54 protein-coding genes (1 of these 54 only partly in view) are annotated in these 52,907 nt (G+C 55.9%); 20 read left to right on the top strand and 34 right to left on the bottom strand.

What is annotated here, in order from left to right:
- The 9 genes from LRM19_RS18915 to fkpA all read right to left on the bottom strand — a co-directional run.
- Positions 1 to 225: GTP-binding protein (locus tag LRM19_RS18915; protein ID WP_008502775.1), on the bottom strand; the 225-nt coding region annotated here is incomplete at its 3' end.
- A 69-nt stretch (positions 226 to 294) separates the two neighbouring features.
- Positions 295 to 2,409, bottom strand: a complete 2,115-nt coding sequence (fusA, locus tag LRM19_RS18910; RefSeq protein WP_008503004.1) for an elongation factor G — start codon at positions 2,407 to 2,409, stop codon at positions 295 to 297.
- Positions 2,410 to 2,505: 96 nt separating this feature from the next.
- Positions 2,506 to 2,976 (bottom strand): 30S ribosomal protein S7, encoded by a 471-nt coding sequence (rpsG, locus tag LRM19_RS18905; protein WP_004106370.1) that lies wholly within the window; start codon positions 2,974 to 2,976, stop codon positions 2,506 to 2,508.
- A gap of 96 nt (positions 2,977 to 3,072) precedes the next feature.
- Positions 3,073 to 3,447, bottom strand: coding sequence for a 30S ribosomal protein S12 (gene rpsL / locus LRM19_RS18900; RefSeq protein ID WP_000246815.1), 375 nt, complete (start codon positions 3,445 to 3,447; stop codon positions 3,073 to 3,075).
- A gap of 124 nt (positions 3,448 to 3,571) precedes the next feature.
- Complete coding sequence (tusB, locus tag LRM19_RS18895; RefSeq protein WP_045909310.1) at positions 3,572 to 3,859, bottom strand: sulfurtransferase complex subunit TusB; 288 nt, start codon at positions 3,857 to 3,859, stop codon at positions 3,572 to 3,574.
- 7 nt (positions 3,860 to 3,866) lie between these two features.
- The gene (gene tusC, locus LRM19_RS18890) at positions 3,867 to 4,226 is read right to left on the bottom strand and encodes a sulfurtransferase complex subunit TusC (protein WP_111963791.1); all 360 of its coding nucleotides are present in this window, start codon (positions 4,224 to 4,226) and stop codon (positions 3,867 to 3,869) included.
- Positions 4,226 to 4,612 carry a sulfurtransferase complex subunit TusD gene (gene tusD / locus LRM19_RS18885; protein ID WP_115876878.1) on the bottom strand — a complete coding sequence of 129 codons (387 nt, stop codon included), beginning with the start codon at positions 4,610 to 4,612 and terminating at the stop codon, positions 4,226 to 4,228. The genes tusC and tusD overlap by 1 nt, the downstream gene beginning before the upstream one ends.
- Positions 4,612 to 5,334 (bottom strand): helix-turn-helix transcriptional regulator, encoded by a 723-nt coding sequence (locus LRM19_RS18880; RefSeq protein WP_003861697.1) that lies wholly within the window; start codon positions 5,332 to 5,334, stop codon positions 4,612 to 4,614. The genes tusD and LRM19_RS18880 overlap by 1 nt, the downstream gene beginning before the upstream one ends.
- 165 nt (positions 5,335 to 5,499) lie before the next feature.
- On the bottom strand, positions 5,500 to 6,321 hold the full coding sequence (gene fkpA / locus LRM19_RS18875; RefSeq protein ID WP_111963789.1) for an FKBP-type peptidyl-prolyl cis-trans isomerase: 822 nt from the start codon (positions 6,319 to 6,321) through the stop codon (positions 5,500 to 5,502).
- Positions 6,322 to 6,559: 238 nt separating this feature from the next.
- Between fkpA and LRM19_RS18870 the strand changes: the two genes are divergently transcribed.
- Positions 6,560 to 6,778: a protein SlyX gene (locus LRM19_RS18870; RefSeq protein WP_008503009.1), complete on the top strand. Its 219-nt coding sequence runs from the start codon at positions 6,560 to 6,562 to the stop codon at positions 6,776 to 6,778.
- 51 nt (positions 6,779 to 6,829) lie between these two features.
- On the opposite strand, the gene slyD is transcribed toward LRM19_RS18870, so the two are convergent.
- The 4 genes from slyD to kefG all read right to left on the bottom strand — a co-directional run bounded on the left by slyD (position 6,830) and on the right by kefG (position 10,085).
- Positions 6,830 to 7,420 carry a peptidylprolyl isomerase gene (slyD, locus tag LRM19_RS18865; protein WP_008503010.1) on the bottom strand — a complete coding sequence of 197 codons (591 nt, stop codon included), beginning with the start codon at positions 7,418 to 7,420 and terminating at the stop codon, positions 6,830 to 6,832.
- Positions 7,421 to 7,514: 94 nt separating this feature from the next.
- Positions 7,515 to 7,715 (bottom strand): YheV family putative zinc ribbon protein, encoded by a 201-nt coding sequence (locus LRM19_RS18860; protein ID WP_010436300.1) that lies wholly within the window; start codon positions 7,713 to 7,715, stop codon positions 7,515 to 7,517.
- Positions 7,716 to 7,728: 13 nt separating this feature from the next.
- Positions 7,729 to 9,534: a glutathione-regulated potassium-efflux system protein KefB gene (gene kefB, locus LRM19_RS18855; RefSeq protein ID WP_271369616.1), complete on the bottom strand. Its 1,806-nt coding sequence runs from the start codon at positions 9,532 to 9,534 to the stop codon at positions 7,729 to 7,731.
- Entirely contained in the window at positions 9,534 to 10,085 is a 552-nt protein-coding gene (gene kefG, locus LRM19_RS18850) for a glutathione-regulated potassium-efflux system ancillary protein KefG (RefSeq protein WP_014885493.1), read from the bottom strand. Before kefG ends, kefB begins: the two co-directional genes overlap by 1 nt.
- Positions 10,086 to 10,223: 138 nt before the next feature.
- Between kefG and LRM19_RS18845 the strand changes: the two genes are divergently transcribed.
- From LRM19_RS18845 to LRM19_RS18830, 4 genes are all read left to right on the top strand, one after another.
- Positions 10,224 to 12,128, top strand: coding sequence for an ABC transporter ATP-binding protein (locus tag LRM19_RS18845; protein WP_271369615.1), 1,905 nt, complete (start codon positions 10,224 to 10,226; stop codon positions 12,126 to 12,128).
- Between the two features lie 112 nt (positions 12,129 to 12,240).
- Positions 12,241 to 13,263, top strand: a complete 1,023-nt coding sequence (locus LRM19_RS18840) for a hydrolase (protein ID WP_271369614.1) — start codon at positions 12,241 to 12,243, stop codon at positions 13,261 to 13,263.
- Positions 13,260 to 13,478: a YheU family protein gene (locus tag LRM19_RS18835; RefSeq protein ID WP_008503016.1), complete on the top strand. Its 219-nt coding sequence runs from the start codon at positions 13,260 to 13,262 to the stop codon at positions 13,476 to 13,478. Before LRM19_RS18840 ends, LRM19_RS18835 begins: the two co-directional genes overlap by 4 nt.
- Positions 13,479 to 13,508: 30 nt before the next feature.
- The gene (locus tag LRM19_RS18830; RefSeq protein WP_008503017.1) at positions 13,509 to 14,378 is read left to right on the top strand and encodes a phosphoribulokinase; all 870 of its coding nucleotides are present in this window, start codon (positions 13,509 to 13,511) and stop codon (positions 14,376 to 14,378) included.
- A 95-nt stretch (positions 14,379 to 14,473) separates the two neighbouring features.
- On the opposite strand, the gene LRM19_RS18825 is transcribed toward LRM19_RS18830, so the two are convergent.
- Positions 14,474 to 14,878, bottom strand: a complete 405-nt coding sequence (locus tag LRM19_RS18825; RefSeq protein WP_008503018.1) for an OsmC family protein — start codon at positions 14,876 to 14,878, stop codon at positions 14,474 to 14,476.
- 311 nt (positions 14,879 to 15,189) lie between these two features.
- On the opposite strand from LRM19_RS18825, the gene crp reads away from it, so the two are divergent.
- Entirely contained in the window at positions 15,190 to 15,822 is a 633-nt protein-coding gene (gene crp, locus LRM19_RS18820) for a cAMP-activated global transcriptional regulator CRP (RefSeq protein WP_000242758.1), read from the top strand.
- Positions 15,823 to 15,879: 57 nt separating this feature from the next.
- Positions 15,880 to 17,967: a YccS/YhfK family putative transporter gene (locus tag LRM19_RS18815; RefSeq protein ID WP_271369620.1), complete on the top strand. Its 2,088-nt coding sequence runs from the start codon at positions 15,880 to 15,882 to the stop codon at positions 17,965 to 17,967.
- Here LRM19_RS18815 and argD read toward each other — a convergent pair.
- From argD to ppiA, 4 genes are all read right to left on the bottom strand, one after another.
- Positions 17,964 to 19,184 carry a bifunctional acetylornithine/succinyldiaminopimelate transaminase gene (gene argD, locus LRM19_RS18810; RefSeq protein WP_181899775.1) on the bottom strand — a complete coding sequence of 407 codons (1,221 nt, stop codon included), beginning with the start codon at positions 19,182 to 19,184 and terminating at the stop codon, positions 17,964 to 17,966. The genes LRM19_RS18815 and argD overlap by 4 nt on opposite strands.
- An 86-nt stretch (positions 19,185 to 19,270) precedes the next feature.
- A complete protein-coding gene (pabA, locus tag LRM19_RS18805) occupies positions 19,271 to 19,834 on the bottom strand; it encodes an aminodeoxychorismate synthase component 2 (RefSeq protein ID WP_127732460.1) in 564 nt (187 codons plus the stop codon).
- Positions 19,835 to 19,864: 30 nt separating this feature from the next.
- Positions 19,865 to 20,449, bottom strand: coding sequence for a putative adenosine monophosphate-protein transferase Fic (locus tag LRM19_RS18800; RefSeq protein ID WP_271369613.1), 585 nt, complete (start codon positions 20,447 to 20,449; stop codon positions 19,865 to 19,867).
- Positions 20,450 to 20,555: 106 nt separating this feature from the next.
- Positions 20,556 to 21,128 (bottom strand): peptidylprolyl isomerase A, encoded by a 573-nt coding sequence (ppiA, locus tag LRM19_RS18795; RefSeq protein WP_127732464.1) that lies wholly within the window; start codon positions 21,126 to 21,128, stop codon positions 20,556 to 20,558.
- A 277-nt stretch (positions 21,129 to 21,405) separates the two neighbouring features.
- Here ppiA and tsgA point away from each other — a divergent pair, with 277 nt between their 5' ends.
- Entirely contained in the window at positions 21,406 to 22,590 is a 1,185-nt protein-coding gene (tsgA, locus tag LRM19_RS18790; RefSeq protein WP_271369612.1) for an MFS transporter TsgA, read from the top strand.
- Positions 22,591 to 22,608: 18 nt separating this feature from the next.
- Here the strand turns inward: tsgA and LRM19_RS18785 are convergent, their stop codons facing one another.
- The gene (locus LRM19_RS18785) at positions 22,609 to 23,910 is read right to left on the bottom strand and encodes a cytosine deaminase (RefSeq protein ID WP_271369611.1); all 1,302 of its coding nucleotides are present in this window, start codon (positions 23,908 to 23,910) and stop codon (positions 22,609 to 22,611) included.
- A 240-nt stretch (positions 23,911 to 24,150) separates the two neighbouring features.
- Here LRM19_RS18785 and nirB point away from each other — a divergent pair, with 240 nt between their 5' ends.
- From nirB to LRM19_RS18765, 4 genes are all read left to right on the top strand, one after another.
- A complete protein-coding gene (gene nirB / locus LRM19_RS18780) occupies positions 24,151 to 26,694 on the top strand; it encodes a nitrite reductase large subunit NirB (protein ID WP_127732470.1) in 2,544 nt (847 codons plus the stop codon).
- Positions 26,691 to 27,017, top strand: a complete 327-nt coding sequence (nirD, locus tag LRM19_RS18775; RefSeq protein WP_271369610.1) for a nitrite reductase small subunit NirD — start codon at positions 26,691 to 26,693, stop codon at positions 27,015 to 27,017. The genes nirB and nirD overlap by 4 nt, the downstream gene beginning before the upstream one ends.
- A 134-nt stretch (positions 27,018 to 27,151) precedes the next feature.
- On the top strand, positions 27,152 to 28,525 hold the full coding sequence (gene cysG, locus LRM19_RS18770) for a siroheme synthase CysG (protein WP_271369609.1): 1,374 nt from the start codon (positions 27,152 to 27,154) through the stop codon (positions 28,523 to 28,525).
- 143 nt (positions 28,526 to 28,668) lie between these two features.
- A complete protein-coding gene (locus LRM19_RS18765) occupies positions 28,669 to 28,839 on the top strand; it encodes a YhfL family protein (protein ID WP_008503029.1) in 171 nt (56 codons plus the stop codon).
- A gap of 143 nt (positions 28,840 to 28,982) precedes the next feature.
- Here LRM19_RS18765 and trpS read toward each other — a convergent pair whose 3' ends face one another.
- The 12 genes from trpS to pilM all read right to left on the bottom strand — a co-directional run bounded on the left by trpS (position 28,983) and on the right by pilM (position 38,966).
- A complete protein-coding gene (gene trpS / locus LRM19_RS18760; protein ID WP_115876864.1) occupies positions 28,983 to 29,987 on the bottom strand; it encodes a tryptophan--tRNA ligase in 1,005 nt (334 codons plus the stop codon).
- On the bottom strand, positions 29,980 to 30,741 hold the full coding sequence (gph, locus tag LRM19_RS18755) for a phosphoglycolate phosphatase (protein WP_111963775.1): 762 nt from the start codon (positions 30,739 to 30,741) through the stop codon (positions 29,980 to 29,982). The genes trpS and gph overlap by 8 nt, the downstream gene beginning before the upstream one ends.
- Positions 30,734 to 31,411 carry a ribulose-phosphate 3-epimerase gene (gene rpe, locus LRM19_RS18750; protein ID WP_024907923.1) on the bottom strand — a complete coding sequence of 226 codons (678 nt, stop codon included), beginning with the start codon at positions 31,409 to 31,411 and terminating at the stop codon, positions 30,734 to 30,736. Before rpe ends, gph begins: the two co-directional genes overlap by 8 nt.
- 41 nt (positions 31,412 to 31,452) lie before the next feature.
- Positions 31,453 to 32,265, bottom strand: a complete 813-nt coding sequence (gene dam / locus LRM19_RS18745; protein WP_111963774.1) for an adenine-specific DNA-methyltransferase — start codon at positions 32,263 to 32,265, stop codon at positions 31,453 to 31,455.
- A gap of 67 nt (positions 32,266 to 32,332) precedes the next feature.
- Positions 32,333 to 33,649: a cell division protein DamX gene (damX, locus tag LRM19_RS18740; protein WP_115876861.1), complete on the bottom strand. Its 1,317-nt coding sequence runs from the start codon at positions 33,647 to 33,649 to the stop codon at positions 32,333 to 32,335.
- Between the two features lie 92 nt (positions 33,650 to 33,741).
- Positions 33,742 to 34,830, bottom strand: a complete 1,089-nt coding sequence (gene aroB / locus LRM19_RS18735) for a 3-dehydroquinate synthase (RefSeq protein WP_111963772.1) — start codon at positions 34,828 to 34,830, stop codon at positions 33,742 to 33,744.
- 57 nt (positions 34,831 to 34,887) lie between these two features.
- Entirely contained in the window at positions 34,888 to 35,409 is a 522-nt protein-coding gene (gene aroK / locus LRM19_RS18730; protein ID WP_003861630.1) for a shikimate kinase AroK, read from the bottom strand.
- A gap of 286 nt (positions 35,410 to 35,695) precedes the next feature.
- Positions 35,696 to 36,934: a DNA uptake porin HofQ gene (gene hofQ / locus LRM19_RS18725; protein ID WP_115876859.1), complete on the bottom strand. Its 1,239-nt coding sequence runs from the start codon at positions 36,932 to 36,934 to the stop codon at positions 35,696 to 35,698.
- A complete protein-coding gene (locus LRM19_RS18720; RefSeq protein WP_133295253.1) occupies positions 36,846 to 37,250 on the bottom strand; it encodes a HofP DNA utilization family protein in 405 nt (134 codons plus the stop codon). Before LRM19_RS18720 ends, hofQ begins: the two co-directional genes overlap by 89 nt.
- The gene (locus LRM19_RS18715) at positions 37,240 to 37,593 is read right to left on the bottom strand and encodes a HofO family protein (RefSeq protein ID WP_240741469.1); all 354 of its coding nucleotides are present in this window, start codon (positions 37,591 to 37,593) and stop codon (positions 37,240 to 37,242) included. Before LRM19_RS18715 ends, LRM19_RS18720 begins: the two co-directional genes overlap by 11 nt.
- Positions 37,594 to 37,698: 105 nt before the next feature.
- Positions 37,699 to 38,193 (bottom strand): PilN domain-containing protein, encoded by a 495-nt coding sequence (locus tag LRM19_RS18710; protein ID WP_271369608.1) that lies wholly within the window; start codon positions 38,191 to 38,193, stop codon positions 37,699 to 37,701.
- Positions 38,190 to 38,966: a pilus assembly protein PilM gene (pilM, locus tag LRM19_RS18705; RefSeq protein ID WP_127732488.1), complete on the bottom strand. Its 777-nt coding sequence runs from the start codon at positions 38,964 to 38,966 to the stop codon at positions 38,190 to 38,192. The genes LRM19_RS18710 and pilM overlap by 4 nt, the downstream gene beginning before the upstream one ends.
- A gap of 120 nt (positions 38,967 to 39,086) precedes the next feature.
- Between pilM and mrcA the strand changes: the two genes are divergently transcribed.
- Positions 39,087 to 41,639 (top strand): peptidoglycan glycosyltransferase/peptidoglycan DD-transpeptidase MrcA, encoded by a 2,553-nt coding sequence (gene mrcA / locus LRM19_RS18700; RefSeq protein WP_111963766.1) that lies wholly within the window; start codon positions 39,087 to 39,089, stop codon positions 41,637 to 41,639.
- An 80-nt stretch (positions 41,640 to 41,719) separates the two neighbouring features.
- On the opposite strand, the gene nudE is transcribed toward mrcA, so the two are convergent.
- Entirely contained in the window at positions 41,720 to 42,280 is a 561-nt protein-coding gene (gene nudE / locus LRM19_RS18695; protein ID WP_008503041.1) for an ADP compounds hydrolase NudE, read from the bottom strand.
- A 324-nt stretch (positions 42,281 to 42,604) separates the two neighbouring features.
- Between nudE and LRM19_RS18690 the strand changes: the two genes are divergently transcribed.
- The 5 genes from LRM19_RS18690 (at position 42,605) to pckA (ending at position 48,770) form a co-directional block, all read left to right on the top strand.
- Positions 42,605 to 44,740 carry an intracellular growth attenuator family protein gene (locus LRM19_RS18690; protein WP_115876853.1) on the top strand — a complete coding sequence of 712 codons (2,136 nt, stop codon included), beginning with the start codon at positions 42,605 to 42,607 and terminating at the stop codon, positions 44,738 to 44,740.
- A gap of 66 nt (positions 44,741 to 44,806) precedes the next feature.
- Positions 44,807 to 45,490, top strand: coding sequence for a GMP/IMP nucleotidase (yrfG, locus tag LRM19_RS18685; RefSeq protein WP_127732494.1), 684 nt, complete (start codon positions 44,807 to 44,809; stop codon positions 45,488 to 45,490).
- Entirely contained in the window at positions 45,487 to 45,888 is a 402-nt protein-coding gene (gene hslR / locus LRM19_RS18680; protein ID WP_115876852.1) for a ribosome-associated heat shock protein Hsp15, read from the top strand. Before yrfG ends, hslR begins: the two co-directional genes overlap by 4 nt.
- Positions 45,889 to 45,905: 17 nt before the next feature.
- Positions 45,906 to 46,790 (top strand): Hsp33 family molecular chaperone HslO, encoded by an 885-nt coding sequence (hslO, locus tag LRM19_RS18675; RefSeq protein ID WP_161495995.1) that lies wholly within the window; start codon positions 45,906 to 45,908, stop codon positions 46,788 to 46,790.
- 360 nt (positions 46,791 to 47,150) lie between these two features.
- Entirely contained in the window at positions 47,151 to 48,770 is a 1,620-nt protein-coding gene (pckA, locus tag LRM19_RS18670; protein WP_023309493.1) for a phosphoenolpyruvate carboxykinase (ATP), read from the top strand.
- A 66-nt stretch (positions 48,771 to 48,836) separates the two neighbouring features.
- Here the strand turns inward: pckA and envZ are convergent, their stop codons facing one another.
- Together envZ and ompR are read right to left on the bottom strand one after the other, a co-directional pair.
- Entirely contained in the window at positions 48,837 to 50,183 is a 1,347-nt protein-coding gene (gene envZ, locus LRM19_RS18665; protein WP_271369607.1) for a two-component system sensor histidine kinase EnvZ, read from the bottom strand.
- Entirely contained in the window at positions 50,180 to 50,899 is a 720-nt protein-coding gene (gene ompR, locus LRM19_RS18660) for an osmolarity response regulator transcription factor OmpR (protein ID WP_001157751.1), read from the bottom strand. Before ompR ends, envZ begins: the two co-directional genes overlap by 4 nt.
- Before the next feature lie 232 nt (positions 50,900 to 51,131).
- On the opposite strand from ompR, the gene greB reads away from it, so the two are divergent.
- Positions 51,132 to 51,605 carry a transcription elongation factor GreB gene (gene greB, locus LRM19_RS18655; RefSeq protein ID WP_014885539.1) on the top strand — a complete coding sequence of 158 codons (474 nt, stop codon included), beginning with the start codon at positions 51,132 to 51,134 and terminating at the stop codon, positions 51,603 to 51,605.
- 88 nt (positions 51,606 to 51,693) lie between these two features.
- A protein-coding gene (locus tag LRM19_RS18650; protein WP_115876851.1) for a Tex family protein crosses the window boundary here: on the top strand, positions 51,694 to 52,907 show its 5' portion. The gene runs 1,117 nt beyond the window's last position; the window shows 1,214 of its 2,331 coding nt (coding positions 1-1,214); it begins with the start codon at positions 51,694 to 51,696; its stop codon lies beyond the right edge, outside the window.

Genomic DNA, 52,907 nt, shown 5'->3' with positions numbered 1-52,907 from the left:
GCGAGTCGGGGTGTCATATTCAACGTGGGAAGTGTTGATGGTGATACCACGAGCTTTTTCTTCTGGTGCGTTATCGATCTGGTCGAATGCACGAGCAGAACCACCGTAGGTTTTAGCCAGAACGGTAGTGATTGCAGCAGTCAGGGTAGTTTTACCATGGTCAACGTGGCCGATAGTACCAACGTTGACGTGCGGTTTTGTACGTTCAAATTTTTCTTTAGACACGGCTATATTCCTTACTATAGTGCTCTCCCCTCTGGAGAGAGCACGGGACTTAGGTTTTAATCCTGTGGATTACTTACCACGGGCTTCAATAACGGCCTGAGCAACGTTGTTAGGCGCATCATCATACTTCAGGAATTCCATGGTGTATGATGCACGACCTTTGGTCAGAGAACGCAGCTGAGTCGCATATCCGAACATTTCAGACAGCGGAACTTCAGCGTGGATCTTAACGCCAGTTACTTCGGATTCCTGACCACGCAGCATACCGCGACGACGGCTCAAGTCACCGATAACGTCACCGGTGTTCTCTTCAGGAGTTTCTACTTCAACCTTCATGATTGGCTCAAGCAGAACTGGTTTTGCTTTCTTAAAGCCTTCTTTAAAGGCAATAGACGCAGCCAGTTTAAACGCCAGTTCAGAGGAGTCAACGTCGTGGTAAGAACCGAAGTGCAGACGAACACCCATGTCAACAACCGGATAGCCAGCCAGAGGGCCCGCTTTCAGCTGTTCCTGGATGCCTTTATCAACGGCAGGGATGTATTCGCCAGGAATTACACCGCCTTTGATGTCGTTGATGAACTCGTAACCTTTCGGGTTAGAGCCCGGCTCCAGTGGGTACATGTCGATCACAACGTGACCGTACTGACCGCGACCACCAGACTGCTTAGCGTGTTTACCTTCAATGTCGGTAACTTTCGCGCGAATCGCTTCGCGGTAAGCAACCTGAGGTTTACCCACGTTCGCTTCAACGTTGAATTCACGCTTCATACGGTCAACGATGATGTCCAGGTGCAGTTCACCCATACCAGCGATGATGGTCTGGTTAGATTCTTCATCAGTCCATACGCGGAATGATGGGTCTTCTTTCGCCAGACGGCCCAGAGCCAGACCCATTTTTTCCTGGTCAGCTTTGGTTTTTGGTTCAACTGCGATGGAGATTACCGGCTCTGGGAATTCCATACGCTCCAGAATGATCGGGTGATCCGGGTCACACAGGGTGTCACCAGTGGTCACGTCTTTCAGACCGATAGCTGCAGCGATGTCGCCCGCACGAACTTCTTTGATCTCTTCACGTTTGTTAGCGTGCATCTGTACGATACGGCCAAAACGCTCACGCGCCGCTTTCACGGAGTTCAGGATGGTGTCACCGGAGTTAACCACACCAGAATAAACGCGGAAGAAGGTCAGGTTACCCACGAATGGGTCGGTAGCAATTTTGAACGCCAGTGCAGAGAATGGCTCTTCGTCGCTTGCGTGACGCTCAGCCGGAGTATCTTTACCGTCGTCCAGGATGCCGTTGATCGCAGGAACGTCAACCGGGGATGGCAGGTAGTCAACTACCGCATCCAGCATCGCCTGAACACCTTTGTTCTTGAACGCAGAACCACAGGTTACCAGGATGATTTCGTTGTTCAGAACGCGCTGACGCAGAGCTTTTTTGATCTCTTCTTCAGTCAGTTCTTCACCACCCAGGTATTTCTCCATCAGCTCTTCAGAAGCTTCAGCAGCGGATTCGATCAGGTTCTGGTGCCATTCGTCAGCCAGGTCCTGCATTGCAGCTGGGATATCTTCGTATTCGAAGGTAACGCCCTGGTCTGCATCGTTCCAGTTGATGGCTTTCATTTTCACCAGGTCGATAACGCCGGTGAAGCCTTCTTCAGCACCAATTGCCAGCTGCAGCGGAACAGGGTTCGCGCCCAGACGGGTTTTGATCTGACCAACAACTTTCAGGAAGTTAGCACCCATACGGTCCATTTTGTTAACGAACGCGATGCGTGGAACTTTATATTTGTTCGCCTGACGCCATACGGTTTCAGACTGTGGCTGAACACCACCAACTGCGCAATAAACCATTACCGCGCCGTCAAGAACACGCATGGAACGTTCTACTTCGATGGTGAAGTCAACGTGCCCTGGGGTGTCGATGATGTTTACGCGATGCGGTTCGTACTGCTTAGCCATACCTGACCAGAATGCAGTAGTCGCTGCGGAGGTGATAGTGATACCACGCTCCTGCTCCTGTTCCATCCAGTCCATGGTGGCTGCGCCGTCATGAACTTCACCGATTTTGTGGTTTACACCGGTGTAGAACAGAATACGTTCGGTAGTAGTGGTTTTACCGGCGTCGATGTGCGCACTGATACCGATGTTACGGTAGCGTGCGATGGGTGTTGTACGAGCCATTTGATTCCTCGTTTATATCTTTAGGCGTTCAGTTAAGTTACCCAGAGCGGGCGGCTTCTCTGAAGCGCCCGCCTGGTGACTAAGACTCCGAAGGGATTACCAACGGTAGTGTGCGAACGCCTTGTTGGCTTCTGCCATACGGTGAACGTCTTCACGTTTCTTAACTGCAGTACCTTTGTTGTCTGCAGCATCAGAAAGTTCGTTCGCCAGACGCAGAGCCATGGATTTATCACCGCGTTTACGAGCAGCTTCAACGATCCAACGCATTGCCAGGGCATTACGACGAACCGGACGAACTTCAACTGGAACCTGATAAGTAGAACCACCAACGCGGCGGGACTTAACTTCTACAGTTGGGCGAACGTTGTCGAGAGCGACTTCGAAAGCTTCCAGTTCATTTTTACCAGAACGCTGAGCCAGGGTCTCAAGCGCGCTGTATACGATTGCTTCTGCAGTAGATTTTTTACCATCTACCATCAGGATATTTACAAATTTTGCCAGCAGTTCTGATCCGAATTTCGGATCTGGAAGAATTTTACGCTGACCAATGACGCGACGACGTGGCATGGGAATACTCCGTTGTTAATTCAGGATTGTCCAAAACTCAAAGAGTTTAGTGTGACATTAAGATAAATCAGTTTGGCCTTACTTAACGGAGAACCATTAAGCCTTAGGACGCTTCACGCCGTACTTGGAGCGAGCCTGCTTACGGTCTTTAACACCTGAGCAGTCCAGCGCACCACGAACGGTGTGGTAACGAACACCCGGAAGGTCTTTAACACGACCGCCACGGATCAGGATCACGGAGTGCTCCTGCAGGTTGTGACCTTCACCACCGATGTAGGAAGTCACTTCGAAACCGTTAGTCAAACGCACACGGCATACTTTACGCAGTGCGGAGTTTGGTTTTTTAGGAGTGGTGGTATATACACGAGTACATACGCCACGTTTCTGCGGGCAGGCTTCCAGCGCAGGCACGTTGCTTTTCGCAACTTTGCGTGCACGTGGTTTGCGTACCAGCTGGTTAACTGTTGCCATTAAATAGCTCCTGGTTTTAGCTTTTGCTTCGTAAACACGTAATAAAACGACCTCATACAATATGAGGACGCGAAATTTTAGGGCTACGTCGAAAAGGTGTCAAGAAATATACAGCGATCTCAAATCACCAGTTCATTTGACTGGCGTGCGTCACAGTAAGATTGACGAAATCAGTATAGCCAACCACGTCAATTTTGGCTGAAATTTGACCAGAAAGACCCCGCGCATCCAGATCGTCCTTCAGCGCAGAGACTGTTATGGGGGCATTCGTGAGAATTTCAACGAAACGACTGCCTTCCAGTGCAGCAAGTACGCCATCCTGAATCAGCAGCAGGTCATCACCGTCGCGCAGCATACTCAGTAACGCGTCGATATCACATTGCCACGGTGAATGGCTCAGAGTATGGAGCATGTCAGCCTCAGAAAGTCAGAACGGTGTCGTAGTGGGAAAGGTGTTCGCGCAATGCAGCTGAAGACAGGACTGTCACATCCAGCACGAAAGGCGTCTTATCATCCAAACCGCGAGCGGCCAGCGAATCGGCGCAGACATAAAGGGTTTCGATGTCGTACAGCGGCAGCACTTTAAAGGTAGCGATGTAATCCCGCGCCAGAATGGCCTGAGGCTGTTGCCCAGCCAAAAGCTGAAACACCCCGTCCCCCAAAAAGAAGACGCCGATATCTTCGGTCAGCGCGGACGTTGCAAGTAACGCATCCAGCCCTTCGCGGCCAGAAGCGCTGCCGTGCGGCGCAGACTTAAAAACAAATGCCACGCGCTTCATCAGAATTGCACCACTCTGTCGCAGGTTAACGCCGCCTGTGCCAGCGCGCCCAGACCACTTAACGAAAAACCGGGCTGCAGGTTAGAACCCGATAAACCAAGACGCGCAGCTTCGGTTGCATCGGTTACGCCCCGGCGCAGTGCCGCCGCCACGCAGATGTGCAGTTCTACGCCCTGCTTTTCGTTTAATGCCTGCCATCCGCGCACCACATCAAACTCATCGTTCGCCGGCGACGTAAACTGGTTTGCGTTGTACACCCCTTCCCGATAGAAGAAGACGCTCGCCAGCTCATGTCCGGCCGCCAGCAGCGCATGCGCAAACTGTAGCGCGCTGCTGGCCTGCTGAGTCCCGTACGCCGGGCCTGTCACCATTAACGCAAAACGCATTACTTATCTTGTCCCAGGAAATCACCGCTTTTGAACTGGCGAATATAGAGGTAGACCGTGTGCTTGGAGATGTTCAGACGATCGGCCACCTGGTTGATGGCGTCTTTAATATCAAAAATCCCTTTCTCATAGAGATTGAGCACGATCTGGCGATTCTTGGCGTTGTTCGAGACGTTGCGATCGGCATTCACTTCTTCAATGGTGAACTCAAGCGTCTGAGTGACGAGATCTTCGACGGAAGAGGCAAAGTTAACAGAAGAGCCAACATCCGGCGTTTCTGGTGGAATAAAGGTGCTCATGATCTGCGAGAAAGGCACATCAAGGTTCATGTTGATGCACAGCAGCCCAATCACACGATGCTCGCGGTTTCGAATCGCGATAGTTTCTGATTTCATCAGCACGCCGCTTTTGGCGCGGGTGAAATAGCATTTGGAGACGCTGCTGTCCGCGCCGGTCATGTCATGCAACATACGCAATGCAAGGTCGGTGATTGGCGAACCAATTTTACGGCCAGTATGCTCACCATTCGCAATGCGGATGGCGGAACACTTCAGATCTTGCAGGGAGTGCAATACGATTTCGCAGTGGGAGCCAATGAGCATCGCTAACCCGTCCACTACCGCTTCATAGGATTTCAGAATATCGAAGTCGGTCTGATCGAAAGGACGTTGATCCAGCAAATCAAGTTCACTGGTTTCGTTGGTTAAAAGCGACCTGGACATGAAAAAAACACTCCTTTTCAGGAGCCTGTCGTTAGGTTTTCAGGGCAGGCTCATTATCTACACGGACAACTAAATTAATACAGCGTGTATAGCGCTTTCCAGTGTTAATTATATCTGCCCCACAATAAAAAAACCGCCGCCTGAAAGGCGGCGGTTTTTATCACATTACTTCTTAGCGTCTGTCGCTGCTTTTTCTTCAGCAGGTGCGTCCGCTTTAGCATCCGCTTTCGGTGCCGGTTTGATGTCCAGCAGCTCTACGTCAAAGACCAGCGTAGAGTTGGCTGGGATTCCCGGAACGCCGGTTTTGCCATAGGCCAGATCCGGTGGGATGACCATCTTGATCTTGCCGCCTTTCTTGATGTTTTTCAGGCCTTCAGTCCAGCCAGGGATCACACCATCCAGACGGAAGGAGAGCGGCTCACCACGGGTGTAAGAGTTATCGAACTCTTTACCGTCGATCAGCGTACCTTTGTAGTTCACAACAACGGTGTCGCTGTCTTTAGGCGCATCGCCGGTGCCTTCTTTCTCAACTTTGTACACCAGGCCAGTAGAAGAGGTTTTCACACCCTTCTCTTTAGCAAAGGTATCGCGGTAGGCTTTGCCTTTCGCTTCGTTGTCTTTCGCGTCCGCGTCCATCTTGGTCTGCGCGGCACCCTTCACACGCGCTTCGAACGCCTGCAGAGTCTGTTCAATTTCCTGGTCAGACAGCTTGCTCTTATCTGCAAATGCGTCCTGAACGCCCGCGATCAGCTGAGCTTTATCCAGTTTGATGCCCAGCTTCTCTTGTTCTTTCAGAGAGTTTTCCATGTAACGACCCAGAGATGCGCCCAGTGCGTAGGCGGATTTCTGGTCGTCATTTTTGAACGCCGCTTTGCTGTCTGCAGTGGCAGCAGGCTTCGCAGCAGTATCAGCAGCGAATGACAGCGGCGCGTTCAGCGCAACAGCCATCGTCGTCGCCAGCAGCGTTACTTTAAACAGTGATTTCATCCATATCTCCAGGGCCTGGGGACTCTCACCCCAGCATTAAACGTAAATGAGTGACGTACTATAAAACGTTGCGGAAGAAATCTACAGACAGACACTTCCAATTCTCGCCACTTTTCAGACTATTTTTGTTTAAATAAGTTTCCTGCCAAGGGGATGCAGACTGTACTTAAGGATAAACTCAGTTAAACTGCGCCGCCGCAGTGCCATTATGGTGAATCTGAAACAAACGAGGTGAATGATGAAGGATACAACGATAGAAGCGAGAATGGCTGAGCTGGAAAGCCGCCTGGCTTTTCAGGACATCACCATCGAAGAGCTAAACCAGACCGTGACCGCACATGAGCTCGAAATGGCGAAACTGCGGGATCATATGCGCCTGCTGACGGAAAAGCTGAAGGCTACGCAGCCGTCGAACATTGCCTCTCAGTCAGAAGAGACGCCACCTCCTCATTATTGAGGCGTAAAAAAAGCGGGATAATCCCGCTTTTTTATTTTCCGCATGACGGAATTAGTGGCAGCCGCAGCCGCCGTTACCGCAACCACCTTTACCGTGGCCGTGATCATGACCATGGTCGTGGCCGTGACCACCGCAGCAGCCATCGTGGCCGTGATCGTGGTCATGGTCGTGACCGTGCGCACCGTGAACGTGGCCATGAGCCAGTTCTTCTTCGGTCGCTTCACGGATCGCAACAACTTCGACGTTGAACTTCAGGTTCTGGCCAGCCAGCATGTGGTTACCGTCAACCACGACGTGGTCATCTTCCACTTCGGTGATTTCAACAGGAACTGGACCCTGGTCAGTTTCAGCCAGGAAGCGCATGCCAACCTGCAGTTCGTCAACGCCCATGAACACGTCTTTAGGAACGCGCTGAACCAGGTTGTCGTCATACTGACCGTAAGCGTCGTTCGCGCCTACTGCAACGTCAAATTTGTCGCCAACTTCATGACCTTCCAGCGCGTTTTCCAGGCCGGAAATCAGGGAACCGTGACCATGCAGGTAGTCAAGCGGCGCACTCACCGGAGACTCATCAACCAACACACCGTCTTCTGTACGTACCTGATAGGCCAGGCTGACCACCAGGTCTTTTGCTACTTTCATGATATCTCCTGAGCGTGGGAAAATTGCTGGCGCAGATTGTAGCGGAAATCTGCACCCGTGTACCCTTAAGCTTAAAAAAACTCAGAGCATATCGCTAGTCTGGATGAAAAATGCCGATAACTTGCTCTTCTTTGCGAACGTGATCGCGGGCCTCTTTGTCGGCCTCACGCATCTGGTGACCGCACTTAACACACTCAACAACATCAATATTATTTTCCCGCCACATCGCCAGGGTATCTTGCGCCTGGCAGGTCGGGCATTTTGCACCCGCGATAAAGCGTTTACGTACAGCCATCTTTCGTTACCCTTTATTCAAATTCATCCCAGCCATCGAGCTGGCGTCTTTCCTGCTGCATCTCGCGCTGGAAGATCTCCTCCAGCTCGCGACGCGCTTCCCGCACGCGGGAGATCTGCGCCGTATCGGTATGTACCGGCATCAGCTCGCGCAGCATCCGCATATCCAGCCGGCGGAAGTGCATCTGGGCGCGCTGCGCCTGATGCGGATGCATGCCGAGCGAGATCAACGCCTTGCGCCCCAGCTCCAGCGCACTGGAGAATGTCTCACGGGAGAAGTGTTTCACACCCGCCTGCAATAATTCGTGAGCTTCAACACGTCCCCGCGCACGCGCCAGAATATGCAGATGCGGGAAATGCTGCTGACACAGATCCACCAGCTTCATCGTGTCTTCCGGGTCGTTACAGGTAATCACGATGGACTCTGCCGCTTCTGCCCCCGCCGAGCGCAGCAGCTCGAGCTGGGTCGCATCGCCGTAGTAAACCTTATAGCCATATTTGCGCATCAGGTTGACCGCGCTGATATCACGCTCCAGCACCGTAATGCGCATTTTGTTCGCCATCAGTAAACGCCCGATCACCTGTCCGAAGCGGCCAAAGCCCACCACGATAACCTGAGGCTTATCATCTTCCACCCACGGCGCTTCGTCTTCATCGTCTGACGGGTTCAGGCGGCGCGACAGGAGTTTATCCACCAGCTTCATCAGCAGCGGCGTGGTCATCATTGACAGCGTGACCGTCACCAGCAAAAGCGCCATCTGATCGTCTTTAAACAGCTTCTGGGAGGAGGCGGTAGAGAACAGCACAAACGCAAACTCACCTCCCTGGCTTAACACGCTGGCAAACTGCATGCGCTCCGAACTGCGCAAGCCGTAAATGCGCGCCAAGACGTACAGCACCAGCGTTTTCACCGCTACCAGGATGGCTACGCTCACCACAACCCACAGCAGATGGGTATAGAGCACACCAAGGTTGAGCGCCATCCCCACCGAAATAAAGAACAGGCCTAACAGCAGCCCTTTGAAGGGATCGATGGCAATTTCCAGCTCGTGCCGATACTCGCTCTCCGCCAGCAGCACCCCGGCGATAAAAGTCCCGAGCGCCATCGACAGCCCCAGCGCATCCATAAACAATGCCGACCCCAGCACCAGCAGCAGCGTCGCGGCCGTAAAGACCTCGCGCACGCCCGACGCGGCAATAAAGCGGAACACGGGACGTAAAAGAAAACGTCCGCCAATCAGCATGCCCGCGAAGGCCAGCACCTTCATGGCAATTTTTGCCCAGTCGAAGTGATCGTCCCCGGAGCCCGCCAGCAGCGGCACCAGCGCCAGCGCCGGGATGACCGCCAAATCCTGGAACAGCAGCACCGAAAAACCCAGCTGACCGGCTTCGTTGCGGTTCATCCCCTTGTCGCGCATCAGCTGCAGGGCCATCGCCGTCGACGACATCGCAAGGCCTATCCCGCCTATCACCGCCGCCTGCCAGGAGAAATTCGTCAGCATTAACAGGCCCCCCAGAATCGCGGCGCTGAGCACCACCTGCGCGGCACCCACGCCAAAGATGGAGCGTCGGAGCTGCCACAATTTAGAAGGGTTCAGCTCAAGGCCGATGATGAACATCAGGAACACCACGCCCAGCTCGGAGAAATGGAGAATTTCATCCACATCGCTGATGAATCCCAGCCCCCAGGGGCCAATCGCGATCCCCGCCAGCAGATAACCCAACACCGCACCTATCCCAATACGTGCAGCAAGCGGCACCGCGACGACGGCCGCAAACAAAAAAAGCACCCCGGCGAGGAGCAAATTCGATCCTTCCATTAACGACCTCCTGCCGGAATCGGTGACGCCAGCCATTCACCGTAGGCTCTGGCGTGGCTGGCCAGTTCTTTAGGATCCTGACGACGGGCCCAGTAGACAATAATCGGGCTCATCCAGTGCATACGGCACATGGCCGCCGTCAGCTCAAAAGGCCGCAGAATGTCGCTCATCGGATAGCGGTTCAGCCCGTCGTGGCGGTAAGCGCTTTCGGGTTCACCGGTCGTAATCACGCTACGCCAGTACTTTCCCGCCAGCTGATTGCCCCCTACCCCGCTGGAGAAACCCCGGCTCAGCACGCGGTCCAGCCACTCTTTGAGCAGCGCCGGACAGCTGTAGGTATAAAGCGGATGCTGGAACACAATCACGTCATGCTGACGCAGCAGTTCCTGCTCGTAAGGGATATCAATAAAGAAATCAGGATAGTGCGCGTAGAGATCGTGCACCGTCACGTTACTGAGCTGTGTGGCCGGCTTAAGCAGCACCCGGTTTGCCACCGAGTCCTGAGATTCCGGATGGGCATACAGCAGCAGCACTTTTGCTGTCTGAGACATCATTCCCCTCCCGGTCTTGTTTCTGTTTTTGTGTATCGTTGTTGTTTTGGGCTACCATGGCGGCCCGGTGCGGAAAATGGCCCACACCTTACATTATCATAATGACAAATTAACATAGTCGGAACATACGGCGCTTCTATGATTGTTTTCTCCTCGTTACAAATTCGTCGCGGCGTGCGCGTCCTGCTGGATAACGCCACTGCTACCATCAACCCAGGCCAAAAAGTGGGTCTGGTCGGCAAAAACGGCTGTGGTAAATCCACCCTGCTGGCGCTGCTGAAAAACGAGATTAGCGCGGATGGCGGTAACTTTACCTTCCCGGGAAACTGGCAGCTCGCCTGGGTAAACCAGGAGACCCCGGCGCTGAGCGAACCGGCACTCGACTATGTTATCGACGGTGACCGTGAGTACCGTAAGCTCGAGGCGGAACTTAACGCCGCTAACGAGCGCAACGACGGCCACGCCATTGCCACGGTTCACGGCAAGCTGGACGCTATTGACGCGTGGACCATTCGCTCCCGCGCCTCCAGCCTGCTGCACGGCCTGGGCTTCAGCAACGAACAGCTCGAACGCCCGGTCAGCGACTTCTCCGGCGGCTGGCGTATGCGCCTCAACCTGGCGCAGGCGCTGATCTGCCGCTCTGACCTGCTTCTGCTCGATGAACCGACTAACCACCTCGATCTCGATGCGGTTATTTGGCTGGAGAAGTGGCTCAAGAGCTATCAGGGCACTCTGATTCTGATCTCCCACGACCGAGACTTCCTCGACCCGGTGGTGGATAAAATCATTCATATCGAACAGCAAACGATGTTCGAGTACACTGGCAACTACAGCTCCTTCGAGCGCCAGCGCGCGATGCGCCTTGCCCAGCAGCAGTCCATGTACGAAAGCCAGCAGCAGCGCGTGGCACACCTGCAGAGCTTCGTGGATCGCTTCAAGGCCAAAGCCTCAAAAGCGAAGCAGGCCCAGAGCCGCATCAAGATGCTGGAACGCATGGAGATGATCGCCCCGGCGCACGTCGACAACCCGTTCCACTTCAGCTTCCGCGAGCCGGAAAGTCTGCCGAACCCGCTGCTGAAGATGGAGAAGGTCAGCGCGGGCTATGCCGACCGCATTATTCTCGACTCCATCAAGCTCAACCTGGTGCCGGGTTCGCGCATTGGCCTACTGGGGCGCAACGGCGCCGGTAAATCGACGCTGATCAAACTGCTGGCGGGCGAGCTTAACCCGGTCAAGGGTGAAATCGGCCTGGCGAAGGGCATCAAGCTGGGTTACTTCGCCCAGCATCAGCTGGAATTTTTACGCGCGGATGAATCCCCGATTCAGCACCTCGCGCGTCTGGCGCCGCAGGAGATGGAGCAGAAGCTGCGCGACTACCTCGGCGGCTTCGGCTTCCAGGGCGATAAGGTCACTGAAAACACCGAGCGCTTCTCCGGGGGCGAAAAAGCCCGTCTGGTGCTGGCGCTGATCGTCTGGCAGCGTCCGAACCTGCTGCTGCTCGATGAACCGACCAACCACCTGGATCTCGATATGCGTCAGGCGCTGACCGAAGCGCTGATTGAGTTCGAAGGCGCGCTGGTGGTGGTTTCGCACGACCGCCACCTGATCCGCTCCACCACGGACGATCTGTATTTAGTGCACGATGGCAAAGTGGAACCGTTCGATGGCGATCTGGAAGACTATCAGCAGTGGCTGACGGACGTGCAGAAGCAGGAGAACCAGCCGGAAGAGTCAGCGAAAGACAACGCCAACAGCGCGCAGGCACGTAAAGACCAGAAACGCCGTGAAGCGGAGCTGCGCACCCAGACGCAGCCGCTGCGTAAAGAGATTGCCCGTCTCGAAAAAGAGATGGAAAAGCTCAACGCCACGCTTGCCGCTGTTGAAGAGAAGCTCGGCGACAGCGGTCTGTATGACCAGAGCCGTAAAGCCGAACTGACGGACTGCCTGCAAACGCAGGCGAAGACCAAATCCAGCCTGGAAGAGTGCGAGATGGCGTGGCTGGATGCGCAGGAGCAGCTGGAAGCGATGCTGCAGGCTGACTGACCTGTTTACCCCGTTTTAAGAACAGAATCCGTACCGGGTTCGGAAATCCAGCTTAAACGGGGTACAATTCGGAAAGTATCGTAAATTTCCGACAAGAATCAGCATCGCGCTTATGACCCAAATCATCCCATCAGACTTCGACATTGCGGTCGAAGACAGCACTGAGTTCGTGCCTATGCGCGGCGTGGCCAATCCCCATTTGCAGACCATGCTGCCGCGACTGATCCGCCGCAAGGTTCAGTTCACCCCGCACTGGCAACGGCTTGACCTGCCAGACGGTGATTTTCTGGATCTCGCCTGGAGCGAAGCGCCGGAACAGGCTCGCCATAAGCCGCGCCTGGTGGTCTTTCACGGCCTGGAAGGCAGCCTGAACAGCCCGTATGCCCATGGGCTAATTGAGGCGGCAAAGGCGCGCGGCTGGCTCGGCGTGGTGATGCATTTTCGCGGCTGTAGCGGCGAACCGAATCGTCAGAAACGCATTTATCACTCGGGTGAAACAGAAGACGGGACGTGGTTTTTACACTGGCTGCGTGAAAATTATGGCACCGTGCCAACGGCCGCCGTGGGCTACTCGCTGGGCGGCAATATGCTGGCCTGCTTGCTGGCCAAAGAGGGCGAAAGCGTGCCGCTGGAGGCCGCCGTCATTGTCTCCGCGCCGTTTATGCTCGAGCAGTGCAGCTACCATATGGATAAAGGCTTCTCCCGCGTCTACCAGCGTTACCTCCTCAACCTCCTGAAGGCCAATGCGGCACGTAAACTGAAGGCCTACCCGGATACCCTGCCGGTCAGCCTGCGCCAGCTGAAAAAGGTACGCCGTATTCGCGAGTTCGACGACCTGATCACCGCGAAAATTCACGGCTTCGCCGATGCGATTGACTATTATCGTCAGTGCAGCGCCATGCCGCTGCTCAGCAAGATCACGCAGCCAACGCTGATTATTCATGCCAAAGATGACCCGTTTATGGATCATCACTCGATCCCCGCGCAGGAATTCCTGCCCGACAACGTTCACTATCAGTTGACCGAGCACGGCGGCCACGTCGGGTTTATCGGCGGCACGCTGCGCCGCCCGAAAATGTGGCTTGAGGCGCGTATTCCTGACTGGCTAACCCCTTATCTGGACGGTGCAACATGATTATTCCCTGGCAGGATCTGGCTCCCGAAACGCTCGATAATCTGATTGAAAGCTTTGTATTACGCGAAGGCACCGATTATGGTGAACAGGAACGCTCGCTTGAGCAAAAGGTCAACGATGTAAAGCGCCAGCTGAAAAGCGGCGACGTGGTGCTGGTGTGGTCAGAACTGCATGAGACGGTCAATATCATGCCCCGCAACGCGTTTCACGGCTGATCTTCCATCCTTTTCAGTCAGGGAGTTGCTATGTCTGCCAGACATCCGGTTATTGCCGTTACGGGATCGAGTGGTGCGGGAACCACCACCACCAGCCTCGCATTTCGCAAGATTTTCGCCCAGCTGAATCTCCGTGCGGCGGAGGTCGAAGGCGACAGCTTTCACCGCTACACGCGTCCGGAAATGGACATGGCCATCCGTAAGGCGCGCGATCTGGGTAAACACATCAGCTACTTCGGCCCGGAGGCCAACGACTTCGGCCTGCTGGAACAAACCTTTATCGAGTATGGTCAGAGCGGCAAAGGGCAGTCCCGCAAGTATCTGCATACCTATGATGAAGCCGTTCCCTGGAATCAGGTGCCGGGAACCTTTACCCCATGGCAACCGCTGCCGGAACCCACTGACGTCCTGTTTTACGAAGGATTGCACGGCGGCGTGGTCACCCCGCAACACGACGTGGCGCGCCACGTGGACCTGCTGGTCGGTGTGGTCCCTATCGTGAACCTGGAGTGGATCCAGAAGCTGACGCGCGACATGAGCGAACGTGGCCATTCGCGAGAGGCGGTAATGGACTCGGTGGTGCGCTCCATGGAAGACTACATCAACTTCCTGACGCCGCAGTTTTCCCGCACCCATATCAACTTCCAGCGCGTGCCGACGGTAGATACCTCCAACCCGTTTGCCGCCAAAAGTATCCCATCCCTGGATGAGAGCTTTGTGGTGATCCATTTCCGCAATCTCGAAGGCATAGATTACCCTTGGCTGCTGGCGATGCTGCAGGGCTCGTTTATTTCTCACATGAATACATTGGTCGTACCGGGCGGAAAAATGGGGCTGGCGATGGAGCTCATCATGACGCCGCTGGTGGAGCGACTGATGGAAGGGAAACAGATTGCGTGACGTCTGTTGCCGGATGGCGCTTCGCTTATTCGGCCTACGTTCGTGCAGTTGTAGCTTTTGTAGGCCCGGTAAGCGCAGCGCCACCGGGCTTTGTTTTAAGCCTCGATCACTTCATACGAATGCGTGATTTTTACCGCTTTCTCCAGCATTAACGCTACAGAGCAGTACTTCTCCGCAGACAGATCCACCGCACGCGAGACCGCCGCGTCTTTCAGTTCTTTACCCGTGACCACAAAGTGCAGGTTAATATGGGTGAACAGACGTGGCGCCTCTTCACGACGTTCTGAGGTGAGTTTAACCTCACAATCCGTCACGTCATGACGACCTTTTTGCAGAATCGACACCACGTCAATGGCGCTGCATCCGCCTGCCGCCATCAGCACCATTTCCATTGGGCTTGGCGCTTTATCGCCGGAGTTACCGTCCATTAAAATCTGGTGCCCTGACGCGGATTCGCCCAGGAACGTTAAACCTTCAACCCATTTCACGCGCGCTTGCATATTCTTAAACTCCAACGTTGCATTTTTGGTGACAGATTACGCGTGCGTTACATTTCTCGCAATGGAAGGCGACCTGCATCATGCTGAAGCGAGACACCAGGAGACACGCGGCGAAAGCTATGCTAAAACACTCTGGATGCTACAGTAATACATTGACGTTACACATGTATGCAGAGGACATCAAACTTTACTGGCTGCGAAACGTTACGGTAGCCGACTTCCCAGGGTATGGGTAAGAATTCGATTGCAACCCCAGAGTCCGGATGCATCTGATGACTCTGGTGACAGCTTATAACAGAGGATAACAGCGCATGGTGCTTGGCAAACCGCAAACAGACCCGACTCTCGAATGGTTCTTGTCTCATTGCCACATTCATAAGTACCCATCAAAGAGCACGCTGATTCACCAGGGTGAAAAAGCGGAAACGTTGTATTACATCGTTAAAGGCTCGGTGGCAGTGCTGATCAAAGATGAAGAAGGGAAAGAGATGATCCTTTCTTATCTGAACCAGGGCGATTTCATCGGTGAACTGGGCCTGTTTGAAGAGGGCCAGGAACGTAGCGCCTGGGTTCGTGCAAAGACAGCATGTGAAGTGGCTGAAATTTCTTACAAGAAGTTCCGTCAGCTGATTCAGGTTAACCCTGACATCCTGATGCGTCTTTCTTCCCAGATGGCACGCCGTCTGCAGGTCACCTCAGAGAAAGTGGGTAACCTCGCCTTCCTGGACGTTACCGGCCGTATCGCACAAACCCTGCTGAACCTGGCGAAACAGCCAGACGCCATGACCCACCCGGACGGCATGCAAATTAAAATTACCCGTCAGGAAATTGGTCAGATCGTCGGTTGCTCCCGTGAAACAGTAGGCCGTATCCTGAAAATGCTGGAAGATCAAAACCTGATCTCCGCCCACGGTAAAACCATCGTGGTCTACGGAACGCGTTAATTCCGCTTAAACGGCGTGCCATCGCAAGGTGTCACGCCGTTTTTGTCTCTACTCCCCATGTGGCGCAGGCTGATCTATCACCCGGAAGTTAACTACGCACTGCGACAAACGCTGGTGTTGTGTCTTCCTGTGGCCATAGGCCTGATCCTCGGACATCTTCAGCAAGGCCTGCTGTTTTCCCTCGTGCCCGCCTGCTGCAACATCGCCGGTCTGGACACGCCGCATAAGCGCTTTTTCAAACGCCTGATCGTTGGCGGCTGCCTGTTTGCCGGCTGTAGCCTCGCCGTACAGCTGTTACTGGCTCGTGATATCCCGCTGCCGCTGATCCTGACCGTGCTGGCGATGACGCTCGGCGTCACCGCCGAAATCAGCTCGCTGCACGCCCGCCTGCTTCCCGCCTCGCTGATTGCGGCCATCTTCACGCTGAGCCTCGCCGGGAATATGCCGGTGTGGGAGCCGCTGCTGATCTACGCCCTGGGGACACTGTGGTACGGGCTGTTTAACTGGTTCTGGTTCTGGCTGTGGCGGGAACAGCCGCTGCGCGAATCCCTGAGCCTGCTCTATGTACAGCTTGCGGATTACTGCGAAGCCAAATACACCCTGCTCACCCAGCATACCGATCCGGAAAAATCCTTACCGCCGCTGCTTACGCGCCAGCAGAAGGTGGTGGATCTGATAAGCCAGTGCTATCAGCAGCTGCATATGCTCGCCGCCAACAAGAACCACGAGTACAAACGCCTGCTGCGCACCTTCCAGGTCGGGCTGGATCTACAGGAACATATCTCCGTGAGCCTGCACCACCCGCAGGAGGTACAAAAGCTGGTCGAGCGCAGCCATGCCGAAGCGGTGATCCGCTGGAACGCGCAGACCGTCTCCGCACGCCTGCGGGTGCTGGCCGATGATATTCTCTATCACCGCTACCCCACGCGCTTTAACATGGATAAACAGCTCGGCGCGGTGGAGAAAATCGCCCGCCAGCATCCGGATAACCCGGTCGGACAGTTTGCCGCCTGGCACTTCAGCCGCATCGCCCGGGTATTGCGCACTCAGCGTCCGCTTTATCCCCGCGACCTGATGGCGGATAAGCAAAAACGGCTGCCGTTATTGCCCGCGCTCAAAAGCTATCTTTCTCTTAAATCGTCCGCCCTGCGCAACGCCGCAAGGATTAGCGTGATGCTCAGTACCGCCAGCCTGATGGGCATGGCGCTGCATCTGCCGAAGCCCTACTGGATCTTAATGACCGTGCTGTTTGTCACCCAGAACGGCTACGGCGCCACGCGGGTGCGTATTCTGCACCGGGCGGGCGGAACGATGGCCGGGCTGATCATTGCGGGCGTGACGCTGCACTTCCACGTGCCGGAAGGCTATACCCTTGCAGGGATGCTGGCGATCACGCTGGTGAGCTATCTGATTATCCGCAAAAACTACGGCTGGGCGATGGTGGGCTTTACGGTGACGGCGGTATACACCCTGCAGCTGCTTACGCTCAATGGCGAACAGTTTATTGTCGCCAGGCTGATTGATACTCTGATCGGCTGCCTGATTGCCTTTGGCGGCATGGTCTGGCTCTGGCCGCAGTGGCAGAGCGGGCTGCTGAGACAGAACGCCCACGACGCGCTGGAGGCCGACCAGCAGGCCATTCGCCTGATCCTGAGCGACGACCCGCAGCCGTCCCCGCTGGCGTATCAGCGCATGAAGGTCAACCAGGCGCACAACGCCCTGTTCAACTCGCTTAACCAGGCGATGCAGGAGCCGGGCTTTAACTCGCACTATCTGGCCGATATGAAGCTCTGGGTGACGCACAGCCAGTTTATCGTCGAGCACATTAACGCCATGACCACGCTGGCGCGCGAGCACACGATGCTGACGCCGGACCTGGCGCAGCGCTATCTGCAGTCATGTGAAATTGCGTTGCAGAGGTGTCAGCAGCGTCTGGAGTATGACGCGCCGGGCGAGTCGGGAGACTCAAACATTCTGGAAGCGCCGGAAACGTTGACCCACGGGCCAATGAGCACCCTGGAGCAGCACTTGCAGCGCGTTCTGGGGCATCTGAACACCATGCACACCATTTCGTCGGTGGCATGGCGTCAGCGTCCGCATCACGGCATTTGGTTAACGCGCCGGTTGAAACGAACCGAATATTAGCCTTTAACGATCTTCGCAACCGCCGCGGCAAAGCGGGTCAACCCGTCTTCAATGTCTTTGTCTTCCACCACCAGCGACGGCGCAAAGCGCATGACGTCCGGTCCGGCGTTGAGCACCATCACCCCTTCGCGAGCGGCGGCGTGCAGGAAGTCGCGAGCGCGGCCCTTGTACTGCGGCTTAAGCTCGGCGCCAATCAGCAGCCCCATCCCGCGGATCTCGCTGAACACGTCGTACTGATCATCAATCTTTTTCAGGTGTTTCACAAACAGCTCGCGCTTCGCGCTAACGCCGTTCAACACCTCTGGCGTGTTGATGATGTCGAATGCGGCACCCGCCACGGCGCTCGCCAGCGGGTTACCGCCGTAGGTGGAGCCGTGAGAACCGACGTGGAACGCGGAGGCGATCTCCTGCGTCGTCAGGACCGCACTTACCGGGAAACCGCCGCCGAGCGCTTTCGCGCTGGTCAGAATATCCGGCGTCACGCCGTAGTGCATATAGGCAAACAGGTCCCCGGTACGCCCCATCCCGCACTGCACTTCATCAAACACCAGCAGCGCCTGATGTTCGTCGCATAGCGCGCGCAGCCCTTTCAGGAATTCCGGGGTTGCCGCGGTCACGCCGCCTTCCCCCTGAATAGGCTCGACCACCACCGCGCAGGTGTGGTCGTCCATCACCGCTTTCACCGCGTGCAGATCGTTAAACGGCACGTGGACGATATCGGCCGGTTTTGGGCCAAACCCGTCGGAATACTTCGGCTGCCCGCCAACGGAGACGGTAAAGAAGGAACGTCCGTGGAAGGCGTTGTGGAAGGCGATGATTTTGGTTTTGTACGGGCTGTGGCGCGTAGTCGCGTAGTAGCGCGCCAGCTTAAAGGCAGTTTCGTTGGCTTCAGTGCCGGAGTTCATAAACAGCACGCGTTCCGCGAAGGTCGCATCAATGATCTTGCGGCCCAGGCGCAGCGCCGGTTCGTTGGTGAACACGTTGCTGGTGTGCCACAGGGTTTCGCCCTGGGTTTTCAGCGCCTCCACCAGCGCGGGATGGCAATGACCCAGCGCCGTGACCGCAATACCCCCCGCGAAATCTACATACTCTTTACCCTGCTGATCCCAGACGCGGCTGCCTTTTCCCTTCACCGGGATAAATTCAGCCGGTGCATAAATCGGCAGGATCACTTCATCAAATGTCGCGCGGGTAATTGCTGGTTGTTCAGTTGCCATGTCATGACCATCCATTTTATGTCACAGTGAATGTGAAAATATAATCACAAAATATGCATAAAAAATCACAGCAAGGCAACAGATTTTCAGCGATTGAGGAAATTTGCCAGCAGCGCGTGCCCCTGCTCGCTGAGGATACTTTCCGGGTGGAACTGCACGCCTTCGAGATCCCATTCGCGGTGGCGAATCCCCATGATCTCCTGCGTATCGCTCCGGGCGGTCACCTCAAAACAGTCGGGCAGCGTCGACGGGTCAATGACCAGGGAATGGTAGCGCGTCACGATTAAAGGATTATTGAGCCCCGTGAACACCCCGGTGCCGGCGTGGGTGACCGGAGAGGTTTTACCGTGCATCACTTTCGCGGCGCGCACGATGGTGGCACCAAACGCCTGGGCAATTGCCTGATGGCCCAGGCAGACGCCCAGGATTGGCAGCTTGCCGGCATAGTGCTGGATAACCTCCAGCGAAATACCCGATTCCGACGGAGTGCAGGGGCCGGGTGAAATCACTATTTTCTGCGGCGCCAGCGTCTCGATATCGGCGAGAGCGATCTCGTCGTTACGGCGGACAACCACCTCTGCACCCAGTTCACAAAAATACTGGTAAAGGTTCCAGGTGAAGGAATCGTAGTTATCAATCAGCAGAATCATGGCGGCTCCCGAAAAAAATGCCGCCCTATTCTACTCAGATTCCCGCGCTTCGCTCACTACTTTGGCAAAGATAGCGTTTAACGCGGTTAAATCTCCCGTTGCGCCACTTCGGTTAGCCGCAACCCACAGCTCGGGGTCGATATCACGCCAGTCCAGCGAGTAGCCCGCGTGGAGCGCCAGCTGCTCGAAGAAAACGCGTTGGGCAATGCCGTTGCCGCCCATAAACGGATGCAGCATGTTGATTTCGCAGTAGTAGTGGCTAACTCTGTCAACAAACGCCGCTTTCTCAAGACCCACAAGATATTTTTCGCTTTCCAGCGCCGCCATCAGCTCGTTCCCCATCTTTTCGATGTACTCAAAATGGCAGAAGGGAATGTCACCTTTAAAAATATCCTCGGTACGGAGCTCACCTGCCCGCTTCATCTCACTGCGGTACAAATGACGATGAATAAGGCACAGATGGGGTAGCCCGGGCGCGGAAGGCCTAAGCTCCAGCGTCTCAATATGGGGTTCTGAGGGACCATTACCTTTTTCAAGGAGACAACTGGCCTGTAAATTGACGTTACGCTGCTGTTCCCAGAGACGGGATTTTTGCTTGTCGGTGAGTTTTTTCACTTAACGCCTCCCTGAATAGTCCGTTTGCCACAAGTATAAGCAGCAAAACGCGCTTTCGCAGGGAGGGCTACATAACGCGGGCCGGAGAAGCCCGCGCTCAGAAGAGTTACGGCAGAACTTTGGCGGAGAGGATAACCACTGGTTTTGACGGGACATTCTGATACGGACCGACGTCGTGAGTAGGCACCTGAGAAATCTTGTCAGCCACGTCCATCCCTTTCACGATTTTACCAAAGACCGCATAGCCAAAGTCGCGCTGACCGTGGTCGAGGAAGGCGTTATCCGCTACGTTGAGGAAGAACTGGCTGGTCGCGCTATCTTTGTCCGCGGTACGCGCCATTGAGATGGTACCGCGTTTGTTCAGCAGGCCGTTGTCCGCTTCGTTTTTAATAGCCGGGTTTGGCTGTTTCTGCTGCATTTGTTCGTTGAAACCGCCACCCTGAATCATGAAGCCTGGGATTACGCGGTGGAAAGTGGTGTTGTTGTAGAAACCGCTGTTCACATAGTCGAGGAAGTTTTTCACGGAAACAGGGGCTTTCTGGCTATTCAGTTCCAGCTCAATATTCCCGGCGGAGGTGGTCAGCAGAACGTGAGGGTCCCCTTTTGCTGCCAGCGCAGCAGGGGAAACGGCAGAAAGAGCAAACACAGCTGCGACAGCCGCCAGTGTTGATTTGAGCATGAGAATTCCTTAACAAAGAGCAGTATAAAAAGCGAATGGCTTGATTCTAAAGAGCAGTATGAACGGAGACCAGCCTTTTACCTAATTTTACGAAGTTGAAACAATTATTACTACGCAAACGATTGGCTATGCCGCCAATTAATGTGATTTAGATCACACTAAAACCTGCAATGACACATTCATTGCCCTTAAAAGATAGGAATAGATCACTTTAACGACTAAAATCTGCCCGCTCTCAGCGCCCCTGGGCGCTTTTCTTTTTCTGAACAGGCCAGACATGACTAACAGCAATCGCATCAAGCTCACATGGATCAGCTTCTTCTCCTACGCCCTGACCGGCGCGTTGGTGATCGTCACCGGGATGGTGATGGGGAATATCGCAGACTACTTCCAGCTGCCCGTTTCCAGCATGAGTAACACCTTCACCTTCCTCAACGCGGGGATCCTGATCTCTATCTTCCTGAATGCCTGGCTGATGGAAATCGTCCCGCTGAAAACCCAGTTACGCTTCGGCTTTGTACTGATGGTCGCCGCCGTGGCGGGACTGATGCTGAGCCACAGCATCGCCCTGTTCTCCGCCGCCATGTTCGTGCTCGGTCTGGTCAGCGGGATCACCATGTCGATTGGTACGTTCCTGATTACCCATATGTATGAAGGCCGCCAGCGCGGCGCGCGTCTGCTGTTTACCGACTCCTTCTTCAGCATGGCCGGGATGATTTTCCCAATGGTCGCGGCCTTTCTCCTGGCCCGCAGCATTGAGTGGTACTGGGTCTATGCCTGCATTGGTCTGGTCTACGTGGCGATCTTTATTCTGACCTTCGGCTGCGAGTTCCCGGTGCTGGGCAAGAAAGCGCAAACCACTGCAGAACCCGTCGCTAAAGAGAAATGGGGTATCGGCGTGCTGTTCCTCTCCATCGCCGCCCTGTGCTACATCCTGGGCCAGCTGGGCTTTATCTCCTGGGTACCGGAATACGCCAAAGGTCTGGGCATGAGCCTGAACGATGCGGGCAAACTGGTGAGCGATTTCTGGATGTCTTACATGTTCGGCATGTGGGCGTTTAGCTTCATCCTGCGCTTCTTCGACCTGCAGCGCATTCTGACCGTGCTGGCGGGCCTGGCGACCGTGCTGATGTATCTGTTCATCAACGGCTCCCCGGAACATATGCCGTGGTTCATTCTGACCCTGGGGTTCTTCTCCAGCGCCATTTATACCTCGATCATTACCCTGGGCTCCCTGCAGACCAAAGTGGCCTCGCCGAAGCTGGTTAACTTCGTTCTGACCTGCGGCACCATCGGCACCATGCTGACCTTCGTGGTGACGGGTCCGATCGTTGCCCACAGCGGCCCGCTGGCCGCGCTGCACACCGCGAACGGTCTGTACGCCGTGGTGTTCATCATGTGCTTCGTTCTGGGCTTCGTGACCCGCCACCGCCAGCACAACGCGGCGGCAGCGTCTCACTAACCCCTGCGCCCCTTTGCATTACGCAGAGGGGCTGTTTCTGGCAAAACTCACCTCTTCTCCTCCGGTATCCATCTGGATCCAGGTTTGCGCCAGCTGCGTGGTGGCGATAATCCGCCCCTGACGAATCGACCAGCGCACCGGCACCTGACAGCGCACCGCTTCAAACCCGCTCTCCGCAGGCAGAATAATCAGGTTTGCCGGATTTCCCGTTTCAATACCGTAATCGCTCAGGCCGAAGGTACGGGCGCTGTTGTGGGTGATCAGGTTTAGGCCATTGTCGATTTGCGGATACCCCATCATCTGACAGACGTGCAGCCCCATATGCAGCACCTGCAGCATATTGCCGGTGCCGAGCGGGTACCACGGGTCGAAGACGTCGTCGTGACCAAAGCAGACGTTAATACCCGCTTCCTGCAGCTCTTTTACCCGGGTGATGCCGCGGCGCTTCGGATAGTCATCAAAGCGCCCCTGCAGGTGGATATTGACCAGCGGGTTTGCGACGAAGTTAATCCCCGACATCTTCAGCAGACGGAAGAGCCGCGAGGTGTAAGCGCCGTTGTAGGAGTGCATGGCGGTGGTATGGCTGGCCGTCACGCGCGGGCCGATGCCGGCCTCATACGCCAGCGCTGCCACCGTCTCGACAAACCGCGACTGCTCGTCGTCGATTTCATCGCAGTGGATATCCAGCGGACGGTCATACTTCTTCGCCAGTTCAAAAGCGATGTGCAGCGACTGCACGCCATACTCGCGGGTGAACTCGAAGTGTGGGATCGCCCCCACCACGTCGGCGCCCAGCTTTAACGCCTCTTCCAGCAGCGCCGCGCCGTTCGGGTAAGAGAGAATCCCTTCCTGCGGAAACGCAACGATTTGCAGCGTTACCCACGGGGCCACCTCCTGCTTCACCTCGAGCATCGCCTTCAGGGCGGTAAGCGTCGGGTCGGAGACATCCACATGGGTGCGGACAAACTGGATGCCGTTAGCGATTTGCCACTTCAGCGTTTTCCAGGCGCGCGCTTTCACGTCGTCATGGCTGAGCAACGCCTTGCGCTCCGCCCAGCGCTCAATGCCCTCAAACAGCGTGCCGGACTGGTTCCAGTTCGGTTCGCCCGCCGTCTGGGTCGTATCAAGATGGATATGCGGCTCAATGAACGGCGGGATAGCCAGCCCACCGCGCGCATTCAATACTTCATAACTTTCGGCGTGGGTGTCGTCCATCGGGGTGATGTCACCAAATCGCCCGTTCTCAATGGCGAGATGCCACAGCCCTTCCCGACCCGGTAAACGAACATTCTGAACAAGCCATAACGGTGTTGTAGACATACCCTTCCCCTAAAAAACGCCGCTGATTTTCAGGCGTATCGATTTTGGCAAAACCATCTCCTGATTTGTACACAAATTCAACGAGCACGAAAAGCCTGCGATTTCCGCCACTTATAAAAATCCTGACAAATCAGTCATATACCACCTAAGGAGTAGGCGAAGACGTATTTGATTTGCATCAATAAGCGCCCCTGCTGAATCGTTAAGGTAGGTAATAATAGAAAAGAAATCGAGGCAATAATGAGCAAACTCAGACTCGCTATCATCGGTAACGGCATGGTCGGCCACCGCTTTATTGAGGATCTTCTCGATAAGGCCGATGCTGAGCAGTTCGATATTACCGTGTTCTGTGAAGAACCCCGCAAGGCGTACGACCGTGTGCACCTGTCTTCCTACTTCTCCCATCATACCGCCGAAGAGCTCTCTCTGGTGCGTGAAGGTTTCTACGAGAAGCATGGCGTAAAAGTGCTGGTGGGCGAACGCGCTATCACCATCAACCGTCAGGAAAAAGTGATCCACTCCAGCGCCGGGCGTACGGTTTTTTACGACAAGCTGATCATGGCGACGGGCTCCTATCCGTGGATCCCGCCAATTAAAGGCTCGGAAACTCAGGATTGCTTCGTCTACCGTACCATTGAAGACCTTAACGCCATCGAATCCTGCGCGCGTCGAAGCAAACGCGGCGCGGTGGTGGGGGGCGGCCTGCTGGGTCTGGAAGCGGCAGGCGCGCTGAAAAACCTCGGCGTTGAAACCCATGTCATCGAATTTGCCCCGATGCTGATGGCAGAACAGCTCGACCACATGGGCGGTGACCAGCTGCGTCGTAAAATCGAAAGCATGGGCGTGAAGGTTCACACCAGCAAGAACACCAAAGAGATCGTTCAGGAAGGGACTGAAGCGCGAAAAACCATGCGCTTTGCCGACGGCAGCGAGCTGGAAGTGGACTTCATCGTCTTCTCCACCGGTATTCGTCCGCGCGACAAGCTGGCGACCCAGTGCGGTCTTGCCGTGGCGCAGCGCGGCGGGATCATGATTAACGACACCTGCCAGACCTCCGATCCGGATATCTACGCGATTGGCGAATGCGCCAGCTGGAACAACCGCGTATACGGTCTGGTGGCGCCCGGCTACAAAATGGCACAGGTCGCAGTGGACCATATCCTCGGCAGCGAAAACGCCTTTACCGGCGCAGACTTGAGCGCCAAGCTGAAGCTGCTGGGCGTAGATGTCGGCGGTATTGGCGATGCGCATGGCCGCACCCCGAATTCCCGCAGCTATGTCTATCTCGACGAAAGCAAAGAGGTCTACAAACGACTCATCGTCAGCCAGGACAACAAAACCCTGCTCGGCGCGGTGCTGGTGGGCGACACCAGTGACTTCGGCAATCTGCTCCAGCTGGTGCTCAACGCCATCGAACTGCCGGAAAACCCGGACGCGCTGATCCTTCCGGCTCATGCCTCCAGCGGCAAGCCGTCAATCGGCGTGGATAAACTGCCGGACAGCGCGCAGATTTGCTCCTGCTTCGACGTCACCAAAGGCATGCTGATCTCCGCCATCAACAAAGGCTGCCACACCGTTGCGGCCCTGAAAGCCGAAACCAAAGCCGGTACCGGCTGCGGCGGCTGTATTCCGCTGGTCACTCAGGTGCTGAACGCCGAACTGGCGAAACAGGGCATCGAGGTGAACAACAACCTGTGCGAGCACTTCGCGTATTCTCGCCAGGAGCTGTATCACCTGATCCGCGTGGAGGGCATCAAATCCTTCGACGAACTGCTGGCGAAGCACGGCCAGGGCTACGGCTGCGAAGTCTGTAAACCGACCGTCGGCTCCCTGCTGGCCTCCTGCTGGAACGAGTACGTGCTCAAGCCCGAGCATACGCCGCTGCAGGACACCAACGACAATTTCCTGGCCAACATCCAGAAAGACGGCACCTACTCCGTGATTCCACGTTCCGCCGGCGGCGAAATCACGCCGGAAGGGCTGGTCGCGGTGGGCCGTATCGCGCGTGAATTTAACCTCTACACCAAAATCACCGGCTCCCAGCGTATCGGCCTGTTTGGCGCGCAGAAAGACGATCTGCCGGAAATCTGGCGTCAGCTGATTGAGGCTGGCTTCGAAACCGGTCACGCGTATGCCAAAGCGCTGCGCATGGCGAAAACCTGCGTGGGCAGCACCTGGTGCCGCTACGGCGTCGGCGACAGCGTGGGCTTCGGCGTGGAGCTGGAAAACCGCTACAAAGGCATCCGTACCCCGCACAAAATGAAGTTCGGCGTCTCCGGCTGCACCCGCGAATGTGCGGAAGCGCAGGGTAAAGACGTGGGGATCATCGCCACCGAAAAAGGCTGGAACCTCTATGTGTGCGGCAACGGCGGCATGAAACCGCGTCATGCGGACCTGCTGGCTGCGGATCTCGATCGCGACACGCTGATTCAGTATCTCGACCGCTTCATGATGTTCTACATCCGTACCGCCGATAAGCTGACCCGTACCGCCTCCTGGCTCGATAACCTCGAGGGCGGCATCGACTACCTGAAATCAGTCATTATCGACGACAAGCTGGGCCTGAACGAGCATCTGGAAGCCGAGATGGCCCGCCTGCGCGAGGCGGTGATCTGCGAATGGACGGAAACCGTCAACACCCCGGCGGCGCAGACGCGCTTCAAACACTTCATAAATAGCACCCAGCGCGACCCGAACGTGCAGGTAGTGCCGGAGCGCGAACAGCATCGTCCGGCCACGCCGTATGAACGTATTCCGGTTACGCTGGTGGAGGAAAACGCATGAGCCAGTGGATAAACATTTGCGATATTAACGACATTATCCCCGCCACCGGTGTGTGCGCGCTGCTGGGCAGCGAGCAGGTGGCGATTTTCCGCCCTCACCACGATCAACAGGTCTTTGCTATCAGCAACATCGACCCGTTCTTCGAGGCCAGCGTGCTCTCCCGCGGACTGATTGCCGAACATCAGGGGGAACTGTGGGTTGCCAGTCCGCTGAAAAAGCAGCGTTTCCGCTTAACCGACGGACTCTGCATGGAAGATGAAAGCTTCTCGGTCAAACACTACGACGTCCGCGTGAAGGACGGCGAGGTGCAGCTGAAAGCGTAACCCCTCGCCTTTTCAATAGGAAAGGCTTATGACCCCTTATGGGTAACGGCAGGAAAAACCGTATGTTCTGTACGATTCCTGCTGTTATCCTGACGTCAATTCTTCCCCCGCCATGAATGCTGTGAGGTAACGTCGTGGATCACCTGCCGATTTTTTGTCAATTACGCAACCGCGACTGCCTGCTCGTGGGCGGCGGCGATGTGGCCGAACGCAAAGCGCGACTGCTGTTAGAGGCTGGCGCCCGCCTGACCGTGAATGCCCTGTCCTTCGCCCCCCAGTTTGAGGTCTGGGCCCAGGAAGGGATGCTTACGCTGGAACAGGGAGAGTTTGATGAGTCCCTGCTGGATACCTGCTGGCTGACCATTGCAGCGACGGATGACGATGAAGTGAACCAGCGCGTGAGCGATGCCTGCGAAGCGCGCAGAATTTTCTGCAACGTGGTGGATGCGCCGAAAGAGGCCAGCTTCATCATGCCGTCGATTATCGACCGCTCGCCGCTGATGATAGCCGTATCGTCCGGCGGACGCTCCCCGGTTCTCGCCCGCCTGCTGCGGGAAAAGCTGGAAGCCCTGCTGCCGCAGCATCTTGGTCAGATTGCGCATTATGCCGGGCAGCTGCGTTCACGCGTGAAGCAAACCTTCGCGACCGTGGGCGAGCGCCGTCGCTTCTGGGAAAAATTCTTTGTGAACGACAGGCTGGCGCAGTCGCTGGCGAATCAGGACACCAAAGCCGTTGAAGAGACGACCGAACAGCTGCTGAGCGAACCGCTGGACCATCGCGGTGAAGTGGTGCTGGTGGGCGCAGGCCCCGGCGATGCGGGCTTGCTGACGCTAAAAGGGCTACAGCAGATCCAGCAGGCCGATACCGTGGTTTACGACCGTCTGGTCTCCGATGACATCATGAACCTGGTGCGCCGCGATGCCGACCGCGTCTTCGTGGGCAAACGGGCGGGCTACCACTGCGTGCCGCAGGAGGAGATTAACCAGATCCTTCTGCGCGAGGCGCAGAAAGGTAAACGCGTGGTGCGCCTTAAGGGTGGCGATCCGTTTATCTTTGGTCGCGGCGGCGAGGAGCTGGAAACCCTGTGCGACGCGGGTATTCCGTTCTCCGTGGTGCCCGGCATTACGGCGGCGTCCGGCTGTTCAGCGTACTCTGGCATTCCGCTGACCCACCGCGACTACGCTCAGAGCGTGCGTCTGGTGACGGGCCACCTGAAGACCGGCAGCGAGCTGGACTGGCATAACCTGGCCGCCGAAAAGCAGACGCTGGTGTTCTACATGGGGCTCAATCAGGCCGCCACGATTCAGGCGAAGCTGCTGGGGCACGGTATGAATGCGGATATGCCCGTCGCGCTGGTCGAAAACGGCACCGCCATTACGCAGCGCGTGGTGGATGGCGTGCTGACGCAGCTGGGCGAGCTGGCGCAGCAGGTCGAAAGCCCGGCGCTGATCGTGGTGGGCCGCGTGGTTGAGCTGCGCGATAAGCTGAACTGGTTTTCGAATCACTAACGCATATTCTTCCTTTCCGGAGTAGTCCCTATACGGACTACTCCCCTCTTACCGCTGTCGATAACATACTGCCCCGAAGTGGAACTTTCCCCTTTATTCCCTTGATAAACATCTAACTTTCGTTTTTAAGACAAGGAATGCGTATGTTCAAACTGGCAAAGGCCGCCGTTTTGGTTGGCCTGTTATCGACTCTGACTGCCTGTACCGGTCATGTACAGAACACCAAAAATAACTGCAGCTACGATTACCTGCTGCACCCGGCGATCTCCATTTCGAAGATCATCGGTGGTTGCGGTCCGGCGGCACAGCAGTAAGCGTTTTACAGGCGTAAAAAAACCGGGATGTCCCGGTTTTTTAGTTTTGGAGAGTGTGTTTTTTGTCGGGTGGCGGCTTTGCCTTACCCGACCTACACGATCCTGTAGGCCGGGTAAGCGTTAGCGACACCCGGCAAGCAGACTCAAGGCTTCGCAACAAACCCAATCGCGTTGTACACCGCTTTCAGGGTTTCGGACGCGCGCGCGCTGGCTTTTTCCGCGCCCTCTTTCATCACTTTCTGCAGGAAAGCTTCGTCGTTACGGTAGCGGTGATAACGCTCCTGCAGCTCAGTAAGCATGCCGGAAACGGCATCTGCCACTTCGCCTTTCAGGTGGCCGTACATCTTGCCTTCGAAGTGTTTTTCCAGCTCAGGGATGCTCTGACCGGTCACACCGGAGAGGATATCCAGCAGGTTGGAGACGCCCGCTTTGTTCTGCACGTCGTAGCGCACAACAGGCGGCTCGTCGGAGTCCGTGACCGCGCGCTTGAGTTTTTTCACTACCGATTTCGGATCTTCCAGCAGGCCGATAACGTTATTGCGGTTATCGTCAGACTTGGACATCTTCTTGGTCGGCTCAAGCAGCGACATGACGCGCGCGCCGGACTTCGGAATAAATGGCTCAGGCACTTTAAACACATCGCCATAGATCGCGTTAAAGCGCTGGGCGATGTCACGGCTCAGCTCCAGGTGCTGCTTCTGGTCTTCACCCACCGGCACCTGGTTGGTTTGATACAGCAGGATGTCTGCCGCCATCAGCACCGGATAGTCAAACAGACCGGCGTTGATGTTTTCAGAGTAGCGGGCAGATTTATCCTTGAACTGGGTCATGCGGCTCAGCTCACCGAAATAGGTGTAGCAGTTCAGCGCCCAGCCCAGCTGCGCGTGCTCCGGTACGTGGGACTGAACGAAAATGGTGCTCTTCTCAGGATCGATGCCGCAGGCCAGGTACAGCGCCAGGGTGTCCAGCGTGGCTTTGCGCAGCTTCTCAGGATCCTGACGCGCGGTAATCGCATGGAGATCGACGATGCAGTAAATGCAATGGTACTCATCCTGCATGCTGACCCACTGACGTAGCGCACCCATGTAGTTACCAATGGTCAATTCACCTGAAGGCTGTGCGCCACTAAAAACGATGGGCTTAGTCATTGTTCAATTCCTGATTTTCACTGTGCGAAAGCCCGAGAGCGGGCAACAAATCTTTGAAGTGGTCGAAAACAACGTCCGGCTCACTCAGCGTGATGGCTTCACCGTAGTTGTAGCCATAGGTTAACCCCACGGAAGGACATCCAGCCGCGCGGGCAGCCAGAATATCATTGCGTGAATCGCCGACAAAGAGCAGCTCCGCAGGCGTTAAGGATAATTTTCCTGCCACCAGCAGCAGCGGTTCCGGATGGGGCTTTTTGTTTTGCACGTCGTCGCCGCCCACAATCACGGAGAAATACTTCGCGATATCAAGCGCTTCCAGCAGAGGTGCGACAAAAGGTGTCGGTTTGTTGGTCACCAGTCCCAGCGGAATGCCCTTCGCGGACAGCGCGCTCAGCGTTTCCTGAACGTCCGGGAACAGGAAGCTGCCCTCTTCGACCGTCTCTTCATAGAAACGATCGAACAGTTTGCGCAGAATACGCAGCTGCTCTTCCTGCGGGATATCCGCGTGATCGACGCTCGGTTTACCCTGGGCGGAACGCTGTGACGCACGCTCCTGACGCGCCCACGTCAACGCGCGCTCCATCAGAACATCGGCCCCGTTGCCAATCCACGTGACGACACGCTCTTCACCCGCAACGGGAAGTTCAAGCGCGTACAGCGCCTGGTCTACGGCGCTCGTTAAGCCCGGCGCGCTGTCGACCAGCGTGCCGTCGAGGTCAAATGCGATACCCCGAATTGCCTGCAATTTATCCATGACTTACCTTCGCCAGCTCGCGGCGCATTTCATCAATGACTTTTTTGTAATCCGGTTGGTCGAAAATGGCTGAACCGGCAACGAACATATCCGCACCTGCCGCCGCAATTTCACCAATGTTATTCACTTTCACACCGCCGTCCACTTCCAGACGAATATCGTAACCTGATTCATCAATGCGACGGCGTACTTCACGCAGCTTATCCAGCGTATGGGGGATAAACGACTGACCGCCAAAGCCCGGGTTAACAGACATCAGCAGGATCACGTCCAGTTTATCCATGACATAATCGAGATAGCTCAGCGGCGTGGCCGGGTTAAACACCAGGCCCGCTTTACAACCGTTCTCTTTGATCAGCTGCAGCGTGCGGTCTACGTGTTCAGAGGCTTCCGGATGGAAAGTGATGATGCTGGCACCCGCTGCGGCGAAGTCAGGCACGATGCGATCAACAGGCTTCACCATAAGATGAACGTCGATCGGGGCGGTAATGCCGTAGTTACGTAATGCTTTGAGCACCATTGGGCCAATGGTCAGATTAGGGACGTAGTGGTTGTCCATAACGTCGAAATGGACAACATCTGCACCAGCCGCGAGAGCTTTGGCAGTGTCTTCACCCAGGCGGGCAAAATCGGCCGACAGAATTGAGGGAGCAATCAAAAACTGTTTCATCCGCTTCTCCTTGAAATGTGTTTACCGGCGGGCAAAACGGCTCAGGGGCGATAAAGAGCCAGAAGTTCGTCCACCTTTTTACGCGTGCCGCCGTTGCTGCTAATGCTACGCCGCACCTTAACCTGAAAATGCTTCGCGGCTTTGTACCATTCGCGCGTATCAGGCGTGTCGTGATTTGAAATTAACACCGGAATTCTTTTGCTGACCAGCTTTTCCGCCATCTCAGCCAGACGAGCCTGTTCGGCCGGGCTGAAGCTGTTGGTGTGATAAGCGGTGAAATTCGCCGTTGCAGACAATGGTGCGTAAGGCGGATCACAGTAAACCACCGAGTTTACGCCTGCCAGCTCCATACATTCTTCATAGGAGAGACAATGAAACTCAGCGTTCTGCGCTTTTTCGGCAAAGTGATACAGCTCGTCCTGCGGGAAATACGGGCGCTTATAGCGACCAAACGGCACGTTAAATTCCCCACGAAGATTATACCGGCACAGGCCGTTGTAACCATGACGATTGAGATAGAGGAATAGCAGCGCTCTGCGGAACGGATCCTGGCTCTGATTAAACTCCGCGCGGAACTGATAGTAGACGTCAGGGGTGTTGTTCTCTGGCGTAAACAGCTTGCGCGCCTCTGCGACATACTCTTCGGTACGCAGCTTAACGATGTTATAGAGGCTGATAAGATCGTTGTTGATATCCGCCAGGATATAACGAGAAAAATCGGTGTTGAGGAACACCGATCCTGCACCCACGAAAGGCTCGATTAGACACTCGCCTTCAGGCAGGTGCTTTTTAATATCATCGAGCAGGGGGTATTTCCCCCCTGCCCATTTCAGAAAAGCGCGATTTTTTTTCATGCTGACTAACTGATTACACCTTCTCCGGCTGTGGAGAAAGCTCCGACAGCATCCTGCGCTTTAAACATTACTTCAGATCGGCCTGAACCTGATGAATCGGCTTCGCCCAGGGGTTTTTCGCCTGAACATCCGCTGGCAGTGCCGCAACGGCACGTTTCGCTTCATCTTTGGACGAATACACGCCGCTGACCAGCACGTACCACGGTTGACCGTTACGGGTCGTCTGATAAACAACATAGTTTTTCAGATTTGATTTCTTCGCCCAGCTGTTGAGGTTGTCATAGTTAGACGAACTGCTCAGCTGCAGGGTGTAGTTGCTGGATGGCGCAGACTTCAGCGAGCCAACGTTACCTGCCGTTTTGCCTGCGGCGCTGCTGGAGGCTGTTGCCGTGGCTGCTGGAGCCGTTGCTGCAGGCGCAGCTGTGGCAGCCGGTGCTGTTGTGGTCGCCGTTGCTTTCGGCGCCGTCTGCGTGACTGGCGCTTTCGCAGGCTCGCTCACCGCCGCCGTTTCAGTATGTTTCGGCTGTGCCGGTACGGCTTTCACTTCAGGCGCTTTGACTACTGACTGAGGTTTGGTTTCACGCTTAGGCTCAATCACCGCCTGCTTACGTTCAGGACGCGTCGCAGTTTGCGTCTGGCGCGGTTTAGTTTCCGTCGCGGCCGTTTGCGGCTGTGCGTTACCACCGCGAATCGGGGCAACGGTTGCCGGCTCGGTTGGCAGCGTGGAGTTAACCACGACGTTATCAACCTGCTGCTGGTTCTGCGACTGCGTCAGCGCATTGTTCAGGTCTCCCTGAACTTCTACGCGCTGCTGGCCTTCAGGCGTAGCAGGTGCCTGACCCTGAGCAGGGGTTGAAGAAACGGGCGGCAGAGAAACATCCTGCGGCGCTGTGGTGTTGCCTGCGGTCTGCTCTGCGGAAGTCGCTCCCGGTGCAGGCTGTGCACCATTCGCCTGATTGGACGCATCGTTACCGGACAGGTTGATGCTCTTCTCAGCGGAAGCAGTTTGCTCGGTTGAGTTCGTTGACGGTGCTTTAAGCGCGGAGCCAATGCCGACAATCAACAGCACAAGCACCAGAACGCCAAGGCCCATCATAATGTACTGGCGGGAAGCCGGTTTCGGCGCAGCGGCTTTTTTACGTTTACGCGGGCGACGCTCTACAGGCTGTTCGTCCATTGAATCTTCTTCGGACTCATAATCCTCTTCTGCTCGCTCTTCGTGCGCGTTGCGGCTGCGCGAAGGGCGACGATCGTCTGCATCCAGATCAACATCGTCAAAGTTGATCTGCGGCTCGTTATCACGTTCTGAAGATTGACGAGAACGACCAGTACGACGATCGCTGGGATCGGGTTTCAGCTCGTCTTCTGGTTTGAATTCATCCATTTAACACCCCACTCAAAGGCTTATGCCAACGACTTTGCATTTCACCTGAAGCTAAACGACCACCTGCGACAGTGGCCTGACCTTTCTAGTTGTTACGCCTGCTGACAATCAGCGATAGCGCCAAGAACGACATCGTGCGGCACTCCGCCGCGCACTTCACTCTTCCCTATTGCAAGCGGGAGTACAAGACGCATCTCACCTGCCAATACTTTTTTATCGCGCATCATGTGGGGTAAATACGCTTGCGCCGACATCTCCTGAGGCCCGGTCACCGGCAAACCTGCACGTTCAAGCAGCGCAATGATACGTGCCGTCTCTTCCGGTTTGAACTGTCCGAGGCGTTCAGAGGTGCGGGCTGCCATGACCATTCCGGCCGCGACGGCTTCACCGTGCAGCCAGTTGCCGTAACCCATTTCGGCTTCAATCGCGTGACCAAACGTATGCCCAAGATTCAGTAAAGCACGTAAGCCCGTTTCACGCTCGTCTGCAGCGACAACTTCTGCTTTCAGCTCACAGCAACGACGAATGCAGTATGCCAGTTTAGCCTCATCCAGGCCCAGCAACGCATCCATATTCTCTTCAAGCCAGACAAAGAACTCGCCATCCAGAATAATGCCGTATTTGATCACTTCCGCCAGACCCGAAGCCAGTTCGCGCTTCGGCAGGGTTTTCAGACAGTCGAGATCCACCACCACCGATGCAGGCTGGTAGAACGCGCCAATCATGTTTTTGCCGAGCGGATGGTTGACTGCCGTTTTGCCACCCACAGAGGAGTCGACCTGGGACAGCAACGTGGTTGGGATTTGAATAAAACGGACGCCGCGCTGATAGCTTGCGGCCGCAAAGCCGGTCAGATCGCCCACAACACCGCCGCCCAGGGCAAGCAGTGTTGTATCGCGACCGTGCGGTTTTTGCAGCAATGCGGTAAAGACGGTATCCAGTACCGTCAGGCTTTTATACTGCTCGCCATCGGGGAGAATCACACTGTCGACTTTTACGCCCGCCTGCTCAAGCAGATGGCGTACGCGGTCGAGATAAAGCGGAGCCAGCGTCTCATTGGTGACCAGCATCGCCTGATCACCCGCTTTCAGTGGTAAAAAGGAAGCTGGGTCGTTAAACAAACCAGCCGCGATGGTGATAGGGTAACTACGTTCCCCGAGAGTAACTGTAATCCTCTCCATGACGCGACATCCACCTTTAATGCTTTTACCCGCAGGCGAGTGTATATAAAGCCAGAATCAGTTGCTTTCCAGCATATGAATAATCTGGTTTGCAACCACTTTAGCGCTCTGGTCGTCAGTACGAATGGTCACATCGGCAATCTCTTCATACAGCGGATTGCGTTCATCGGCCAATGCTTCCAGAACTTCGCGTGGTGGCGTTTCAACCTGCAGCAGCGGGCGCTTTTTATCGCGCTGCGTACGTGCCAGCTGTTTCTCGATAGTCGTCTCAAGATAGACCACTACGCCACGGGCGGAGAGACGGTTACGGGTTTCGCGAGATTTCACAGAACCGCCGCCTGTTGCCAGAACGATGCCCTGTTTTTCCGTGAGTTCGTTGATCACTTTTTCTTCTCGGTCACGGAAACCTTCTTCGCCTTCTACATCGAAAACCCAGCCCACATCAGCTCCGGTTCGTTTCTCAATCTCTTGATCAGAATCGTAAAATTCCATATTGAGTTGTTGAGCTAACTGACGCCCAATAGTGCTTTTGCCGGCACCCATAGGCCCAACCAGAAAGATATTGCGTTTCTCTGCCATTTTATCGGTACTACTAAGACTATTCGTTAATGGTAATCCCCGCTTCGCAGACACCCAGCGTAGCAGGACATGAACTGAAACCTCATATGCAATAGAGCGAGAGTCAGACTAAAAATTATCTCAATACTCCGGCTTGTTTGGCAACTGATTAAATCACCGCGTCGGGCGCATAAGGTAATAAGACGTAAGTCCAACTCAAATCGGTACTCCTTGTATGCTAATTCATGCCCCACGTCAAACATCTGCAACAAACTGAATGCAAAATCATTGCGGGGATCGTTACCCGTCAGCGAATACCGACCAGACGTGGCGTAATAAACACCACTAATTCACGCCTTTCGTTGTCTTTCCCGTCATGGCGAAAAAGCGATCCAATCCAGGGGATGCTCCCAAGCCCCGGTACGCTGTCAGTGCCAGTTTTGTTCTTCTGGGAAAATATTCCGCCCAACGCCAGCGTTTCTCCACTTTTTACCTCCACCTGGGTTTCTATCTCCTGCTTGTCGATAGCCAGCGTTTCGCCATCGGCCTGCTGCAGAACCTGTCCCGGCATATTTTCGCTGATGTGTAATTTCAGGCGCACGCGTCCCCCCGGCAACACCACCGGCGTGACCTCCATGCCTAATACCGCCTCCTTAAACTCAACTGAGGTCGCCCCGCTTTCACCGCTTGAGACCTGATACGGGATCTCACTCCCCTGCTTGATGCTGGCTGGTTGCATATGCGAGGCCAGAAGCCTCGGGCTGGCGATAATATCGACCTGCTGTTTTTGCTCCAGCGCAGAGAGTTCCAGATCAAGCAGCCGACCATTGATCCGTCCGATGTTAAAACCCACGTGGCTGGTGGCGCTGGCAACGGAAAGATCGCTGCCAAGCGTGGTGAGCTGTCCAACTTTGCCCGCGTCGGTGGCGTCGGCGAGATTCCACTTCACCCCTAGCTCGCGCAGGCTTTTTTCATTAATGGTCACAATGTGCGCCGCCAGCTCGACCTGTTCGACGGGAATATCCATCTGGGCGGCCCAGCGCTGTAGAGTCTCCACCACCGTCTGGTTATCCCGAATCAGCAGCCGGTTGGTACGCGTGTCGACGGATAAACTCCCCTTTGGACTCAGGAGTTTTTCCGCGGCTTTCTGCAGCTCTCCGGCATCGGCATAGGAAAAAGCGATGCTGTGAGACACCAGCGGCGCATCAAGCTGTCTTCGGGCCCGCTCCTGTTCCGAGCGTTCCTGCTGTTCACGCTGCCAGGCCGCGGTATACACATAAAAAATGCCGCCCTCCTCTCGCAAAACGAGGCCAGCGCTGGCGACAACCGTCTGTAATGCCTGTCGCCAGGGGACGCGCTTCAGATTGAGCGAAAGCGTGCCGCCGACATCAGGCGATATCACCAGATTTCTATTCTCCTGGGCAACCAGACTCTGTAGTACCTGGGCTACAGGAACGTCATCCACCACCAGCGTGACCGGTTTTGGCGCGGCGGCCCACAGCGGATGGCTGAACGCCAGCAGCCACAGCATTATCCGTAAATTCATTCTTATCCGTTCCTTCTCGTTGCCACGTCCATTTTCCTGGTTCACATGTGTCACCCACATCAACAACCAGTTCCGTTTCATTGATGGTTGTTATCGTCCAGCCTTCCGGAAAGCGCTCATGCGTTTTCAGCCGATACCAGCGCTTTTGCCCATCCTGTAAAATGCCGATAGCCTGCTGTCCTCCCACCATGCCGCGATAGTGCCACTGCGCCAGCTCGGCAATGGCGCAGGGATCGTCCGGCGGGTGAAAGGGATCGCGCATACCGGTCAGTAGCAGCGCAGAGCAAACCAGCAAACATCGCGTGCTATTTCGCATGTTCTAGCTCCAGCCGCAGGCGCAACGCTGTGCCATGTGGTGTAATCGCGAAAGCGGCGATCTGCACATCCCGCTGCGCCAGCCGGGAAAAAAGCGCCGGGATAGCCTGCCACTCTACCTCCAGCATCAGTTCTCCTCCGTTCTGTAGCGGCTTCCAGTGAACGAGCGTCGCGTCATCGCCCTGAAAATCGAGCGGGGAGAACGGCGTCTTCTCCAGTGCTTCCGTTATTTTCGGACGAAACGGCGTCTTTCTGACGGCAGACCATAACGCTGCATTCGTCCTCACGTCCTGAATCAGCTGGCGTTGTCGTTCGGCACTCTGCCCGTCTACCGGTCTGAGCATGGTGCCCCACGCTGCCAGTCCAGCCAGGAGGCTCGCCAGAAACCAGAAGAGCACCCGATTCAAGGGACTGCTTTCGCACCAGCGTTCTAACAGGGTATCCACGCGTTACCCCTCGCTTTTAAGATGAAGGGTGAACATCCATCGCCCCTGGCTGTCCTGCCGAAGCTCACCCGTCGTCCCGGGCGTAAAATCCGCTATGAGGCCAAGCGCATCGCGCAGAGCAGACAGGGCCGGCAGGGTTATGGCATACCCGCTCAGCATCAGAGCAGGGGGCTGATAGCGCAACTCCGTCAGCCAGACCTGTGCCGGAACGGCGCGGGAAAGGGATTCCAGCACCGGTTGCCATGCCCGTTGTTGCAGGGTCTGCACGGGCATCTGCGCCTGTGCGGTCAGTCTTTGCCGGGCGACAAGCGCGTGCTGCACGGCCTGCATTCCCGTCAGATCCGTTTGCAGTGCGCGCAGCTTCACGAGATGGTTGATCCGCAGACAGAAAATGGTCACGAACAGCAACAGCACTGTGCCGACACACATTGCGCCCCAGAAGCGCAGGCATCGCGAGCGCCGCTGCTGTCGCCACGGCAGAAAGTTCATGATGCTCATGCGGGCACCTCGCTCATGGCCAAAGCCAGCGCAACGGTATAATCAGCGCCGCAGTCCGGTAATGGAGCATGGTAACGTTCCAGGATTTCCCACGGGTCACGTCGGCTATCAAACAGCGCGATGTCATCCGGCCCAAGAGCCAGCAGCGCCGCCAGCTCAGCCATGCTTTCTGCTTCGGTAGTTAAGCGGCGTCCCCACTGGTGGCGCATAGCCCAGAGCCACTGCCGATCGTCCCGCCAGGCGATGCATTTCGCTGGTGCCACCGCAGGAAGAAGATTCGCCAGCGCGCTGGCATCCGGAGTAATGGTTACCAGCCGCAAACGCAGCGTTTTCGCCAGCGCCAGTAGGGTGTCGACCTCGTTATTTTGCGCGGCAGTCACGTGAAAGGTATTGCTGAAGGTATCCTGCGCGTAATCGAAACAGAGCGTTTCGGCAGACATCTCCAGTTCTCGCGCGAGCGCCGCACCGAGCCATGTGAGCTGCTCGCTGTCGCGCAGCGCAGCGGCCGGAAGGGGAAGCGACCGCTGCAGGGTGCGTGCTGCCGGGAAAGAGAGGAACACGCGGTGGTAGTGGGGCAGCGTTTTTCGCCAGTCGCGTAACGCATCAACCATCTGTTCTGGCTGACAAATTTTGCCGTCACGAATGATACCTTCGGCCAGAGGTATCGCCCACCAGCGGCGTAAGCACCAGCCAGACCTCTCCCGGGCCAACGAGACGATTCGCACCCTATCCTGTTGAATATGAACGCCCGTTTGCCATATTTTGAAAGCCATGCTTCACGATCTCCTTATCGCCCGTCGTCTTGACGGCTATATCAATGAATCAGGCTTGCCTTTATACTACCGCGCGATTGTTTAGAAACTGCCCAAGTGAAACCAAATGGGAAATCTCCGGTGAAGTTCGTAAAGTATTTATTCATCCTTGCAGTCTGTTGCATTCTGCTGGGAGCAGGCTCGATTTACGGTTTGTACAAATATATTGAGCCACAGCTGCCTGATGTCGCCACGCTTCGCGATGTGCGCCTCCAGATCCCGATGCAAGTCTATAGCGCCGATGGCGAGCTGATGGCGCAGTATGGCGAGAAGCGCCGTATTCCGCTGACCTTAAACCAAATTCCCCCCGTGATGGTGAAAGCCTTTATCGCCACGGAGGACAGCCGTTTTTACGAGCACCACGGTGTCGATCCGGTGGGAATTTTCCGTGCCGCGAGCATTGCGTTGTTCTCTGGTCACGCCTCTCAGGGGGCGAGCACCATTACGCAGCAGCTGGCGCGTAACTTCTTCCTCAGCCCTGAAAAAACGCTAATACGTAAGATCAAAGAGGTGTTCCTTGCGATCCGTATTGAGCAGCTGCTGAGCAAAGATGAAATCCTTGAGCTGTACCTCAACAAAATCTACCTGGGCTACCGCGCCTATGGCGTGGGGGCTGCCGCACAGGTGTACTTCGGCAAGCCTGTTGAGCAACTCACCTTAAGCGAAATGGCCACCATAGCCGGGCTGCCAAAAGCGCCATCCACGTTTAACCCGCTCTACTCGCTCGATCGCGCCACCGCGCGTCGCAACGTCGTCCTGTCACGTATGCTGAGCGAAGGCTACATCAGCCAGAGCGAATACGACCAGGCACGTAACGATGTCATTGACGCTAACTACCACGCCCCTGAGATCGCCTTTGCATCTCCTTACCTGACCGAAATGGTTCGCCAGGAGATGGTGAATCGCTATGGTGACAAGGCCTATGAAGATGGCTATCGCGTGTACACCACCGTCACCCGCAAAGTCCAGCAGGCGGCTCAGGAAGCGGTACGGAACAACGTGATGGATTACGATATGCGTCACGGCTATCGCGGCCCGTCAAACGTGCTCTGGAAAGTGGGCGAAAGCGCGTGGGACAGCAAAAAAATCACCAGTACGCTGAAGGCGCTGCCAACCTATGGTCCGCTCCTGCCTGCCGTGGTGACGCAGGCCGATCCTCAGGAAGCCGTTGCGACGCTCGCGGACGGCACCTCCGTCTCTCTGCGCATGGACGGTGTCCGCTGGGCGCGTCCGTACCGCTCGGATACCCTACAGGGCGCAACGCCGCGTAAAGTGACCGATGCAGTTCAGACCGGGCAGCAAATCTGGGTGCGCAAAGTAGGCGAAGCCTGGTGGCTGGCACAGGTGCCGGACGTCAACTCGGCCCTGGTCTCTATCAATCCACAGAACGGTGCGATCCTGGCCCTGGTCGGCGGATTTGATTTCAACCAGAGCAAATTTAACCGCGCCACGCAGGCGCTACGTCAGGTCGGTTCCAATATCAAACCGTTCCTCTACACGGCCGCGATGGATAAGGGACTGACCCTCGCCAGCATCCTCAACGACGTGCCAATCTCCCGCTGGGATGCCGGTGCGGGTTCCGACTGGCAGCCGAAGAACTCCCCTGCGGAGTATGCCGGTCCTATTCGTCTCCGTCAGGGTCTGGGGCAGTCGAAAAACGTGGTGATGGTGCGCGCCATGCGCGCGATGGGCGTCGACTATGCCGCAGAATATCTGCAGCGCTTTGGTTTCCCGGCACAGAACATCGTTCGCACCGAGTCGCTGGCGTTAGGCTCAGCCTCCTTTACGCCGCTTCAGGTCGCCCGCGGGTACTCGGTGATGGCTAACGGCGGCTTCCTGGTTGACCCGTACTTCATCAGTAAAATCGAGAACGATCAGGGCGGCGTACTGTTCGAAGCGAAGCCGAAAATTGCCTGCCCTGACTGCGATATTCCGGTCATTTACGGCAATACGCCGAAATCCGAGGTGCTTGAGAATAAGGACATGGAAGACCCTGCCGTGTCGCAGGAGCAGCAGAACGGCGTTGTGCCACAGCCGCAGCTCGAGCAGGCGAACCAGGCGCTGGTGGCGCAGACCGGCGCGCAGGAGTACGCACCGCATGTGATCAACACGCCGCTGTCGTTCCTGATTAAGAGCGCGCTGAACACCAACATCTTCGGTGAACCGGGCTGGCAGGGTACCGGCTGGCGCGCAGGTCGTGATTTGCAGCGCCATGATATCGGCGGTAAAACGGGGACAACCAACAGCTCGAAAGATGCGTGGTTCTCCGGCTACGGCCCGGGCGTGGTGACATCAGTCTGGATCGGCTTCGACGATCACCGCCGTGATTTAGGTCGTACCACGGCATCCGGCGCGATTAAGGATCAGATTTCCGGCTACGAAGGCGGAGCGAAGAGCGCGCAGCCGGCCTGGGATGCCTACATGAAGTCCGTTCTTGAAGGTGTGCCGGAGCAGCCGTTAACGCCGCCGCCAGGCGTGGTGACGGTCAATATCGACCGCAGCACCGGTCAGCTTGCCAACGGCGGTAATAGTCGCGAAGAGTATTTCATTGAGGGCACCCAGCCTACCACACAGGCGGTGCACGAGGTGGGTACAGAGATTATCGATAACGGCGAAACGCACGAGCTGTTCTAAAAATAAGAATGCCCGGTAAAAACCGGGCAAAGCATCGTAGGCCGGGTAAGGCGAAGTCGCCACCCGGCTTTTTTTATGGCCTACAGTCGCCCCTGCCCCTTCAACCACTCCCGTACCAGGAACAGCGCGCTCACGTTGCGGGCCTCATTAAAGTCAGGGTCTTCCAGCAGATCCATCAGGTGGGCTAACGGCCAGCGAACCTGCGGCAACGGCTCCGGCTCATCCCCTTCCAGCGATTCAGGATAGAGATCTTCAGCCACCACAATATTCATTTTGCTGGAAAAATAGGACGGTGCCATGCTCAGCTTTTTCAGGAATGAAAGCTCATTAGCCCCGAACCCCACCTCTTCTTTCAGCTCGCGGTTTGCCGCTTCAAAGACGGTTTCACCCGGGTCGATAAGCCCTTTCGAGAACCCGAGCTCGTAAGATTCCGTTCCCACAGCGTATTCGCGGATCAAAATCAGATGATCGTCGACAATGGGAACAATCATCACCGCTTCGCGCGAAGAAGGGCGCATACGTTCATAAACGCGACGCACACCGTTGCTGAACTCCAGATCCACACTTTCGACATTAAACAGGCGCGATTTGGCGACAGTTTCAACATTCAGAATGGTGGGTTTTTGTAGTGGTTTGCTCATCTTGATGGGTCTTAGCAGTGAGAACTGGCGTTATTGTGCGATACGCTGCACGGTTTCGGCAATGTCAATTGTTCTTTATTTACATTTATGCAACGTATTTGGGATCAATCCTCAATTCAAAACAAATGTCAAGAGGTTGAAATGTTTCCAGGAATTTGCTGATATCGCGCCATAACAGGCTTTGCTATCATCACCGGTCACTGGGATGCGCTTCAGAATGCTCAAGTTCGACTCCATACTTGCCGATAGCCAACCACAGACTCTCATTCAATGTAAAGGTGCTACTGACTACACCTGTAAGAAGATAAGTAAGATGGGGAAAGCATGAGCACCATTTTGATTGTTCTCGCTGCTATGCTGGCCGGTGCGTTGGTTGCAGGGTGGTTGTACAGGCGCCGCGTACAGCGCCGTTATCGCCTGCCCTTTTTAAATGCATTTGCGGGTGCGAGCACGCGTAAACTTACGCAAGACGAGCGCGATGCGGTTGAAAACTATCTCGAAATCCTGAACCGTACTCAGTTAACGCCTGGGCCAACGGGAGCCACCGCTGCGCCCGTCGCGCTAAATCTTAATGCACAAAGTGATACCGTGCTCTGCGTGACGCGCTCCATCACGCGCTATGGCATCACTACTGATGACCCTAACAAATGGCGCTATTACCTTGATTCCGTCGAAGTGCATCTGCCCCCGTCCTGGGAGCAATACATTAACGACGAAAACAGCGTTGAGCTGATTCACACCGACTCGTTGCCCCTGGTTATCTCGCTTAACGGCCATACGCTGAATGAATACCTTCAGGAAGCCCCTCGTTTTGCGCTGGAACGCGCCAGTTCAACGCAGGCCTCCATTCGTGGCGAAGAGACTGAGCAGATTGAACTGCTGAATATTCGCCAGGAAACCCATGAAGAGTACGCTCTGAGCCGCCCGGACGGCATCCGCGAAGCCATTCTGATCGTTGCTGCCTTCCTGCTCTTTTTTATCTGCCTCCTCACGCCGGATGTGTTTGTCCCCTGGCTGGCTGGCGGTGCGGTTCTGCTGCTGGCGGGCGGGCTTTGGGGGCTCTTTGCCCCACCGGCCAAAACCTCGTTGCGCGAAATCCACTGCCTGCGCGGAACGCCAAAGCGCTGGGGCCTCTTCGGTGAAAACGATCAGGAACATCTCAACAATATCTCGCTCGGTATTATCGACCTGATCTACCCGCGCCACTGGCAACCGTGGATCGCGCAGGACCTGGGGCAGAAAACCGATATTGATATCTACCTTGACCGCCACGTTGTGCGTCAGGGGCGCTTCTTATCCCTGCATGATGAAGTGAAAAATTTTCCGCTTCAGCACTGGCTTCGCAGCACGGTCATTGCCGGCGGCGCCGCGCTGGTCTTAGTCATGCTGCTGCTTTTCGTGCCGCTGGATATGCCCATTAAATTCACCCTGTCGTGGATCAAAGGGGCGCAAACCATTGAAGCGACCAGCGTCAACAAACTGGATGAAGCCGGTGTGCGCGTGGGGGACACGCTGCGCCTGAAGGGAACCGGGATGTGTAATATTCACACCCCGGGGGCGTGGAACATGCGCCAGAACTCACCGTTTATGCCGTTCGATTGCTCACAAATTATCTGGAACGACGCACCGCCGCTGCCGCTGCCGGAATCCGAAGTCGTGAATAAAGCCACGGCTCTTACCCAGACGGTTAACCGCCAGCTGCACCCGAAACCGGACGATGATTCACGCGTTAGTCCCGCACTGCGTTCGGCCATTCAAAAATCAGGCATGGTTCTGCTGGATGATTTTGGTGACATCGTCCTGAAAACGCAGGATCTTTGTTCCTCTCAGGATGAGTGCATACGTCTTAAAAATGCCCTGGTAAACCTCGGGAACAGTAAAGACTGGGACTCGCTGGTGAAACGCGCCGAAGCGGGACGGCTGGATGGCGTCAACGTGCTGCTGCGGCCGGTTAGCGCTGAATCTCTTGATAACCTGGTCGCCACCTCGACGTCACCGTTCATGATGCGCGAGACCACCCGTGCGGCTCAGGCGCTGAACAGCCCGGCACCGGGCGGCTTTGTAATTGCAAGCGATGAGGGCAGCGACCTGGTCGATCAGCCTTATCCGCAGGTGGCGCTTTATGATTATCCGGCGCAGGAGCAGTGGAGCCAATTCCAGCGCCTGGCGCAGATGCTGATGCAAACGCCGTTCAGCGCAGAAGGGATTGTCACGAGTATTTATACCGACGCCAACGGCACTCGCCATATCGGCCTGCACCGGATGCCGGATAGCGCTGGGCTGTGGCGCTACATCGGCACCTCGCTGCTGATGACCGCGATGCTGATCGCCATTTTCTGGAACGGTTTTATGGCCCTGCGCCGCTACCAGCGCTCGCGCACGCGGCTTGCCGACATCCAGCAATATTACGAAAACTGCCTCAATCCTAAGCTGATCCCCTCGTCTGAGAGCCTGATCTGATAACGTCGTTGCGCGACAAGATGTGCTACCCTGTCGCGCACGTTTCTTCTGGCTGGAGTTCCCCTAATGCATCTTGATATCGCCTGGCAGGAGGTTGATACCGTTCTGCTGGATATGGACGGCACGCTGCTCGATCTCGCCTTTGATAACTATTTCTGGCAAACGCTGGTTCCAGAAACCTATGGCGAACAGCAGGGGATCTCCCCGGCAGAAGCGCAGGCATTCATTCGTTCACAATATAGCGCCGTGCAACATACGCTAAACTGGTACTGTCTTGACTACTGGAGCGAGCGCCTCGGTCTGGATATTTGTGCCATGACTACCGCCCAGGGCCCGCGCGCCGTTCTGCGCGAAGATACATTGCCCTTTCTGGATGCGCTGAAAGCAAGCGGCAAGCGTCGTATCTTGCTGACCAACGCGCATCCACATAATCTGGCGGTGAAGCTGGAACATACGGGTCTGGCGTCGCACCTTGATTTATTACTTTCCACCCACACATTTGGTTATCCGAAAGAGGATCAGCGGTTGTGGCATGCGGTGAAGGAAGAGACGGGTTTGCAGCCGGAACGTACGTTGTTCATTGATGACAGCGAGCCCATTCTGGATTCTGCCGCAAGGTTTGGCATTCGCTACTGTCTGGGCGTCACCAATCCTGACTCTGGCCTGGCTGAAAAAAGCTATCTGCGCCACCCGGGACTGAACGACTATCGCCAGATGATCCCCTCACTGACCGTGAAGGAGACGCCATGAAAGAAAAACCCTCAGACGGGGTAAGACTGGATAAATGGCTGTGGGCAGCGCGTTTTTATAAAACGCGCGCCCTTGCCCGCGAGATGGTAGACGGCGGAAAAGTGCATTACAACGGCCAGCGCAGCAAGCCGAGCAAGATGGTTGAGCTGAATGCCACCTTAACGCTGCGTCAGGGCAACGATGAACGTACGGTGGTGGTTAAAGCCATTACCGAACAACGTCGACCCGCAGCGGAAGCCGTAATGCTTTATGAAGAGACGGCGGAGAGCATTGAAAAGCGCGAGAAGACCGCGCTGGCGCGCAAAATGAACGCGCTGACGATGCCACACCCGGACCGGCGGCCGGACAAAAAAGAGCGCCGCGATCTGATGAAATTTAAACACGGTGAGACTGATTAACCTCACCCGCACGAGAGATGAAAATGGCCCAACACGACCAATTACACCGCTATCTGTTTGAACAATTCGCCGTGCGCGGCGAGCTGGTCACCGTATCCGAAACCTGGAAACAGATTCTGGAAAACCACAATTACCCGCTGCCGGTGAAGACCCTGTTGGGCGAACTGCTGGTTGCCACCAGCCTGCTTACCGCAACGCTGAAGTTTGCCGGGGATATCACCGTGCAGCTGCAGGGCGACGGCCCGATGACGCTGGCGGTCATCAACGGCAATAACCAGCAGCAGATGCGCGGCGTGGCGCGCGTTCAGGGCGACGTGCCAGAAAATGCTGACCTCAAAACGCTGGTAGGTAACGGCTACCTGGTGATCACCATCTCCCCAGAGGAAGGTGAGCGCTATCAGGGCGTGGTCGGTCTGGAAGGCGATACCCTGGCAGCCTGCCTGGAAGATTACTTCATGCGCTCCGAGCAGCTGCCGACGCGTCTGTTCATCCGCACCGGTGAAGTGGACGGCCAGCCTGCTGCGGGCGGTATGCTGCTGCAGGTTCTGCCTGCCCAGGACGCTCAGACCAATGATTTTGAGCACCTGGCGACGCTGACCGAAACCATCAAGGCGGAAGAGCTGTTCAACCTGTCGGCGACCGACGTGCTGTGGCGTCTGTACCACGAAGAAGAAGTGACCGTCTACGACCCGCAGTCCGTGGAGTTCAAGTGCACGTGCTCACGCGAGCGTTGCGCTGGCGCACTGAAAACCCTGCCGGATGAAGAGATCGACAGCATCATGGCGGAAGACGGCGAAATTGATATGCACTGTGACTACTGCGGTACGCACTATGTATTCAATTCGATGGATATCGCTGAGATCCGCAATAACGCCTCCCCGGCGGATCCGCAGGTTCACTAAAGCTCTCTTTCCCCTCACCCTAACCCTCTCCCCTTTGGGAGAGGGCTGGGTTGAGGGGTAAAAAACTCCACCCAAGCTGAATCGTTTTCCCAATGTAACTCTTACGTAATTTTCTTACGTGTATGCGATTACATTCACATTCTTTCCGATAAAATCACCAGCCTTTAACCTTTTCGGAACATTTTCCCCACCCAAAAAGCGATTCCTGCGATAATCCGCCTGCGCCGTGACTGGAGTCGCAGCGTTTTCCGTTAGTAAGGGTTTTGTCCAGATGCGTGAATCTATGAGCCCCGTCGCGGTAAACAACCTCAGAAAAACCCTACAATTTCAGGCAGTACATATTGGCTAAGGAGCAGTGATATGCGTGTTACTGGTTTAACCCCGCAAGATCTCAAGGCTTATGGTATTCACGACGTCCAGGAAATCGTCTACAACCCCGACTACGATACGCTGTATCAGGAAGAGCTCAATCCAGCACTGGAAGGATACGAGCGTGGTGTGTTGACAAATCTTGGTGCTATCGCCGTCGATACCGGTATTTTTACCGGTCGTTCGCCGAAAGATAAGTATATTGTCCGAGACGAAACCACCCGCGATACGCTGTGGTGGGCTGACAAGGGCAAAGGGAAGAACGACAATAAACCGCTCTCCCCGGAAACCTGGCAGCACCTGAAAGGGCTCGTCACCCATCAACTTTCCGGCAAGCGTTTGTTTATTGTCGACGCTTTCTGCGGCGCTAACGCCGATACCCGTCTCTCCGTGCGTTTTATCACCGAAGTGGCCTGGCAGGCGCATTTCGTGAAAAACATGTTTATCCGTCCAACCGACGAAGAGCTGCAGGACTTCACCCCTGATTTCATCGTGATGAACGGCGCGAAATGCACCAACCCACAGTGGAAAGAGCAGGGTCTGAACTCCGAAAACTTTGTTGCCTTCAACCTGACCGAGCGTATCCAGCTGATCGGCGGTACCTGGTACGGCGGCGAAATGAAGAAAGGGATGTTCTCCGTCATGAACTACCTGCTGCCGCTGCGGGGCATTGCCTCCATGCACTGCTCGGCTAACGTCGGTGAAAAAGGCGACGTGGCGGTCTTCTTCGGCCTGTCCGGCACCGGTAAAACCACCCTGTCCACCGATCCAAAACGTCGCCTGATTGGCGATGACGAACACGGCTGGGATGACGACGGCGTATTCAACTTTGAAGGCGGTTGCTACGCGAAGACTATTCGCCTGTCTGAAGAGGCCGAGCCGGATATCTTCCACGCGATCCGTCGCGATGCGCTACTGGAAAACGTTACCGTGCGTGCCGACGGCTCCATCGACTTCGACGATGCGTCGAAAACGGAAAACACCCGCGTCTCATACCCGATCTATCACATCGACAATATCGTGAAGCCGGTGTCAAAAGCGGGTCATGCCACGAAGGTCATTTTCCTTACGGCGGATGCGTTCGGCGTGCTGCCTCCGGTGTCGCGCCTGACGGCCAGCCAGACGCAGTACCACTTCCTCTCCGGCTTCACCGCCAAGCTGGCAGGTACCGAGCGCGGCGTGACGGAGCCAACCCCAACCTTCTCCGCCTGCTTCGGCGCGGCCTTCCTGTCGCTGCACCCGACGCAGTACGCTGAAGTGCTGGTGAAACGCATGCAGGCATCCGGCGCCCAGGCATACCTGGTGAACACCGGCTGGAACGGTACCGGCAAACGTATCTCTATCAAAGATACCCGCGCGATTATCGACGCCATTCTGGATGGTTCTCTGGACGACGCCGAAACCTTCACGCTGCCGATGTTTGACCTGGCGATCCCAACGTCGCTGCCGGGTGTGGATACGCATATCCTCGACCCGCGCAACACGTACGGTTCTCCGGAGCAGTGGCGCGAGAAGGCGGAATCGCTGGCGAAGCTGTTTATTGAGAACTTCGAGAAGTATACCGATACCCCGGCGGGTGCTGCGCTGGTGAGCGCGGGTCCAAAACTGTAGTCCATGTCGGGTGGCGGCTTCGCCTTACCCGACCTACAAAAAAGGGTGGCTCGTGCCACCCTTTTTTCAACTCTCTTTCACCTGCCCCCGCGTCACCGGTACCGGCAGCCAGGCGCGAATGCTCAACCCACCCCGCTCGCTGGTGCCAATCTCCAGCAGCCCGTTATGGTTATCAATAATACGCTGCACTATCGCCAGGCCTAAGCCCGTACCGCTGGTGCTGCGCGCGCTGTCGCCGCGCACAAACGGCTGGAACAGATGCTTACGCTGCTCGAGCTTGATGCCTGGACCGTCGTCTTCCACCTGGAACCAAGCGCGGTTGAGCTCAGACCCGCTGCTGACCTTAATCCAGCCGTTGCCGTAGCGCGCCGCGTTGACCACCATGTTGGCGACCGCACGTTTAATGGAGAGCGGATGCATACGAACCTGAATTTCACCGGCCTGAAGGTCGGTATCAATCTCGCGCTCGTAGCCGCTTTCCGCCGCCACGACTTCGCCCAGCACCGCGTTCAGATCCGCCATCTCCATTGGCATCTCCTGCCCGGTGCGCAGGTAGTCGATGAACTGCTCAATAATGGCGTTACACTCTTCAATGTCCTTATTGATGGACTCGGCAAGGTAACCGTCCTCTTCTCCCATCATCTCCGTCGCCAGACGAATACGCGTTAGCGGCGTGCGCAGGTCGTGGCTGACGCCCGCCATCAGCAGCGTACGGTCATCCGCCAGCTGCTTCACGCCTGCCGCCATATGGTTAAAGGCACGCGTCACTGAACGGACTTCCGAGGCGCCATACTCACGCAGCGGAGGAGGAATAATCCCTTTACCGACCTGCAGCGCAGCGTGCTCCAGGTCGACCAGAGGTCGGTTCTGTATACGGATAAATAGCCACGCGCCGCCTATCGCCAGCAGCATAATCGCCAGGGTATAGCGGAACAGCGGTGAGAAATCGCCCTGATGGATTTCGGTCAGCGGAACGCGAACCCAAATATTGGGTGACAGCCAGGTTTTCAGCCAAACGACGGGCGAGCTTTTGTTGACCTCAACGCGCACTTCCGTTGGACCGCCCAGCTGCTGCGCCATCTGCTGGCTGAGGAATTCGTAGTGCTGCGCCCAGCGCAGGCCAGCGTCTTCCGCCGCTTCGTTGGAATAGAGCGAAATGCCCAGTTCACGATAGATTTCACGGCGAAACGCCGGGGGAACGACGAGCTGCGTGCCGTCCTCCAGCTGCAGTTTATCGGTCATCAGCATACGGACTTCGTAGGCCAGGACCTTATTGAACTGCTGGAGGCTCGGCAGGATCGCAAAGTTCAACACCACCAGGTAGGTCGTCACCAGGCTGACGAACAGCAGGGTGACGATCAGTAACAGGGTGCGGGCAAACGAGCTTCGCGGCGAGAAGCGCATTCGCCTCATGCTTTAGAGCCGTCCGGGACGAACACGTAGCCCAGACCCCATACGGTCTGAATATAACGAGGATGCGCCGGATCTTCTTCCACCATGCGGCGCAGACGGGAGATCTGCACGTCGATAGAGCGTTCCATTGCGGAGTATTCGCGACCGCGCGCCAGGTTCATCAGCTTGTCACGGGAAAGCGGTTCACGCGGGTGGCTGACCAGCGCTTTCAGGACCGCAAACTCGCCGCTGGTGAGCGGCATCGGCTCGTCTTCACGGAACATTTCGCGCGTGCCGAGGTTCAGCTTGAACTTGCCGAAGGCAATAACGGCTTCTTCCTGCGACGGCGCGCCCGGCAGCTCGTTCGCCTGACGGCGCAGCACGGCGCGAATACGTGCCAGCAGTTCACGCGGGTTAAACGGTTTTGGAATGTAGTCGTCCGCGCCGATTTCGAGGCCCACGATACGGTCAACTTCCTCGCCCTTCGCCGTCACCATGATAATCGGCATCGGGTTGCTCTGGCTGCGCAGACGGCGGCAAATAGAAAGCCCGTCTTCGCCAGGCAGCATCAGGTCGAGAACCATCAGGTGGAAAGATTCACGGGTCAGCAGACGGTCCATCTGCTCAGCGTTCGCGACGCTACGAACCTGGAAGCCCTGCTCGGTCAGATAACGTTCCAGCAGCGCACGCAGGCGCATGTCGTCATCCACGACCAGAATTTTGTAGTTCTCTTGCATTGTGTGTACTCCCAAAGGTTCGGATAGTCTTTGTAACAGCGTATTCTAAAAAAGTGCACGTATTCGACCAGTTAATTCTGGTATAAATTCTAGTCGAAATTGTTACAAAGCATATTTAACAGCAGCTTATCTGCTCATTTCATCACATAAATCATTATTAATCCTGTCTGTTACACTGTGTGGTACGTATTGTGCGCAAGACAGTTAACCGGCAGGCAGCAAAGGCTTTACCATGAAAACGCCCCTGATCACCCGCGAAGGGTACGAAAAGCTCAAAAAAGAGATGGATTACCTCTGGCGCGAAGAGCGTCCTGAAGTAACCAAAAAGGTGACCTGGGCGGCAAGCCTGGGCGATCGCAGCGAAAACGCTGACTACCAGTACAACAAAAAGCGGCTACGCGAAATTGACCGCCGGGTTCGCTATCTGACGAAGTGCCTCGAGAATCTTAAAATTGTCGATTACTCTCCGCAGCAGGAGGGCAAAGTGTTCTTCGGCGCGTGGGTGGAAATTGAAAACGACGATGGTGACACCCTGCGTTTTCGCATTGTCGGCTACGATGAAATTTTTGGTCGTAAGGATTACATCTCCATCGACTCCCCGATGGCCCGCGCGCTGCTGAAAAAGGAAGTGGGCGATCTGGCCGTCGTGCAGACTCCAGCCGGTGAAGCCAGCTGGTACGTCAATGAGATCGTCTACGTAAAATAGTCCGAGAGCGCCCTCCCCGGCTGGCATTTTGCCGTGTCAGCCCGTATAACTATCCCCTGATTTTTTCGACTCAACAGATGATAAAGCCATGATGAATGATTCGCTCTGCCGCATTATTGCGGGTGATATTCAGGCCAGAGCCGAACAGGTAGAAGCTGCCGTTCGCCTGCTTGATGAAGGGAACACCGTGCCGTTTATTGCACGCTATCGTAAGGAAGTCACCGGCGGTCTGGATGACACGCAGCTGCGTAACCTGGAGACCCGTCTCGGTTATCTGCGCGAACTGGAAGAACGTCGTCAGGCGATCCTCAAATCCATCGGCGAACAGGGCAAACTGACCAGCGATCTGGAAAGCGCCATTAACGGCACCCTGAGCAAAACCGAATTAGAAGATCTCTATCTGCCGTACAAACCGAAGCGCCGCACGCGCGGGCAGATTGCGATTGAAGCGGGCCTTGAGCCGCTGGCCGACCTGCTGTGGAACGAGCCGTCGCACGATCCGGAAACCGAAGCGGCGAAATTTATCGACGCTGACAAAGGCGTGGCGGACACCAAGGCCGCCCTCGACGGCGCACGCTACATTCTGATGGAGCGCTTCGCCGAAGACGCCGCGCTGCTCGCTAAAGTGCGTGATTACCTGTGGAAGAATGCCCACATCGTCTCTACCGTCGTCGCGGGTAAAGAGGAAGAAGGCGCGAAATTCCGCGACTATTTCGATCACCACGAACCGATTTCCACCACCCCTTCCCACCGCGCGCTGGCAATGTTCCGCGGCCGCAACGAAGGCGTGCTCCAGCTCTCCCTGAACGCCGACCCGCAGTTTGACGAGCCGCCGAAAGAGAGCCACTGCGAGCAGATCATTATCGACCATCTCGGCCTGCGTCTGAACAACGCCCCGGCAGACAGCTGGCGTAAAGGCGTAGTAAGCTGGACCTGGCGCATCAAGGTGCTGATGCACCTCGAAACCGAGCTGATGGGCACCGTGCGCGAACGCGCCGAAGATGAAGCGATTAACGTCTTCGCCCGTAACCTGCACGACCTGCTGATGGCCGCCCCTGCCGGCCTGCGCGCGACCATGGGTCTCGATCCGGGTCTGCGTACCGGTGTAAAAGTCGCTGTCGTTGACGGAACCGGCAAGCTGGTCGCCACCGACACCATCTATCCGCACACCGGCCAGGCAGCGAAAGCGGCCGTCGTGGTGGCGGCACTGTGCGAAAAATACAACGTCGAGCTGGTCGCCATCGGCAACGGTACGGCATCCCGCGAAACCGAGCGTTTCTATCTCGACGTGCAGAAGCAGTT

This window comes from Enterobacter sp. PI-10, from assembly GCF_027947695.1.
Classification (GTDB): domain Bacteria; phylum Pseudomonadota; class Gammaproteobacteria; order Enterobacterales; family Enterobacteriaceae; genus Enterobacter; species Enterobacter vonholyi.
The sequence above is the reverse complement of the archived record's forward strand: the minus strand, read 5'-3'. Positions and strand labels throughout refer to the sequence as shown.

What these genes read in the sequence shown, in the direction of transcription:
- slyD (WP_008503010.1), bottom strand. Translation starts at nt 7,420, where the DNA reads ATGAAAGTAGCAAAAGACCTGGTGGTCAGCCTGGCCTATCAGGTACGT.
- greB (WP_014885539.1), top strand. Translation starts at nt 51,132, where the DNA reads ATGAAAACGCCCCTGATCACCCGCGAAGGGTACGAAAAGCTCAAAAAA.
- LRM19_RS18710 (WP_271369608.1), bottom strand. Translation starts at nt 38,193, where the DNA reads ATGAGCATCATGAACTTTCTGCCGTGGCGACAGCAGCGGCGCTCGCGA.
- tusD (WP_115876878.1), bottom strand. Translation starts at nt 4,612, where the DNA reads ATGCGTTTTGCGTTAATGGTGACAGGCCCGGCGTACGGGACTCAGCAG.
- aroK (WP_003861630.1), bottom strand. Translation starts at nt 35,409, where the DNA reads ATGGCAGAGAAACGCAATATCTTTCTGGTTGGGCCTATGGGTGCCGGC.
- rpe (WP_024907923.1), bottom strand. Translation starts at nt 31,411, where the DNA reads ATGAAACAGTTTTTGATTGCTCCCTCAATTCTGTCGGCCGATTTTGCC.
- kefG (WP_014885493.1), bottom strand. Translation starts at nt 10,085, where the DNA reads ATGTCTCAGACAGCAAAAGTGCTGCTGCTGTATGCCCATCCGGAATCT.
- fusA (WP_008503004.1), bottom strand. Translation starts at nt 2,409, where the DNA reads ATGGCTCGTACAACACCCATCGCACGCTACCGTAACATCGGTATCAGT.
- hslR (WP_115876852.1), top strand. Translation starts at nt 45,487, where the DNA reads ATGAAAGAAAAACCCTCAGACGGGGTAAGACTGGATAAATGGCTGTGG.
- tusC (WP_111963791.1), bottom strand. Translation starts at nt 4,226, where the DNA reads ATGAAGCGCGTGGCATTTGTTTTTAAGTCTGCGCCGCACGGCAGCGCT.
- LRM19_RS18870 (WP_008503009.1), top strand. Translation starts at nt 6,560, where the DNA reads ATGAAGGATACAACGATAGAAGCGAGAATGGCTGAGCTGGAAAGCCGC.
- hslO (WP_161495995.1), top strand. Translation starts at nt 45,906, where the DNA reads ATGAAAATGGCCCAACACGACCAATTACACCGCTATCTGTTTGAACAA.
- ppiA (WP_127732464.1), bottom strand. Translation starts at nt 21,128, where the DNA reads ATGCTCAAATCAACACTGGCGGCTGTCGCAGCTGTGTTTGCTCTTTCT.
- crp (WP_000242758.1), top strand. Translation starts at nt 15,190, where the DNA reads ATGGTGCTTGGCAAACCGCAAACAGACCCGACTCTCGAATGGTTCTTG.
- nirB (WP_127732470.1), top strand. Translation starts at nt 24,151, where the DNA reads ATGAGCAAACTCAGACTCGCTATCATCGGTAACGGCATGGTCGGCCAC.
- kefB (WP_271369616.1), bottom strand. Translation starts at nt 9,534, where the DNA reads ATGGAAGGATCGAATTTGCTCCTCGCCGGGGTGCTTTTTTTGTTTGCG.
- argD (WP_181899775.1), bottom strand. Translation starts at nt 19,184, where the DNA reads ATGGCAACTGAACAACCAGCAATTACCCGCGCGACATTTGATGAAGTG.
- fkpA (WP_111963789.1), bottom strand. Translation starts at nt 6,321, where the DNA reads ATGAAATCACTGTTTAAAGTAACGCTGCTGGCGACGACGATGGCTGTT.
- LRM19_RS18835 (WP_008503016.1), top strand. Translation starts at nt 13,260, where the DNA reads ATGATTATTCCCTGGCAGGATCTGGCTCCCGAAACGCTCGATAATCTG.
- nirD (WP_271369610.1), top strand. Translation starts at nt 26,691, where the DNA reads ATGAGCCAGTGGATAAACATTTGCGATATTAACGACATTATCCCCGCC.
- LRM19_RS18830 (WP_008503017.1), top strand. Translation starts at nt 13,509, where the DNA reads ATGTCTGCCAGACATCCGGTTATTGCCGTTACGGGATCGAGTGGTGCG.
- LRM19_RS18860 (WP_010436300.1), bottom strand. Translation starts at nt 7,715, where the DNA reads ATGGCTGTACGTAAACGCTTTATCGCGGGTGCAAAATGCCCGACCTGC.
- LRM19_RS18715 (WP_240741469.1), bottom strand. Translation starts at nt 37,593, where the DNA reads ATGCTCAGACCGGTAGACGGGCAGAGTGCCGAACGACAACGCCAGCTG.
- LRM19_RS18815 (WP_271369620.1), top strand. Translation starts at nt 15,880, where the DNA reads ATGTGGCGCAGGCTGATCTATCACCCGGAAGTTAACTACGCACTGCGA.
- LRM19_RS18785 (WP_271369611.1), bottom strand. Translation starts at nt 23,910, where the DNA reads ATGTCTACAACACCGTTATGGCTTGTTCAGAATGTTCGTTTACCGGGT.
- LRM19_RS18845 (WP_271369615.1), top strand. Translation starts at nt 10,224, where the DNA reads ATGATTGTTTTCTCCTCGTTACAAATTCGTCGCGGCGTGCGCGTCCTG.
- hofQ (WP_115876859.1), bottom strand. Translation starts at nt 36,934, where the DNA reads ATGAATTTACGGATAATGCTGTGGCTGCTGGCGTTCAGCCATCCGCTG.
- trpS (WP_115876864.1), bottom strand. Translation starts at nt 29,987, where the DNA reads ATGACTAAGCCCATCGTTTTTAGTGGCGCACAGCCTTCAGGTGAATTG.
- pabA (WP_127732460.1), bottom strand. Translation starts at nt 19,834, where the DNA reads ATGATTCTGCTGATTGATAACTACGATTCCTTCACCTGGAACCTTTAC.
- damX (WP_115876861.1), bottom strand. Translation starts at nt 33,649, where the DNA reads ATGGATGAATTCAAACCAGAAGACGAGCTGAAACCCGATCCCAGCGAT.
- pckA (WP_023309493.1), top strand. Translation starts at nt 47,151, where the DNA reads ATGCGTGTTACTGGTTTAACCCCGCAAGATCTCAAGGCTTATGGTATT.
- envZ (WP_271369607.1), bottom strand. Translation starts at nt 50,183, where the DNA reads ATGAGGCGAATGCGCTTCTCGCCGCGAAGCTCGTTTGCCCGCACCCTG.
- tusB (WP_045909310.1), bottom strand. Translation starts at nt 3,859, where the DNA reads ATGCTCCATACTCTGAGCCATTCACCGTGGCAATGTGATATCGACGCG.
- tsgA (WP_271369612.1), top strand. Translation starts at nt 21,406, where the DNA reads ATGACTAACAGCAATCGCATCAAGCTCACATGGATCAGCTTCTTCTCC.
- LRM19_RS18720 (WP_133295253.1), bottom strand. Translation starts at nt 37,250, where the DNA reads ATGCGAAATAGCACGCGATGTTTGCTGGTTTGCTCTGCGCTGCTACTG.
- aroB (WP_111963772.1), bottom strand. Translation starts at nt 34,830, where the DNA reads ATGGAGAGGATTACAGTTACTCTCGGGGAACGTAGTTACCCTATCACC.
- nudE (WP_008503041.1), bottom strand. Translation starts at nt 42,280, where the DNA reads ATGAGCAAACCACTACAAAAACCCACCATTCTGAATGTTGAAACTGTC.
- pilM (WP_127732488.1), bottom strand. Translation starts at nt 38,966, where the DNA reads ATGGCTTTCAAAATATGGCAAACGGGCGTTCATATTCAACAGGATAGG.
- LRM19_RS18840 (WP_271369614.1), top strand. Translation starts at nt 12,241, where the DNA reads ATGACCCAAATCATCCCATCAGACTTCGACATTGCGGTCGAAGACAGC.
- ompR (WP_001157751.1), bottom strand. Translation starts at nt 50,899, where the DNA reads ATGCAAGAGAACTACAAAATTCTGGTCGTGGATGACGACATGCGCCTG.
- gph (WP_111963775.1), bottom strand. Translation starts at nt 30,741, where the DNA reads ATGGATAAATTGCAGGCAATTCGGGGTATCGCATTTGACCTCGACGGC.
- rpsG (WP_004106370.1), bottom strand. Translation starts at nt 2,976, where the DNA reads ATGCCACGTCGTCGCGTCATTGGTCAGCGTAAAATTCTTCCAGATCCG.
- LRM19_RS18690 (WP_115876853.1), top strand. Translation starts at nt 42,605, where the DNA reads ATGAGCACCATTTTGATTGTTCTCGCTGCTATGCTGGCCGGTGCGTTG.
- dam (WP_111963774.1), bottom strand. Translation starts at nt 32,265, where the DNA reads ATGAAAAAAAATCGCGCTTTTCTGAAATGGGCAGGGGGGAAATACCCC.
- yrfG (WP_127732494.1), top strand. Translation starts at nt 44,807, where the DNA reads ATGCATCTTGATATCGCCTGGCAGGAGGTTGATACCGTTCTGCTGGAT.
- rpsL (WP_000246815.1), bottom strand. Translation starts at nt 3,447, where the DNA reads ATGGCAACAGTTAACCAGCTGGTACGCAAACCACGTGCACGCAAAGTT.
- LRM19_RS18765 (WP_008503029.1), top strand. Translation starts at nt 28,669, where the DNA reads ATGTTCAAACTGGCAAAGGCCGCCGTTTTGGTTGGCCTGTTATCGACT.
- LRM19_RS18825 (WP_008503018.1), bottom strand. Translation starts at nt 14,878, where the DNA reads ATGCAAGCGCGCGTGAAATGGGTTGAAGGTTTAACGTTCCTGGGCGAA.
- LRM19_RS18880 (WP_003861697.1), bottom strand. Translation starts at nt 5,334, where the DNA reads ATGTCCAGGTCGCTTTTAACCAACGAAACCAGTGAACTTGATTTGCTG.